We start from the raw sequence: 56,546 nt of genomic DNA, 5'->3' as shown, positions 1-56,546 counted from the left end.
TCAGCATGACCCCCTTCGCGACGCCCGTGGTGCCGCCGGTGTACATGAGCGCGGCCAGGTCGCCGGGGTCCCTGCGCACCGGTCCGTGCTCGGTGGCGCTCTCCAGCTCGGCCGTGTCCACATGTATCGGGACGTCCACCGCGGCGGCCCGTACGGTCTCCACCAGCTCGGGCGAGGTGACGACGGCGGCCGCGCCGCTGTCGAGCAGGATGTGCCGCAGCTCCTCGGCCCCCACCAGGAAGACCACGGGCGTCACCACCGCGCCCGCCGCCCACAACGCCTGGTAGACGATCGGGACCTCGGGGGAGGTCGCCATCATCACGACCACCCGGTCGCCCGGCCGGACCCCGGCCTCGACGAACCCGCCGCACATCCGGCGCGCGCGTCCGGCCAGCGCGTGGCTGCGGTGCCAGACCCCTTCGTAGAACACCGAGTCGTGGTCGTCGAAGCGGTTCCATGACTCCTCGGCCAGCTGGCCCAGCGTTTGCTCGGTCACATGCACAACCTGATCGGAGGCGCCGCGCGCAGTCAACCCTGAACGTTCTCACGTCCACCCTTGACTCGCGATTGTGGACGATGCTCTCATGCCGAGTAAATGTCCAATATCGGCCTAGAAGGTCATTCGAGTTTTCGGGTGGCGCTAGATCGTGTATTGGTGGGATAACTAGGGTTCCGTGCTACCAGATGGCCTGTCGCGGTTCTTGTCACCGGCCCGTCGCCCAGAGCAATGGAGGACATGATCGACATGCGCGCGCCGGCGGCCGTGGCCGCGAGCTTCGCGAGGAATGCCTGGTCAGAACGGTGGCTGCCGGGCAGCGCACGGTCAATCCATAAGCCGGGGAAACAAGTCGCCGGACAAAGAAGTTCGCGAAAGACATTTTCCACAGTCAACGTCCCAGTCAGGCCCGAGGTGACTTCGTGATCGACACGCCTGAAGCAGGCGAGAGCGACCTCGACGACAAAACGCTCACCGAGCTTGTCACCGCCGTCAACGAGCAGCTCCGGCCTCTGGTCGTCCCGGTGGCCCGCGACCTCGACCGGCGCGCGGCCGACAGCCTGCTGCGCTCCTACCTGGAGCCCGCCGGCTTCGCCGACGCGGTGCGCCGGCTGTCCATGCGGCATCTGCTCGTCCTGGTGGGGGAGGCGGACATGGGCAAGCGGCTCGGCGCCATCGCCCTGCTGTCGCGCATGTCGCTGGCCGAGGGCAGGATCACCGTGCTCTCGCCGGCCGGCAGCGCCGCCGACCTGCTCGCCAGGACCGAGTACGGGCCGGGGCGGGCGTACCTGCTGCACGACTGGATCGCCGGGAGCACCGACCCCGGCGAGCTGCTCGACCTGGCCCGCAAGCTCGCCGAGCTGGGGTCGTACCTGGTGATCACCCGGAACGGCGTCCCGTCGCAGGCGGTCGAGGTGGAGCAGCCGTGGTGCGCGCCCGACCCCGGCGAGCTGTTCGACCTGTACCTGAGCGCGTTCGGCGGCCGGAGCGCCCCGGCCGGGGCCGCCACGGCCCGGGTCCGCGCGCTGGCGCTGCGCACGCCCGCCGAGGTCGTCCGCCTGGCCACGCGCCTGGTGCGGGACGACGAGCCCGCGGGCGAGGAGGTGGCCGCCTGGTTCGACACCAAGCCGCCGATGCGCGAGGTGCGGGCGGTGGCGGCGCTCGCGTTCGCGCACGGGCTGCCCGAGCCGGAGTTCGCCCGCCGGCTGGCCGCGTTCGAGCGGAGCCGGGAGACCCACGAGCCGGGGCCGGGGCCGACCGGCGCGCCGCACCCGCTGATCGCCGTGCACGACGGTCTGGTCGTCTTCCGCGTTCCGGACCACCGCGCCCAGGTGCTCGGCGAGCTGGTCGCCCGGTACGGCTACTGGCTGTGGCAGCCGCTGCGCGAGTGGGTGCGCTCGCTGGCCCTCCAGGGGGACGACGTGCGCGCGCGGGCGGCCGAGGGCGTGGCGTTGCTGGCCGCCTGGTCGTTCAGGGAGGCGCGGCAGGAGTTCCTGGAGGTGTGGGCCCGGGGGCGGGCGGGCGAACGGCTGGCGGCGGGCGGTGCGCTGTCGTACATGTGCGCCGACGACGCCCTCGCCCCCGAGGCCCTGCGCCTGGCGCTCACCTGGGCCCGCGACCCGGCCGACCCGCGGGCGGCCGCGGCGGTCGCCGGGCTGTGCGGCGGGCTGTCCCTGCGCTACCCGGCCGACGCGGCGGCCCACCTGCGCCGCCTGGCCGCCGGGGACGGCCCCGCGGCCCGGCTCGCGGCCCACGCGCTCACCCACCACCCCTGACCCGGGCGCGGGCCGGGAAGGCGGATCAGAGGCCGGCGACGCCGGTGATGCGATGGAGGGCGAAGCGGTGGACGGCCGCCCTGGTCTCGTCGTACGCGGTCAGGTAGCCGCCCTCCATCCGGGCCGGCTCCAGGATGCGCGAGGTGGCGTTGCCCTGCGAGTCGAGGTAACCGATCCACACCCGTACGCCCTGCTTGATGGCGTCCTGGAGGGCCGAGATCGTGGCGGTGGCGGGGCCCCGGGGCACCGCGCCGCCCGGGGCGTCTACCGGCTCGCGCCGCGCCAGGTGAGCCGCGTCGCCCGCGCGCAGCGCGCGGACGGCCGCCGAGGCCACCTCGGGATCGAGCCCGCTGACCGAGGCCACGGCGCGTACGGGCGCCACCCCCTCGGTGCGTCTGCTGTCGAGCTGGGAGATGATCACGTCGCCGTCGAGTGACTCGGCGACCGGCGCGTACCCCATGGCCCGCAGCGAGTCCACCAGCGCAGCCCTGGACGAGCGCGAGGCGATCACCGTGGGGGCCAGCCGGCGCAGGCGCAGCGCGGCGGCACGGCGGTCGGCGGTGATCTGGTCGAGCAGCGCCGGATCGTCGCACCGGACGTAGGCACTGGCCGTGCCCACCCGGATCCGGCCGTGCCGCCGGGCCACGTCCGTCACCAGGTACGACAGGGCCTGCGGCACCGGCGTGGCCGAATGGCGGGCCAGCATCGCCAGCAGCTCCTCGCCGCCGTGCCCGGCGTCGAGCGCCCGCCGGATCGAGCCCTCGCCGAACCGGTAGACGGTCGCCCCGCCCTTGGACTCGACGTCGGCGGTGAGCGTCATCCAGCGGTTGAGCTCGCTGGTCAGCGGCCCGGGGGCGACGGCGGTGAGGTCGGCCTGCAGCAGCACGTGGTCGACCGGCTCGGGCAGCAGCGGCGCGAGCAGGCCGGCCGCGTCGCCGCCGTCGAGCAGCGCCCGTCCGTGGCCGGACAGCGTGCCGAGCCCGGTCACGCCGATCTGCTCGGCCTCGCGCAGCGCGAACTCGGTGAGCTGCTCGCGCAGCGGCCCGCGCCGGCGCGGCTGCTCCCAGGCCAGGCGTTCGAGCACCGAGTCGCGGTCGGGCGCGAGGCCCGGCGCGGCGGCCAGCACGCCGAGGGCCGCCGTGCGCACCCCCGGCGCGGAGGCCCGGCGCAGGTCGGTGTGCAGGGCGTTGAGCGGCCGGTCGCGGTCGTCGCGCTCGCCGACCAGGCCGGGCACGCGGTCCATGTGCAGCCAGGTCGCGGCGAGCGTCACCCAGCGGTCGGCGGTGGCCCTGACCCGCCACAGGTCGTAGCCGGAGGTCGGCAGCCACTCGCCGTCGACGCCGCCGCCCGCGGCGACCAGCCCCGCCGCGTGCGCCACCTCGACGACCAGCGCCGCCGCCCATTCGGGCAGGTCGAGGTCGGTCGCGGTGCGCTTCATGTCGCGTACGCCGAGCCCGCCGGTGCGCAGCACCCCCGGCGGATCGATGCTCCACCGCTCGCACAGCTCCTCCACGGACCTGACGAACGAGAACGCCTGGCCCGCCGCCGTACGGTCGGCCAGCTGGCGGTCGCGCGCGGCCCCGCCCAGCGCGGGCGGCACGGCGAGCAGGTCGCGGTGGACGCGCCCGCCGCGCAGGTGCAGGCCCACCTCGCGGGGCAGCGTCACGCTCTCCTCGCCGGTGGCCGCGAGCAGCCCGCGCGCCAGCAGCTCCTCGATGGGCGAACGGGCCGAGGCCACGCGCACCTCGCGCCTGGCATTGGGCACCCGTCCGGTCGGCGGCCCCCACACGAGCTGGTCGAGCGCGCCCCTGGCCTCGGGCGAGACCGCCGCCACCAGGGCCTCGGGCGCGGACAGGGCGGCGGCCAGCCGCTCCTTGCCGGGCCCGTCGGTGCCGGGGGCGACGTCGTCGGCCATCTCGTCGAGCTGCTCGGGCGGGTGGTGCCGGAACACGTCGACGACCCTGGGGCCGAGCCCGGCGGGCTCCTCCAGGACCTTGCGCACGCCCGGCCCGAGGTCGAGCGCGTTGTCGGGGCCGAAGACCAGCGCCAGGTCACGCAGCCGGTCGAGGGCCGCGGTCAGCGCGGGCTCGGGCCTGCCCGCCGCCAGCGCCCGCCCGATCAGGCCGCGCAGCGCCGCCTTCGTCACCGGCCCGTCCTGTACGGCCAGCGTCTCGACGACGGCCAGCGTGAACCGGTCGAGCCGGTCGAGCACCCTGCCGATCGCCGAAGGGCTGGCGGCCCGCGCGGCCAGCCCTTCCAGATGCGCGGGCACCGGAGTGATCAACTCAGGCCGCGCGGAGACGAGCGCCCGAAGCTGTTCGTCGGTGCGCCCCCTGATCCACTCCGTGAACTCCATCGTTGCCATGGTATGTCCCGCCTGATCGGGGCAGCATTGCCAGACGTGATAGAGCGCGCGGACCAAATGGTGCTGAACTACGTCAGCAGGGCGGCCGACGCGGCGCACGGCGTGCTCAGGCCCGACCAGCGGCTCGACTTCGCCCGGCGGCTGCGGGCCAGGATCGAGGCGGAGCGGCGGGGCAGCCAGGACGCCCGGGACGTCGCCAAGGTGCTGACGCGCTTCGGCGACCCGGTGGCCCTGGTGGAACGCGAGGCCCGCCGCCTGGCCGCGACCGGTCCGGCGGCGACCGGTCCGGCGGCGACCGGCCGCAGGGGCGTCGGGAGCGTGGTCAGGGGGCGGCCGCGCGACCTCGCCGCCCTCGTGGTGCTGGCGCTGGCCGCGCTGCTGGTGCCGGTGGGGCTGCCGGCCGTGGCGATCTTCCAGGTGCCGGTGCTGGTGTGGGCGGCGGGGGCGGCGGCCGTGCTGTTCAGCGACACGTGGACGGCGGGCGACAAGCTGGCCGGGGCCGGGGCGCCGCTGTTCGGCTACACGGTCGGCGGCGTGCTCGTCGGGGGGTTCCAGGCGGCCGAGGCGGGGCCGGCGGCGTTCGTCGTCCGGTTCTTCGAGGTCAGCGGGGTCATGTTCATGATCGGGACGGCCCTGGGCGTCGCCTGGCTGGCCTACCGGCTGCTCGACGTCAGCTGACCGGCGCGGGGCTGGGGAGCAGTCCGACGGCCAGACGTACCCAGGCGGCGACGAACTGGTCCTTCTCCGCGTGGCCCGGCATCTCGCCCACGGTCTCCTGGAACAGCCGGTAGTGGACCACCGAGCCGCCGAGCACCGCGGCGATGCCCGTCCAGTCGACCTTGGCGTCGGCGTACTCGGGCTGGGCGCGGAACCAGGTGGTGATCGCGTCGAACATGGGCTGCAGCAGCCCCTCGCGGACCACCGCGACCAGCTCGGGGAACTGGCTCAGGTCCCGGAAGAACACCCGGGTGAGCTCCGACTCCTCCCGCACCTTGGCCAGGCCCGCCCGGCACAGCAGCGACAGGCGGTCCTCCAGGCCGGCGGCGGCCTCCATGGTGCTCAGCTCGGCCAGGCTCTCGGCGACCTGGCTCCTGGTACGGGCGGCATGCTCGTTGATCGCCGCCGCGAGCACCTCGTACTTGGACTTGAAGTGCCTGTAGAGCCCGCCCGCGCCGGGGGAGAGCCCTGAGGCGGCCTCGATCTCGGCCACGGAGGTGGCGGCGTAGCCACGCTCGGCGAACAGCCGCAGGGCCTCGTCGATGATCCGCTCACGGGTCGATCTGGTCATGTCTGTGCAGATACCTCCGCAACGAGAGTAGTCGTCAGGGCGCGGTGCGCCTGACCAGGCCCGCCAGCGCCGAACCGGCCACGAGCCACACCAGCGCGGCCAGCCCGTCGTTGACGAGCGTGGTCCAGCGCGGGTCGGCGAGCTGGAACAGGTCGGCCAGGCCCAGCGAGAGCCCAGAGGCCAGCGACTCGACGAGCTGGTACCAGCCGTTGGCCGGATTGGCCCGGAACACCGTGAAGACGCCGTGCAGCGCCAAGGAGAGCGCCGCCAGCCTGGACGCGAGCCGCACCGCGTACGCCACGAGCGACACGACCCGCCGCCGGGCCGTCACCGGCGTGCCGCGCGGCCGGGCGGGCCGATGGGGACGGGGAGCGGCGGCGACGAGCCGGTCTTCCGCGCCGGGCGTGCGGGGGGTCTCTGACACGGTCGCTCCTCTCCGATAAGTAATTCCTTTCTGCCCATTCCCAGAGTCCCACAACAAGGGTCGTTACCGACGTGGATGCGGCGTTTGGCATCCTGCACGGGTGACTACCTCAGTGGGTTTCGACCTGGACATGACATTGGCCGACACGCGATCAGGCATCGCGGCCGTTTACGACGAGCTGTCAAGCCGTTTGGGCGTGCACATCGACAGCGGTGAGATCGTCACCCGGCTGGGGCCGCCGCTGGAGTACGAGCTGGCCAACTGGATGCCGGCGGAGGCCATTCCCGCGGCCGCCGAGCTGTTCCGGGAGATCTATCCCGCGGTGGGCGTTCCGGTGCACACCGCGATGGCGGGCGCGTACGAGGCCATCGCCGCCGTACGGGCCCGCGGCGGCCGGGTGATCGTGGTGACGGGCAAGAACCCGCGCGACGCCGCCGGCACCGTCGAACTGCTCGGGCTGGCCGTGGACGAAGTGGTCGGATCGGTGTTCGGAGCCGCCAAGGGAACGGCACTCGCGCGCTTCGGCGCGGCGGCTTATGTTGGTGACCATGTCGCCGACATCGAGGCGGCACGCGCGGGCGGCGCCATGAGCGTGACCGTCGCGACGGGCCCTTACACGGTGGGAGAGCTGCGTGAGCACGGAGCCGATGTGGCGCTCGCCGACCTGACCGAATTCGCCGACTGGTTCGCCGGATGGCGTGCGCGCGACGAACTACGGTAATTGCCGGGCATTTTCCCGGTCGCCTCCGCGCGCTTCGGGGCATAACCTACATCCATTCATCCTTTTCGACTGTTTGAACGAGGTCCTCCTGTGCCGAGTGGCAAGGTCAAGTGGTACGACGCCGACAAGGGTTTCGGCTTCCTCACCCGTGACGACGGCGGTGAGGTCTTCGTGCATTCCTCCGCGCTTCCCACAAACGCCGGCCCGCTCAAACCAGGCCAGAAGGTGGAGTTCGGTGTGGCCGAGGGCCGCCGGGGCCAGCAGGCGCTGTCGGTCCGCATCCTGGACCAGCCGCCGACCCTGGCCAAGACGAAGCCCAAGGGCAAGCGGAAGACGCCCGACGAGATGGTCGTCATCGTCGAAGACCTGATCAAGCTGCTCGACGGCGTCTCCACCTCCTACCAGCGGGGCAAGCACCCCGAGGCGGCGCACGCCAAGAAGATCGCCCAGGTGCTCAGGGCCGTCGCGGACGACCTCGACGCCTAACCGCCGCCCGGGTTCGTCAGGGGTTTGGTGCGGTCGAGGGTCTCGGTCCGTTGCTGATCGGGGTCCTCGGCCCGCTGCCTGGCCAGCTTGGCCTCGGCCGCCCGCACCCGTCCCCGCCTGGTGACCAGCAGCCAGCCGAGCGCGCCGGTCAGCGCGACCGCCGGCGCGACGAAGCCGGCCAGGGAGCTGCGGGTCAGCGACAACACCAGCCCGAGCAGGCCGCCGAACACCCAGGCGAACTGCAGCACCGCCTCCACCACCCCGAACGTGGACGAGCGCACCTCCTCGCCGATCTCCCGCTGCACGATCGCGTCGAGCGCGAGCTTGCCCAGCTCCTGGGCGAACGCGGTGACCAGCGAGACCGCCAGCGCGGTCCACAGGCCGAACAGGACGGCCGTGGCGGTCGTGGTCGCGGCCGTCACCGCCAGCGTGACCAGCACGATCACCTGGGGGGAGTGGTTGCGCGTCCAGTTGGCGACCGCGGCCCCGGCCAGGCCGCCCAGCCCGGCGGCCAGGGCGAGCAGCGCGATCGTCCTCGGCACGTCGAAGAACGAGGCGGCCGCCGCCGGCGCGGCCAGCCACGGCACAGCTTTGTCCTGGACCAGGAAGAGCAGGAAGAACACCAGGAAACCGGAGAAGATCCGGAGCGCCACGTTCGCCCAGACCGCCTCGGCCACGGCCGGGCCCACCTTGAGCAGGGTGCGCCAGCGCGGCGCCACGCCCTCCTCCTCCTGGTCGGGCGAGTCGACGTGCCGTGGCAGGCGTACGGCGGCGACGCCGAGCAGCAGGAAGGCCGGCATGGCCACGCGCAGCACCACGGCGCTGCCCAGCCACGCGGTCAGGCCCGCCCCGACCGGCACCGCCACCCCGGCCGCCACCAGCGTGAACAGCGCCACCCGCGCGTTGGCCGAGACCAGGGTGATGTCGGCGGGCAGCACGCTCGGCATGATCGCCGCCCTGGACACGTTGTACGCCTTCGACAACACCAGCACGCCCAGCGCGCCGATGAACAGCGTCGGCAGGTCGCCCGCCCCCACGGCGGCGGCCATGGCGAAGCAGAGCAGCCCCCGGCCGAACAGCGTGCCGGCCATCACGTAGCGGCGCCCCGACCTGAACCGGTCGAGGATCGGCCCCACGAACGGCGCGAGCAGCCCGAACGGCAACATCGTGATGACCAGGTAGAGCGCGACCGACCCGCGCGCCTCGCCGACCGGCACGCCGAAGAACACCGTGCTGGCCAGGGCCACCGTGACCAGCGCGTCGGCGGCGCTGTTGCCGGCCGACAGCTCGATCAGCCGGCCGAGCCCGGTACGGCCCGCGCCGCCCGCGTACGTCAGCTTCCTGGTCGCCCTGCCCGCCCTGCGGGCGCCCCGGGCCGTGGCCCGGCCGGCCCGGACGGTGCCGCTCGCGGTGGCCCGGCCCGCGCGCACGCCGGCGCGTCCCGCGCCGCCGATGGCCTGGCCCATCCGCCGCGAGATGTCCCGAGCCTGCTCCCAGCCACCCCCCACGCCTACCAGTCTTACCCGATTCACCCCTCTTCTCAGCTTCGGATCGGCGGTTGTGGGTCTGCCAGGTCCGCCTATGGGTGAGAATGAAGTGTGAGCGAACAGCACCTTCAGGCGGAGGCGGCCCGATGAGCCGCACCCGGGCCCGCGTCCCCGCTCCCGACCAGGCCTGCGTCGCCGCAGTCGATCTGGCGCGCGCCGCGGCGCAGGAGCTGGCGCACCCGGGCGAGGCCGGCGAGCACCTCGGCTTCGAGAGCGAGGGCGACCGGATCGTCACCCACTACTTCGCCTGCCTCGATCGGGCCTATCGCGGCTGGCGGTGGGCCGTCACGGTCACCCGCGCCTCGCGCGCGAAGAACGTCACGGTCAGCGAGGCCGTGCTGCTGCCCGGCTCCGGGGCGCTGCTCGCCCCCGAGTGGCTGCCGTGGAGCGAGCGGCTGCGGCCGGGCGACCTGGGCGTCGGCGACCTGCTGCCGTCCCCCGACGACGACGACAGGCTGGCGCCCGGTTTCACCGAGCTCGACGAAGATGCCGACCGTCAGATGGTTTTCGAGTACGGCCTGGGCCGAGCCCGTGTGCTCTCGGCCATCGGCAGAGACCGGGCTGCCAGACGCTGGCACGCGGGCGAGCACGGGCCGCACACTCCGATCGCACACGCCGCGCCCGCGCAGTGTTCCACCTGCGGGTTCTACTGGCTGCTCTCCGGTGAGCTGCGGCTGTCGTTCGGCGTCTGCGCCAACGAGTACGCCCCCGACGACGGCAAGGTCGTCGCCGCCGACCACGGCTGCGGCGCCCACTCGGAGGCGGCCGTGCTGCCCCCGCCGGTCGAGCAGGCCATCCCGATCCTCGACGACCTGGGTTACGACCTGATCGAGGAGGAAGAGGGCTCGGTGGACGGATCCGCCACCGAGGAGCTCGGCCACTCCTGACCGGAGCACGGGCGCGAGCGCGAGCACGGCGGTTTCGTCGGTCAGGGGGGCTAACCTACCCTGGCCCCTCTTCACTCGACCAGGATCGTGATCGATGACCGACACCTTTGGCACTGACCGGATGCGAGCCGCCGTCCTCTCCGCCTGGACGGCCTCGCCCGCCCGCTTCCGCGAGGACGCCAACGCCGAGGAGGACTTCGCGCTCGGCGGCTACCGCGACCGGCTGATCGTCGAGCTCGCCCAGAACGCCGCCGACGCGGCGCTGCGCGCGGGGGTGCCAGGGGTGTTGCGGCTGACGTTGCGCGGCGACGTGCTGACGGCCGCCAACACCGGCGCACCGCTCGACGCGACCGGCGTGGAGGGCCTGTCCACGTTGCGCGTGTCGGGCAAGCGCGACGAGATCGGCGCGGCCGGCCGGTTCGGCGTGGGCTTCGCGGCCGTCGTCTCCGTCTGCGACGAGCCGGCCATCGGCTCGCGCGGCGGCGGCTCGGTGCGCTGGTCGCGGGCCGGCACGTCCGAGCTGGTCGCGGGCATCCCCGTGCTGGCGGGCGAGCTGGCCGACCGGGCGGGCCACGTGCCGCTGCTCAGGCTGCCGTTCGACGCGCCGCCGCTGGAGGTGCCGGGCGGGTTCGACACGCTCGTCCGGCTGCCGCTGCGCGACGCCGCGGCGGTCGACGCCGTCCGCGTCATGCTGGCCGAGACCAGCCCGGCGCTGCTGCTCGGCCTGCCCGCGCTGGAGGCCATCGAGATCGACCTCGACGGCGCCACCCGCACGGTCGTGGCCGACGGCTGGCACGTCGTGTCGGACTCCGGCGAGTTCACCCCCGACGAGGTCGCCAGGCTGTTCGCCGACCGGCCCACCGAGGAGCGGGCGCGGCCCTTCTGGTCGCTGCGCTGGGCGGTGCCCGTCACCGGCACCGGCGAGCCCGGCCCGCTGCCCGCCGCCGTGCCGCCCGTCGTGCACGCCCCGACGCCGAGCGACGAGCCCATCGACCTGCCCGCGCTGCTGATCGCGTCCTTCCCGATGGCCACCGACCGGCGGCACGTCGCCAAGGGGCCGCTCACCGACTTCCTGGTCGAGCGGGTGGCCGACGCCTACGTCCGGCTGCTGGGCGAGCTGCCTCGCACGTCCAGGCTGCTCGACCTGGTGCCGTCGCTCATGGGCAAGGGCGAGCTCGACGCGCGCGTCCGGCGGGCCGTGCTCGAACGCCTGCCGTCCGCGCCGCTGCTGCCCGCGTTGTCGGCGCCCGCGCCCGCGGTCCAGACGCCGTCCTTCGCCGAGGCCGAGGTCTACGAGCCCGACGCCGAGTGGCGGGTCGAGCATCCGGCGCGCGAGCCCGAGGGCGACGGCTGGGTGGTCGCGGGCCGGGAGGCGGCCGTCGTGGCCGGAGCCACCGCCGAGCTGCTCGACACCGTGGCCGACTTCGTGCCGGGGTTGCTGCCCGCCGGGTGGCCGGCCAGGCATCCGGCCATGGTCGCCCTGGGCGTGCGCCGGGTGGAGCTGGCCGACGTGGTCGACCTGCTGTCCGGGGAGGCCGTGGAGGCGCGTGAGCCGTCCTGGTGGCGCTCCCTGTACGCGGTGCTGCCCGCCGACGACCCCGAGTCGCTGGGCGCGCTGCCGGTGCCGCTGACCGACGGCCGCGTGGTGCGCGGCCCGCGCGGCACGCTGATCCTCACCGACGGCGGCGCCGACCTCGACCTCACCCCGCTCGGGCTGCGCATCGTGCATCCGGAGGCGGCCCATCCGGCGCTGCTGCGGCTGGGCGCCGCCGAGGCCACCCCGCGCACGGTGCTCGAAGACCCGCTGACCAAGGCGGCCGTCGCGCAGTCCCTCGACAGCGCCGACCCAGAGCCGGTCGCGCAGGCGGTGTTGTCGCTGGTGGCGGCGTCCGGGCTGGTTCCCGGCGAGGCGCCGTGGCTGGCCGAGCTGGCGCTGCGCGGCGCCGACGGCGAGCTCTACGCGGCCGGTGAGCTGATGCTCGCCGACGGCGCCCTGGCCGGGCTGCTGGCCCCCGACACCCACCTCGGCGTGGCCGCGCCCGAGCTGGAGGAGACCTACGGGGCGCGGGTGCTGGCGGCGGCGGGCGTGCTCGACGGGTTCGCCGTCGCCCACGACTCCGACGTGCTGCTCGACCCCGACGACTGCGACCACGACCTCGACGGCGAGACCGACTGGCTCGACCACGTGCTCGACCTGCTGCCCGACCTCGCGGTGCCGCCGGTGGTGGCCGAGTTCGCGGCGGTGCGCGACCTTGAGCTGGTGGCCGACTGGGAAGCCGCGCTGCCGCTGCTGACCCGGCCGCCGCTGCGGGCCGCGCTGCACCCGCTGCGCGTCGAGGGCGTGGAGGTGCCCTCCTACACAGCGTGGTGGCTGGCCAACCATCCGGTGCTCGGCGGCCGCAAGCCGCTTGAGCTGCGGCTGCCCGGCGCCGACCCGCTGCTGCAGGGCCTCTACGCCGACGCGCCGGCCGGGCTCGACGCGGCGGCGCTGTCGATGCTCGGCGTACGCACCACGCTCGCCGAGCTGCTGGCCGCCCACGGCGGCCCCGAGGAGCTGCTGGAGCTGATGGCCGACCCGGCGATCGAGGTCGACCGGGCGCAGCTGCGGGCGTTGTGGATCGCTTTGGCCGCCGTCGATCCGGCCCGGGTCGAGCCGCCCGCGCGGGTGCGCGCGGTGCTCGGCGGCGACATCGTGGTGGCCGCCGCCGAGGACGCCGTGGTGGTCGAGGCCCCCGACCTGCTGCAGCTCGTCACCGACCGGCCGCTGGTGCTGGCCTCCTACGACCTGGCCGAGGCGCTGTCGGAGCTGCTCGACCTGCCGCTGGCCGGTGAGCTGGCCAGCGGTGAGGTGACCTCGCAGGGCCAGGTGCGCGCGGTGCCGCCGCAGGTGCGCTCGCTGCTGCCCACTGCGCCCGAGACGTACGTCGAGCACGAGAAGCTGCTGGTCGACGGCGTCGCCTGCACGTGGCGGTTCTTCGAGGGCGCGGTCCACTGCACCGGCGTCGACGGGCTGGCCCGCGGGCTGGCCTGGGCCACGGGCCAGTGGAACGACCGCCTGGCCGTGGCCGCGCTGCTGCGCGACCCGGAGGCGGTGCCGCTGCTGCTGGCCGAGGCCGACCTGTCCTGACAGCGGCGGGCCGCCTCCCGTCGCGGGGGGCGGCCCGCCGCGGTCAGGCCGCGCAGGTGGTGCCGGCCACCGGTCCCGTCTCCGGTCAGGCCGCGCAGGTGGTGCCGGCCGCCGGCACCTTTCCGTTCAGCAGGTACGCGTCCACCGTGCGCGTCACGCACCCGTCGCCGCTCAGGTAGGCGCCGTGGCCCTCGCCCTCGTACGTCATGAGCACGCCGGTCTTGAGCTTGGCGTTGAGCGCGGTGGCCCATTCGTACGGCGTGGCCGGGTCGCCCTTGCCGCCGATGACCACGATGGGCGCCGAGCCGGTGGCGTCGATGCGCTTGGCCGCGTCGTCGCCGGGGGTGGGCCAGTGGCCGCAGGCGGTGGCGGTGCCGTCCGCCGACAGGATGGGGAAGATCTTCTTGATCTTGTCGTCCACCCGGGCCATGTCGGCGGCGGTCGGGCGTTCGGTGGTGTCGGCGCAGGTGATGGCCTGCAGGCTGGTCATCATGGTGGAGTAGGTGCCGTCGGGCCGCCGTCCGGTGTAGGCGTCGGCCAGGGCGAGCAGGGTGGCGCCGTCGCCCTTGATCCCGGCCGCGGCGGCCTGCTCCAGCACCGGCCAGGCGGACTTGGCGTACAGCGGGGTGATCACGGCGAGCTGGGCCAGGCCGTAGGTGAGCTGCCGGTCGCCGACCTTGAGCGGCTTGCTCCTGAGCCCGTCGAGCAGCTTCTCCACGGAGCTCTTCACGGCCGCCGGGTCCTGGCCGAGGTCGCAGGTCTGGGCCACGCAGTCCTTGGCGAACGCCTCGAAGGCGTGGGCGAAGCCGGTGGCCTGGGTGACGGCGCGCTGCTCGAAGGTGACCGTGGGGTCGAAGGCGCCGTCGAGGACGAAACGGCCGACGTTCGCGGGGAAGCGGGTGGCGTAGACGGCGCCGAGGTGGGTGCCGTAGGAGAAGCCGAAGTAGTTGAGCCGCCGGTCGCCGAGTGCGGCCCTGATGCGGTCGAGGTCCTGGGCGGCGTTCACGGTGCCCACGTGAGGCAGGATCTTGCCCGAGTCCTTCTCGCAGGCGGCGGCGAACTTCTTCGACATGGCCTCGCCGTCGGCCCCCGCGGGCGCGGCGAGGAGGGCGTCGAGCTCGCCGCCGCACCTGACGCCCGCGCTGCGGTCGACGCCGCGGGGGTCGAAGCTGACGAGGTCGTAGCGGGTGCCCAGGCTGCCGAACGCCTTCGCGGCCTGGGCCAGCGTGTCGACGCCCGACCCGCCGGGCCCGCCGAAGTTGAAGACCAGCGAGCCGAGCGGGTCGCCGTCGGCCTTGATCCGGATCAGCGCCAGGTCGATCTTCTGGCCGCCGGGGTCGCCGTAGTCGAGCGGCACCGGTACGGTCCCGCACTGGACGGCCTCGTCCTTGGGCAGCGGCTTGCCGTCGGGCCCGGTCAGCCCGGTGCACGGGCTCCAGGCGACGGTGCCCTTGCCGGGCCCGGCCTGCTTCGCGGGCTCACCTGTGGTGCCGCAACCGGAGAGGACGGCGGCGCCCAGCAGGATCGTCAACATCGCCTTCTTCATGCTGACCAGCCTGCCGGGACGGTGTCCGCCCAGGTAGTGGAGGGAGACATGGGTTCCTGATGACTTCGGAGATGTCCGGAAGATGATGAATGTCAACCCCGGCGCGGGCGGCTGACGAACCACATGCCGAAGAGGCCGAAGCCGACCCCGGTGGCGCAGGTCCAGATCCACCACGTGTTCTCGGGGGCCGGGCGGAAGATCAGCAGGACGATCAGGGCGACGGCCCACAGGGCGGTGCCGGCCCCGACGGCGGCCGTGTCGTTGGTCTTGATCGGCTCGGGATCGGGGCGCCACTGCTGCTTCACGTGTCCAGCCTAGCTTCCAATCGGGTCTCGATCCGATTGCGGACACTTTTCCCAGCTCACCACTACTGTCACTCTTCGGCGCGTGAGTGACATACGTAATGCAATAGACCGTTTCTTCGCAATCTCTGAACGAGGCTCGACGGTCTCCCGTGAGGTGCGCGGCGGCCTGGCCACGTTCTTCACGATGGCCTACATCGTGGTGCTGAACCCGATCATCCTCGCCTACGGCAAGGACATCGAGGGCCAGGTCATCGGTGACGGCACGACCCCGCAGGTGCCGCTGGTCGCCGCGGGCACGGCGTTCGTGGCCGGCGTCCTGACGATCATCATGGGCCTGGTCGGCCGGGTGCCGTTCGCGATGGCCGCCGGGCTCGGGCTGAACGCCTTCGTGACCTTCAACATCGCCACGATGATGACCTGGGAGGAGGCCATGGGCCTGGTCTTCCTCGAAGGCGTCATCATCGCGATCCTGGTGCTCACCGGCCTGCGGACGGCGGTGTTCCGAGCCATCCCGGCCCAGCTCAAGACCGCCATCAGCGTCGGCATCGGCCTGTTCATCGCGCTGATCGGCTTCGTGGACGCCGGTTTCGTGCGCAAGGCCGCGGGCACGCCGCTGGAACTGGGCATCGGCGGCCAGCTCACCTCCTGGCCGGTGCTCGTGTTCATCGTGGGCCTGCTGGCCACGGCCGCCATGGTGGCGCGGAAGGTCAAGGGCGCGATCCTGATCGGCATCGTCGGCTCGACCGTGCTGGCGATCGTCGTCCAGACGCTGACCAAGCTGGACCGGGCCACGCCGGAGGCCCCCGGCGGCTGGCAGCTCAACGTCCCCGCCCTGCCCTCGGCCGACAAGATCTTCGGTTTCCACAACCCGCTGACGCTGTTCACGGAGTTCGACCCGATCGGCGCCTTCAGCCGGATCTCCGTGCTGCTGGCCGTGCTGTTCGTGTTCACCCTGCTCATCACCGACTTCTTCGACACGATGGGCACGATCGTCGGCGTCGGCCGCCAGGCGGGCCTGGTCCAGGCCGACGGCACGCTGCCGCGGACCAGGGAGATCCTGCTCGTCGACTCGATCGCCGCGGCGGCGGGCGGCGCCGGCTCGGTCTCGTCGAACACCACCTACATCGAGTCGGCCGCCGGCGTCGGGGAGGGCGCGCGGACCGGTCTGGCCAGCGTGGTCACCGGTGCGCTGTTCCTGATCGCCATCTTCTTCGCGCCGCTGGTCGCCGTCGTGCCCTACGAGGCCGCCACGCCCGCGCTGGTCGTCGTCGGCTTCCTCATGATGACCGCCATCCGCGACATCGACTGGGACGACTACGAGATCGCCATCCCGGCCTTCCTCACCATCGTCGTCATGCCGTTCACCTACTCCATCTCGAACGGCATCGGCGCCGGCTTCATCAGCTACGTGCTGGTCAAGGTCGTGCGGGGCAAGGCGCGCGAGGTCCACCCGCTCATGTGGGGCGTCACCGCGCTGTTCGTCCTGTACTTTGCGATCGGCCCGATCCGGGCCGCGATCGGTCTCTGACCTCGACGTCCAGGAGCCGCCCCGCGCATGTGGGGCGGCTTCGGGGTATCAAGGAGTGAGACGAGCCTGACCTAGGGAAATATCTTGCCTTCGCATATAGTTAGCAAAGGTAATGAGACGTGCTAATGAACAACCAGCCCAAGATGGACCTGCGCAGCGACGCGGGCCTGGCCTCAGCCCTGCGCGTGTCGATGGCAAGGCTGACCAGGCGACTCCGGCGTCAGGCGGCGGCGCACTCGCTGACGCCCACCCAGTTCGCGACGCTCGCCGCCGTGGAACGGCATTCCGGGATAACCCCCGGCGAATTGGCCGAGCTAGAGAAGGTGCAACCGCCCTCGATGACGCGCGTGATCGCCGCGCTAGAGGAACGCGGCCTGGTCGCACGCACCCCGCACCCGACCGACCGGCGTCAGGTGACCGTGACCGTGACCGAGGCCGCCCAGACGTTGCTGAAGGAGGAACGCCGCCGCAAGGAGGCGTGGCTGACACAGCGGCTGAAGGAGCTCTCGCCGGAGGAGCGGTCGATCCTGCGGCAGGCGGCGCCGATCCTGGAGAAGCTCAGCAAGATATAGAGCCTGAGCAACCCAAGACCGGGATGTTCCGGTCGCTCAAGGTTCGCAACTATCGCATGTTCGCGGCAGGTGGCGCCGTCTCCAACGTCGGCACCTGGCTGCAGCGCACCGCCCAGGACTGGCTGGTGCTCGACCTGACCAAGGGCCCGCACGGCGCGGGCGGCAGCGCGGCGGCCCTCGGCCTGGCGACCGCCCTGCAGTTCCTGCCGATGTTGTTGTTCGGGCTCTTCGGCGGCGTGCTCGCCGACCGGTACCCCAAGCGGCCCATCCTCATCGCCGCCCAGTCGATGATGGCGGTGCTCGCGCTCACCATCGGCGTGCTGACCATGACCGGCGCCGCGCAGGTGTGGCACGTGTTCGTGATGGCGTTCCTGCTCGGCCTGATCTCCTGCGTGGAGGTGCCGACCAGGCAGGCGTTCGTGGTCGAGATGGTCGGACGGCAGGACCTGCCCAACGCCATCGCCCTGAACAGCTCCATCTTCAACCTCGCCCGCGTGGTGGGCCCCGCGCTGGCCGGCATCCTGATCTCCGTGCTGGGCGGCACCGGACCGATCTTCCTGATCAACGCGCTCACCTTCGGCGCGGTGATCTCCAGCCTGGTCTTCATGCGGAAGTCCGAGCTCAACCTGTCCGAGCCGGTGCCCAGGGCCAAGGGCCAGCTCAGGGAGGGCCTGCGGTACGTGCTGCGGCGCGAGGAGCTCCTCATGCCGATCCTGCTGATCGCCTTCGTGTCGATGTTCTCGCAGTCGTTCTCGATGTCGATCGCGCTGATGGCCCGCGAGGTGTTCGGCGCCGGGGCGTCGTCGTTCGGGCTGGCCTCCAGCATGTTCGCGGTGGGCGCGCTGGGCGGCGCGCTGCTGGCGGCGCGGCGGGCCAGACTCTCGCGCAAGGTGCTCTTCTCCGGGGCGATCGGGTTCGGGCTGTTCCAGGTGCTGACCGGGCTGGCCCCCTTCTACCCGGTCTATCTGCTGCTACTCGTCCCGACCGGCATCGCGTTGATCACCATCAACACGGCCGCGAACGCCAGCGTGCAGATCGCCACGTCCCCCGAGATGCGGGGCCGGGTCATGGGCATCTACATGCTGGTCTTCACCGGGGGAGCGCCCATCGGGGCGCCGCTGATCGGGTGGCTGTCGGAAGTGGGCGGGCCGCGTACGGGCGTGCTGCTGTCGGGCGTGCTCGTCCTGGTGGGCACCGGGCTCGCGGTGATGGTGACCAAGCTGATCGGCAACCGGATGGCCAGGCCGGCGCTGGCGATGGCGTGATCCGTCCCCGTCCGGGGACAATCGCATGACATGAGGCTCTTCGCGGCCGTGGTCCCGCCTGAGGAGGCGCTCGACGAGGTCGAGCGGGCCGTGGCGCCGTACGTCGGGCAGGTGCCGGGGCTGCGCTGGGCCGGCCGCCCCACCTGGCACGTCACGCTGGCCTTCTACGGCGAGGTGCCCGAACGGGCGCTGCCCGACCTCCAGGTGCGCCTGGAGCGGGCCGCCCACCGGCACACGGTGCTCGACGTGGCCCTCGCCGGGGCCGGGGCGTTCTCCTCGGCGCGGCGGGCCAGGGTGCTCTGGGCCGGGGTCGCGGGCGACCCCATGACCCGGCTGGCCGACTCGGCCCGCGCGGCCGGCCGCCGCGCGGGGGCCGTGCAGACCGACGAGAAACGGTTCCACGCCCACCTCACCCTGGCCAGGGCCCGGGCGGACGTCGACCTCAGAGAGCTGGTGGAGTCGCTGGCCGGGTTCGCCGGGTCGCCGTGGCGGGCCGAGCGGCTGCACCTGTTCCGCAGCCACACCGGGCCTCAGGTGAGGTACGAGTCACTCGGCGATTGGGCGCTCGCACCGGTGAAGCAGGGCTAGGCTCCAGGGCGTGGACCGTCCTCGCCCCTGGCTGCTGCCCCTCGTGCTCGGCCTGCTGTTCCTGATCGTCCTTCTCGGCGCCCTGCTGACCTGAGCCGCCCCGAGCGGCCGGGCCCGCTGGTCGTGCCGGGCCCGGCCGGTCACGCCGTCACCAGGCGTAGTCCTCCGGGGCGGTGCGGTGGCCGGGGAAGATCTCGTCGAGGCGGGCCAGGGTGGCCTCGTCCAGCTCGATCTCCAGCGTGCGCATGCTGCCTTCGAGCTGCTCCAGCGTGCGCGGGCCGATGATCGGGGCGGTCACCGCGCGCTGCCGCAGCAGCCAGGCCAGCGCCACGTACGCCGGGTCCTCGCCCAGCTCGTCGCAGAGCTTCTCGTACGCCTCGATCTTGTCCCGGTGCTTGTCCAGCTCCCGCACCATGGTGTCGGAGGCGGACCGGCCCTTGTCGATCTTGCGCAGGACGCCGCCGAGCAGGCCGCCGGCCAGCGGGCTCCACGGGATCACGCCGATGCCGTAGTCCTCGCAGGCGGGCAGCACCTCCAGCTCCACCGCCCGGGTGAGCAGGTTGTAGTGGCTCTGCTCGCTGGTCAGCCCGAACGTGCCGCGCCGCGCCGCCGTCTCCTGGGCCTTGGCGATGTGCCAGCCCGCGAAGTTGGACGAGCCCACGTAGATGACCTTGCCCTGCTGCCGCAGGACCTCCATGGCCTCCCAGAACTCCTCGAACGGCGTGTTCCGGTCGACGTGGTGGGCCTGGTAGATGTCGATGTAGTCGGTCTGCATGCGCTTCAGCGAGGCGTCGCAGGCCCGGCGGATGTTCAGCGCCGACAGGCGGCGCTCGTTGGGCCAGTCGCCCATGTCGCCGTAGAGCTTGGTCGCGATGACCGTGCGCTCGCGCCGGCCGCCGCCCTGGGCGAACCAGCGGCCCAGGATGTTCTCCGTGATGCCCTCGCCCTTCTTCCAGCCGTAGACGTTCGCGGTGTCGAAGAAGTTGATGCCCAGGTCGTGGGCCTTGTCCATGATCGCGAAGGAGTCTTCCTCCGAGGTCAGCGGGCCGAAGTTCATCGTGCCGAGGCAGAGCGGGCTCACCTGGAGGCCGCTGCGTCCGAGGTTGACATAGTCCATGGGGTCCACACTAAATACCTGGAGTGCGCTCCAGGCCATAGGCTGAGTTCATGATCTGCGCGGGGTCGTCGTGATCGTCCTGCTTCGCGCCGCGCTGCCGGTCTTCCTGGCGATGGTCACCGGCATGGTGGGCACGCTGGTGGTCACGTCCGTGCTCGGCAACCACGAGACGGTCGCGCTGGCCGCCTTCGCGGTGATGTCCGCGGTGCTCACCCCCGCCACCGCCGCCGTGCAGGGCGCGCTGCGGGGGCTCGGGCCGTTCGTGGCGCCGTACCGGGACGATCCAGGCGCGGCGGTCCCTGTTGTACGGGACGCGCGCTGGCTGAGCCTGGTCACGGGCACGCTGGGGGCGCTCGCTGTGATCTGCGTGCCCGCGCTCGCGCGGGTGAGCGGGGTGCCCGGCGACGTGGTCGGCGAGCTGGGCCTGCTGCCCTGGTTCCTGGCCGCCTACCTGCTGGTCTTCGCCACGACCGGCGGCGCGAGCACGATCCTGGTGGCCCTCGGGCGCAGCCGCGACGTGTTGTGGCCCAGCCTCACCTTCGGCCTGCTGCTGAGCGGGCTGACCGCGGTGCTGGCGCCGCGGCTCGGCCTCGACGGCGTGGGCGTGGCCTGGGTGGTCGCCGGCGTGGTGGCCGCGGTCGTGGCGAGCCGCTTGCTGCGCCGGGCGCTCGGGCGGCCGATCGGTCAGGGGCGGCCCAGGGTGGCCGAGATCGTCCGGCTGGCCAGGGTCAGCGTGCCGCTGGCGGCGACCGTGCTGATCAAGTTCGGGGTGCTCGGCGTGGTCACGTTCGCCGCGGGCGCGACCGGCGCCCGCGACACCGCGGCGCACGCGGTGCTGACCACGCTCACCGGCCTCATCATGCTGGTCTCGCTGTCCGTCGCGCAGGCGTCGGTGCCCGAGGTGGCCCGCGCCGGAGATCCGGCCGGGGCGCGGCGGGCCAACCGCGCCGCCGCGCTGCTCGCCGTCGCCGGGACGCTGACCGCGGCCCTGGTGCTGCTGCTGCTCGGCGAGCGGGTGCTCGGGCTGTTCACCGGCGACGCCGCCGTCCGCGAGCGGGCCCTCGCGCTGCTGCCGCTGATGCTGGCGTCGTCGCTGGCCGACGCCGCGCAGGCGGTGCAGGGCATGGGGCTGACCGCGCTCAAGAGGTCCGGCGCGAGCCTGGCCTACTTCGTCCTCGGCTACGGCGTGCTCCTGGCGGTCGCCGTGCCGGTGGCGCGGACGTGGGGCATCACCGGGCTCTGGGTGGCCATGGCGGCGGCCAACGGCCTGCTCCTGGTGCTCCAGGGAGCCGGGTTCCGCCGTCACAGCGCCCGCGTGGGCACGGCCGAGGCAGTGGCCTGAGCGTCCCGGGCGCAGCCGTGGGGCATGATGGCGAGGTGGGGGATGTCGTGTTCCGGGTCCTGGCCGCCGTGGCGGCGACGTTCGCGCTGTCGGCGGCTCCGGCGTGGGCCGACGACGACGGGCCGGAGAAGCTGTTCACGTTCAAGGATCGCAGCATCACCGAGTCGAGCGGCCTGGCCGTGTCGCCCACGCACGAGAACGTCTTCTACACCCACAACGACAGCTCCGCCGCCCCCGTGTTCTACGCGGTCGGCGCCGACGGGCGGACGAAGGCCACCTTCCACCTGCGTGGCGCCGAGGCCAGGGACTGGGAGGCCATGGCCGCGACCAGGGACCCGGACACCGGGCAGGGCACGCTCTGGTTCGCCGACATCGGCGACAACCTCGACGGCGCCTGGCCCGACGTGTCGATCTACAAGGTCGCCGAGCCGCGCACGCTCCGGGACGCCACGCTGCCGGCCACCCGCTACCGCTTCCGCTACGCCGGCGGCGGCCGCAACGCCGAGGGCATCATGATCAACCCGCGCACCGGCCGCCTGTACGTCGTGTCCAAGGAGTTCTCCGGGTCCGTCTACGCCGCGCCGAAGAAGCTCCGCACCGACAAGGTCAACATCCTGCGCCGGGTCGCCGCGGCCCCGATCATGGCCACGGACGCCGCCTACGCCCCCGACGGCTCCTCCTACGTCATCCGCACGTACTTCTCGGCCACCCTCTACCGTCCGTCGGGGGAGACCCTGGCCAGGGTGCCCATGCCGGAGCTGCGGCAGGCCGAGTCGATCGCCTACACCGCCGACGGCAAGGCCCTGCTGGTCGGCTCGGAGGGCCCGAACAGCCCGGTCTACCGGGTGCCGCTGCCCGAGCGCGCCCAGGCCACGCGCACCCCCACGCCGAAGCCCGTCGCCGCCCAGGAGAGCGCGCGGCCGTCCGACACCGGCGAGCCGAGCGGCCTGACCGCCAAAGACGTGCTGATCTGGCTGGCCGCGGCCGCGGGCGCGACCGGGGTGATCACCTTCATCGCGCGCCGCACCCGGTGAGCCGTCAGGGGTGACGCATGGTCGCGGTGAACATGTCGCCGCGCAGCGCGCGCTCGACCACCTCGATCGAGCGTGACAGGCGCACCAGCCGCGGCCCCTCCTCGCGGTAGGTGTCGAGCACGGCCTCGATGGCGTGCGGCGGCAGATGGCCCTTGAGATCGACGGCCGCGCCGCGATAGCCCGCGCGGGCGGCCTCGACCGCCGACCGCACGTGATGCCTGGCCATGCTGGCCAGGGCCACCGGGTGCCGCCTCAGCACTTCGTAGGCCCGGTAGTCGGGCGGCACCGCGTCGAGCAGCCAGGCCACCGCCGAGGTCTCCCAGTCGGGGACGCTGGGCGGGCGGACCTCGGCGGGCCACTCTGGCGGGACGTACATGAAGGCCATCGTACTCATGTTCGATTCGCCCAGGTATGGCGGCAGGGCGGCCTTTACCAGGAAAATCAGGTGTGTGACGGAAAAGATCGGTGTCGTCGGCGCCGGGATCGTCGGACTGGCCGTGGCGCGCGAGCTGGCCGCCGCCCGCGGCGCCGAGGTGACCGTGCTGGACAAGGAGCCGCGCGTCGGCGCCCACCAGACCGGGCACAACAGCGGCGTCGTGCACGCCGGGATCTACTACCCGCCGGGGTCGCTCAAGGCCAGGCTGTGCCGGGAGGGCGTGGCGCTGCTCAAGGCGTACTGCGCCGAGCACGAGCTGCCCTACCGGGAGGTCGGCAAGCTGGTCGTGGCGAGCACGCGGGCCGAGCGCGCGCCGCTGCGCGCGCTGGCCGAGCGGGCGCGGGCCAACGGCGTGCCGGGCGTCGCCGAGCTGGACGGCCTCGGCCTGCGCGAGATCGAGCCGCACGCGGTCGGCGTCGCCGCGATCCACTCCCCGCACACCGCCATCGCCGACTTCCCCGCCGTCGCCCGCGCGCTCGCCCTCGACGTGGCCAGGACGGGCGGCTCGGTCCGCCTGTCGCACCCCGTACGGGCGATCCGCGAGACGTCGAGGGGCGTCGAGGTGCTGGCCGGGGGGCGGCGGTTCACCTTCGACCGGCTGGTGGTCTGCGGCGGCCTCGGCACGGACGCGGTCGCCAGGATGGCAGGGGCGGCGGGGGACGTGCGGATCGTGCCGTTCCGGGGCGAGTACTACGCGCTGGCCGGGGCGGCCAGGGAGCTGGTGCGCGGGCTGATCTACCCGGTGCCCGACCCGCGGTACCCGTTCCTGGGCGTGCATCTGACCAGGCACATCGACGACGAGGTCCTGGTGGGGCCGAACGCGGTGCTGGCCCTGGCCTACGAAGGCTACCGATGGCGAGATGTACGAAATTTCGGTCAAATTATGCGTTGGCCGGGGACGCTTCGCATGGCTCGCACCCACTGGCGTACCGGGATCAAGGAGGCCTACGGCTCGCTGGTCAAAAGCGCGTTCGTCCGGGCCGCCCGGCGGTACGTGCCCGAGCTCACCGCCGCCGACCTCGTCAGGACCGGCGGCGGCGTACGCGCCCAGGCCGTCGCCAGGGACGGCCGGCTGGTGGACGACTTCGTGGTCGACGTCCACGGGAGCGTGGTGCTGGTCCGCAACGCGCCCTCGCCCGCGGCGACGTCAAGTCTGGCAATTGCCCGGCATATTGCCGGAATTGTTCCAGCACTCTCCCGATGAGGGCATCCTTGGAGGTGATGGAATCACGCCTGCTGATCGTCGAGGACGACCCCAACATCCTCGAACTCCTCGCCGCGAGCCTGAGGTTCGCGGGCTTCGACGTGACCACGGCCAAGAGCGGCCTCGACGCCGTCAACGCCGTGCAACGGCACCGGCCCGACCTCGTCGTGCTCGACGTCATGCTGCCCGACCTGGACGGGTTCGAGATCGTCCGCCGGATGCGGAGCGGCGGGCTGCACACGCCCGTGGTGTTCCTGACCGCCCGCGACGAGACCGAGGACAAGATCCGCGGGCTCACGATCGGCGGCGACGACTACGTCACCAAGCCGTTCAGCCTGGAGGAGGTCGTGGCCAGGATCCACGCGGTGCTCCGGCGCACGAGCGGGGACGCGCAGGCCGCGCCGCCCAGGCTGACCTTCGCCGACATCGAGCTGGACGAGGAGAGCCACGAGGTCTGGCGCGGCGGCAACGCCGTCTCGCTCTCGCCGACCGAGTTCAAGCTGCTGCGCTACTTCATGACCAACGCCGGTCGCGTGCTGTCCAAGCCGCAGATCCTCGACCACGTCTGGGACTACGACTTCAGGGGCGAGGTGGGCATCGTGGAGTCGTACGTGTCCGTCCTGCGCCGGAAGATCGACAACCGTAGCCCCCGGCTCATCCACACCCTGCGGGGCGTCGGATACGTGCTGCGCCTGCCGCCGAGCCCCTGATGAGAGCCCTGCCGCTGAGGGTCAAGCTGATCGCGGCGATGCTGGCCCTGCTGGGCTGCGGCATGACCTTCGTCGGCCTGGTCAGCGTCTCGGTCCTGCACGGTTACCTCATGGACCGGGTGGACAGCCAGCTCAACCTGCTCAGCGTGCGCATGCACAAGAAGGTCGTCAGCGACTGGCGGCGGGACAGGGAGACCCCCGACCGCCCGATCCTCATCGAGTCCGACGCGATCGCGCTGGTCAAGGAGCCGGGTGAGGCGTTCGTCCCGATGCTGCGCGACCGCGACGTGGACGCCAAGCCCAAGCCCGTCCTGCGCGAGTCGCCCGGCGTGGACGCCTACACCGCGCCCGCCGCCGGCGGCGACGGCGAGTGGCGGGTGCTCCAGAGCGAGATCCAGCGGCGCACGCTGGTCGTCGCGGTGGACCTGGAGGAGGTGGACGCCATCACCCGGCGGCTCGTGCTGATCGAGCTGCTCGGCGGCGGCGGCATCCTGCTCATCCTGGCGGTCGCGGGCGTCACTATCGTGCGCCGCAGCATGCGCCCGCTCGGCCAGATCGAGCGCACGGCCGAGGCCATCGCGGGCGGCGAGCTCGGCCGCCGGGTGCCGGACGCCGACCCCCGCACCGAGGTGGGCCGCCTGGCCAGGGCGCTCAACGGCATGCTGGCGCAGATCGAGACCGCCTTCGCCGCGCGCTCGGCGTCGGAGGCGGCGGCCCGCCGCTCCGAGGACCGCATGCGCCAGTTCGTCGGCGACGCCTCCCACGAGCTGCGCACCCCGCTCACCTCCATCCGCGGCTTCGCCGAGTACGCCCGTCAGAACCCCGGCGCCGACCCCGCCGAGCTGATGCAGCGCGTGGAGAAGGCCGCCGGGCGCATGAGCCTGCTGGTGGACGACCTGCTGCTGCTGGCCAGGGTGGACCAGCAGCGCCCGCTCCAGATGCGCCCGGTGGACATGCTGGCCCTGGTCGCCGACGCCGTGCACGACGCCAGGATCCTCGCCCCCGACCGGACGGTGAAGCTGGACGTGGTCGGTGGCGCGGCGCTCATCGTCTCCGGCGACGAGGTGCGCCTGCGGCAGGTCATCAGCAACCTCATGACCAACGCCATCGTGCACACCGAGCCAGGCACGCCCATCGTCGTCCGGGCCGGGGCGACCGACGACACCGTCTTCACCGAGGTCGCCGACAGCGGCCCCGGCCTGCCGCCCGAGCAGGTCGAGCGGGTCTTCGAACGTTTCTACCGCGCCGACTCCGCGCGCAGCCGCCGCCGTTCCTCCGAGGACCGCGGCAGCGGGCTCGGCCTGGCCATCGTGCAGGCGCTCGTCCAGGCCCACGGCGGGACCGTGACGCTGACCAGCTCGCCCGAGGAGGGCTCCACCTTCCGGGTCGAACTCCCACTCGCCTTGGAGTGAGCCTTCAGCTATCCCTCAGGTGCCTGGGTCACCCTGGAATCGTGACGAAACCCGAGCTCCGCGAGGCCCGCGAGGCGTTGATCATGGTGGTGGACGACGAGCCCAGCATCAGGGACCTGCTCTCCGCCAGCCTGCGCTTCTCCGGATTCGAGGTGCTGACCGCGGCTGACGGGCAGGAGGCCGTCGAGGTCGCCGAACGCGCCGCGCCCGACCTGGTGGTGCTCGACGTCATGCTGCCCGACCTGGACGGGTTCGAGGTGGCCAGGCGGATCGACGCGCCCGTGCTGTTCCTCACCGCCCGGGACGCCACCGAGGACAAGATCGCCGGTCTCCGGGTCGGCGACGACTACGTCACCAAGCCGTTCAGCCTGGAGGAGGTGCAGGCCAGGATCCGGGCGGTGCTGCGCCGTACCAGGACGGAGGGGGCGCCGGCCAGCCGGCTGAAGGTGGCCGACCTGGAGCTGGACGAGGACGCCCGCGAGGTCTGGCGGGCCGGCCGCCAGGTGCGGCTGTCCCCGACGGAGTTCAAGCTGCTGCACTACTTCATGGTCAACGCCGGCCGCGTGTTGTCGAAGGCGCAGATCCTCGACCACGTGTGGAACTACGACTTCGGCGGCGACGCCGGCGTCGTCGAGTCGTACGTCTCCTACCTGCGGCGCAAGGTGGACGACGTCGAGCCCCGCCTGATCCACACGCTGCGCAGCGTCGGGTACGTGCTCAGGGAGCCGCCGCCCGCCGGTTGATCCCCGCCGCGCGGCCCCGGCCGGTGGACCGTCCCGGGCGCTCACCGTAGCGTGGACCTGCGGGCGCGAGGTGTCGAGCGGCGTACCGCGGGAAGCGGGGTTGGCACCTATGGATCTGCTGGGGGCGTTGGAGTCGTTGCGCCGCCCGCTCGATCGCGAGCTGTTCCCGCTGGCGATCGGCGAGGCCGCGGCGGACCGGCGTGCCCTGCGCGAGCTGGCCGGGCAGCTCGACGACTACCTGCTGCCGCGGCTGCGGGCGATCGACGCGCCGCTGCTCGCCGTCGTCGGCGGGTCCACCGGGGCGGGCAAGTCCACGCTGGTCAACTCGCTGGTGGGGGCCGACGTGGCCGAGCCCGGCGTGCTGCGGCCCACCACGCTGGTGCCCACGCTCGTCGTCAACCCGGCCGACCGCGACTGGTTCACGGGCCAGAACGTGCTGCCCGGCCTGTCCCGCGCCACCGGCGAGTCCGGCGGCGGCGGCGCGGGCGCGCTGCGCGTGGTCGCCTCCGACGCATTGGGCGCCGGGCTGGCGCTGCTCGACGCCCCCGACATCGACTCCGTGGTCACCTCCAACCGGGAGCTGGCCGCGCAGCTCCTCGCCGCCGCCGACCTGTGGCTGTTCGTCACCACCGCCGCCCGGTACGCCGACGAGGTGCCCTGGAGCTTCCTGCGCTCGGCCCGCGAACGCAGCACGGCCCTGGCCGTCGTCCTCGACCGGATCGCGCCCGAGGCCGTCGAGCCCGTCTCGCGCGACCTCGACCGGCTCCTGGTGGAGAACGGCCTGCCGGGCACCCGGCTGTTCACCGTGCCCGAGGCCGCGCTGCCCGACGAGAAGGCGCGGCTGCCGGAGGAGTCGGTGCGGCCCATCGTCTCCTGGCTCACGGGGCTGGCCGCCGACGCCGCCGAGCGGTCCCGGGTCGTCCGCCAGACGTTGTCGGGGGCCCTGGACAGCCTGGACACCCGCGTCCCCGCGCTGGCCACGGCCGTCGAACGCCAGCAGGCCGCCTTCGACGGGCTGCGGACGATCGTGACCGGCGCGTACGCGGGCGGCATGGCCGACTTCGACGAGGGCATGCGCGACGGCTCCCTGCTGCGCGGCGAGGTGCTGGCCCGCTGGCAGGACTTCATCGGCACCGGCGACCTCATGCGTTCCCTGGAGAGCCGGGTGGGGTGGCTGCGTGACCGGATCGTCGGCTTCTTCACCGGCCGCGCCCCCGCCGTCGAGCTCAAGGACGCCCTGGAGAGCGGCGTCGAATCGCTGATCAGGGGCGCGGCCGACGGCGCCGCCGAACGCGCGCTCGAAGGGTGGTCGGCCGCGCCGGGCGGCGGCGGGCTGCTCGACCGGCTCGGCGCCATGGAGGCCGCGCGGCTCGGCCGGGCCTCTCCCGACCTGGCCGGACGGGCCGAGGCGGCGGTGCGCGGCTGGCAGGAGTTCGTCCTCGACCTCGTACGCGAGGAGGGGGCGGAGAAGCGCACCACCGCCCGGCTGGCCTCGTTCGGGGTCAACGGGGCGGGGCTGCTGCTCATGCTGGCCGTGTTCGCCTCGACCGGCGGGCTCACCGGGATCGAGGTCGGCATCGCGGGCGGCACGAGCGTGTTGTCGCAGAAGCTGCTGGAGGCCGTCTTCGGCGACCAGGCCGTGCGCTCGCTGACCACGCGGGCCCGCGAGGACCTGCGCGAACGGGTGCGGGTGCTGCTGGCGGAGGAGGCCGCCCGCTTCACCGACCGGCTGGAGACCGTCGAACCGCCCAGGGGCACGGCCGACGCCCTGCGCGCGGCGGCCCGCGCCGTCCGCGACCACCGCGCCGAACTCCCCGCCGCCTCCGCGCCGACGGCGGAACTCCCCGTTCCCCCGGCTCCCCCCGCTCCCACAGCCGAGTTGCCCGCTCGCGACCGCCCGGAGGGGCCGTGAAGCTGCTGCGCCGCAAGGAGGGGCCCTCGCTCGACTCCCGGCTGGCCGCCCTGCTGGAGGCCGCCGAGCTGGCCGAAGGACGCCTTCCCGAGCAGGACGTGTCCGCCGCGCGGTCCGTCGCCGAACGGGCCGGCGCCCGCCGCAGCCTCTCCGTCGACCACACCGTGGCCGCGCTCGCCGGTGCGACCGGCAGCGGCAAGTCCTCGCTCTACAACGCCCTGGCCGGCGAGGACCTGGCCGCCGTGGGCGTCACCAGGCCGACGACGTCCACCGCCCAGGCCGCCCTGTGGGACGGCGAGGGGGCCGGCCCGCTGCTGGACTGGCTGGACGTCCCGCGCCGCCACTCCGCCGCCGAGGCGCCCGGGATGTCGGGTCTCGTCCTCCTCGACCTTCCCGACCACGACTCCATCCGGCTCTCCCACCGCCTTGAGGTGGACCGCCTGGTGGCGCTGGTGGACCTGCTCGTCTGGGTCGTGGACCCGCAGAAGTACGCCGACGCCGCGCTGCATGAACGCTACCTGCGCCCGCTGGCCGGGCACCGCGACGTGATGCTGGTGGTGCTCAACCAGGTGGACCGCCTGCCTCCACAGGCTGTGGACCGCTGCGTGGCCGACCTGCGCCGCCTCCTGGAGGAGGACGGGCTGGCGGGCGTGCCGGTGCTGCCGGTCTCCGCCAGGACCGGGACGGGCCTGCCGGAGCTGCGCTCGGTGCTCGCCGACCGGGTCGCCGAGCGCGCGTCGTGGGCCGCCCGCCTGGCTGCCGACGTCACCGCCGCCGCCGGTCACCTGGCCGCGGACGGCGCCCGGCCGGACCCCGGCGACCGGCGGGCGGCCGGGCTGGACCGGCGGCTCACGGGCGCGCTCTCCCAGGCCGCCGGGGTGCCGCTGGTCCTGGAGGCCGTGGCCAAAGGGCACCGGCACCGGGCCGTGGTCGCCACCGGCTGGCCGGTCACCCGCTGGTTGCGCAAGTTCCGTCCCGACCCGTTGCGCAGGCTCAGGATCGGGGTGGGGAAACCGGGCAAGGAGATCGTGGGGCGTACGTCGGTTCCGGCGGCGTCGGCCGTACAGCGGGCGCAGGTCGAGACGGCGATCAGGGACGTCGGCGAGGCGGCCGCCGCGGACCTGCCCGGCCCGTGGGCGGCGGCGGTGCGGCAGGCCGCGCGCTCGCGCTCCCCGGAGCTGGCCGACGCGGTGGACCGGGCCGTGGGCCGCACCACTGCGGGCACGACCCGCAGGCCGCGGTGGTGGCGGATGGTGAACGTGCTGCAGTGGCTGGTCTTCGCCGTCATGGTGGCGGGCGCGTTGTGGCTGGGCGTGCTGTTCGGGATGGACTACCTGCGCCTGCCGCAGCCGCCGCTCCCGACCGTGGGCGCGGTGCCGTGGCCGACCGTGCTGCTGGCGGGCGGCGCGCTGGCCGGGGTGGTGATCGCCTTGTCGTCCAGGCTGGCCGCGTGGGCGGGCGGGCGGCGCCGGGCCAGACGCACGGCCCGCGCCCTGCGCGCCGCCATCGGCGAGGTCGCCGGGAACTACGTGCTGGACCCCGTGACGGCCGAGCTCGACCGCTACGCCCGCTTCACCGAGGCCGTCACCACAGCCCGCTCCTGACCGCCGCCGCCCGCCGTCGGGCGCGGCAGGGGCGGTCAGTCGGAGGTGAGGGAGGCGGCGACCGTGCGCAACGTCGACAACAGCGGCCGGAGCAGGGGGTGGGCGTCGGCCCCGCGGCGGATCGCGGCGAAGACGCGGCGGTCGGGCCCCGGCGTCTGGCGCACCACCACCCCGGACAGCGCCATGTCCCGCAGCGCGAGGCGCGGCACGAGCGCCACCCCCGCGCCCGCCCCCACCAGCGCCACCACGGCCCGGAAGTCGTCGGAGCAGTGGACGACGTTGGGCGTGAACCCCACCTGCTGGCACGCGAACGTGATGACGTCGTGCACGGGATTGCCCGGATAAGGACCGATCCAGGTGTCGGCGGCGAGCGACACCAGCGTGGCCGCCCCCGCATCCGGATGCCCCTCGGGCAGGACCAGGTCGAACGGCTCGGCGTACAGCGGGATGCGCGACAGCCGGCGGTCGGCGGCGTCGGGGCCGCCCCGGTACTCGACCGTCACCGCCAGGTCGGCCCCGCCGTCGAGCAGCATGGCCAGGCTGTGGTCGCCCTCGGCGTCGAGCACCCGGACCTGCAGGCCGGGCGCGGTGGCGCGCAGGGCGGCGATGGCGGGGGAGAGCACGGCGCTGATGGCGGTGGCGAAGCAGGCCACGGCCACCTCGCCGGCCTCGCCCGTGGTGTACGCGGCCACCTCGGCCTCGGCGCGTTCGAGCTGGGCCAGGACCTCGTTGGCGTGCCCCAGCATGATCTTGCCCACGGCGGTGAGGTGCACGCCCCGGCCGTCACGCGTGAACAGCCGGTGGCCCACCTCGTGCTCCAGCGCCACGAGCTGCTGGGAGACCGCCGACGGGGTCAGGTGGAGCGCCGCCGCGGCGGCGGTGACCGTGCCGTGGTCGGCCACCGCCCGCAGTGTGCGCAGCCGCCGCGTGTCAATCACGCAGCGAGGATACTCAACCCTGGCGTGCTTGGACGAAAGCCGCCACAGCCCGGTCGACGTCCTCGGTGGAGTGGGCGGCCGAGAGCTGCACCCGGATCCTGGCCTGGCCGTGCGGCACCACCGGATAGGAGAAGCCGATCACGTAGACGCCCAGGTCGAGGAGGCGTTCGGCCATGGCCCCCGCCTCGGCGGCGTCGCCGATCATCACGGGCACGATCGGGTGCTCGCCGGGCAGGATGTCGAACCCGGCCTTGGTCATCTCGCTGCGGAAGCGCGCGGTGTTCGAACGCAGCCGCTCGCGCGCCTCGCCGGAGGTCTCCAGCAGGTCGAGGATGCGCAGCGAGGCCGAGGCGATGACCGGGGCCAGGGAGTTGGAGAACAGGTACGGCCGCGACCGCTGGCGCAGCAGCTCGCAGACCTCCCTGCGGGCCGAGACGTAGCCGCCGCTGGCCCCGCCGAGCGCCTTGCCGAGGGTGCCGGTGATGATGTCGACCCGGTCGGTGACGCCGTGCAGCTCGGGCGTGCCGCGGCCGGTGGGGCCGACGAAGCCGACGGCGTGGGAGTCGTCCACCATGACCATGGCGTCGTAGCGGTCGGCCAGGTCGCAGATCTCGCGCAGCGGGGCGAGGTAGCCGTCCATGGAGAAGACGCCGTCGGTGACGATCAGCCGCCGCCGGGCGTCGGACGCCTCCTTGAGCCTGGCCTCCAGCTCGGCCATGTCGCGGTTGGCGTAGCGGAAGCGCTGGGCCTTGGACAGGCGGATGCCGTCGATGATGCTGGCGTGGTTGAGGGCGTCGGAGATGACCGCGTCCTGGGCGTCGAGCAGGGTCTCGAACACGCCGCCGTTGGCGTCGAAGCACGAGCTGTAGAGGACGGTGTCCTCCATGCCCAGGAAGTCCGACAGGCGGGATTCGAGCTCCTTGTGCACCTCCTGGGTGCCGCAGATGAACCGTACGGAGGCCATGCCGAAGCCCCAGCGGTCGAGCGCCTGCTTGGCCGCCTCGACCACCTCGGGATGGTCGGCCAGGCCCAGGTAGTTGTTGGCGCAGAAGTTCAGCACCTCGCGCCCGGCCACGCCGACCTGGGAGCTCTGCGGGGTGGTGATCACCCGCTCGGGCTTGAGCAGCCCGGCCTCGGTGATCTCGTCGAGCGTCGCACGCAGCTGCTCGCGCACGTTCGTGAACATCAAGCGCTCCAATCGAGGATGACCTTGCCCGTACGGCCGCTCGCGGCCGTGTCGAAGGCGGCGTCGAAGTCGTGGTACGGGAACCGATCGGTGATCACGGGGGAGAGGTCGAGACCCTTTTCCAGCAGGACTGACATGTTGTACCAGGTCTCGTACATCTCCCGGCCGTAAATGCCCTTGATGGTGAGCATCGAGGTCACCACGGTGGCCCAGTCGACGGCGAACTCCTCGGCGGGAAGACCGAGCATCGCGATCTTCCCTCCGTGCGTCATGTTCGCGATCATGTCACGCATGGCCCCAGGGTTACCGGACATCTCAAGCCCGACGTCGAAGCCCTCCCGCAGGTGGAGCTGGCGCATGCCTTCGTCGATCGTCGCCCTGGAGACGTTGAGCGCGAGCGTGACGCCGAGCTTGCCGGCCAGGTCGAGGCGCTCGTCGCTGACGTCGGTGATCATCACGTTGCGCGCGCCGACGTGCGCGGCGACGGCCGCCGCCATCAGCCCGATCGGGCCGGCGCCGGTGATCAGCACGTCCTCACCGACCAGGGGGAAGGACAACGCGGTGTGCACGGCGTTGCCGAACGGGTCGAAGATGGCCGCCACGTCGGGATGAACGGGAACCCGGTGCACCCACACGTTCGAGGCGGGCAGCGTGACGAACTCGGCGAACGCGCCGTCCCTGTTGACGCCGAGGCCGACCGTGTTGCGGCACAGGTGACGGCGTCCGGCCATGCAGTTGCGGCACTTGCCGCAGACGATGTGGCCCTCGCCGCTCACCAGGTCGCCGACGGCGATGTCCTCCACGCCGGGCGCGACCTCGACCACGTGGCCGGAGAACTCGTGCCCGACGACGAGCGGGAGCTTCAGCGTGTGCCGCGCCCAGTCGTCATATTTGCGGATGTGCAGGTCGGTGCCACAGATGCCGGTACGCAGCACCCGGATCTTCACCTCGCCCGGCCCGACCTCGGGCTCCGGCACGTCCACCAGCCAAAGGCCGGGCTCGGCCTTCTGCTTGACCAGCGCTTTCATCGCTTCACTTCCCCCTGTTCCGAACCTAACGCACTGTGCCCGCTCCCCTCGGAACATGTCCATCGAGGGATTCTTAAGTGCCCCCACAGCTCAGCTTCACGCGGCAGCGGGACCAGGCACAATTACGAAATAAGCTTGAAGATGACCTGCCCGGCGACTCGGAGGTATCGGTGCGACAGCAGAGCGGCGACGCCTCGCTTCTGCGCAAGCTCAACTCGGCGGCCATCCTGCGCGTGCTGCGCGAGGCCGACGTGGCCACGCTGTCGGAGCTGGCCAGGTCCGCCCGGGTGTCCAGGCCGACGGCCGAGGTCATCGTCGACGACCTGGTCGCCGAGGGCTGGGCGGAGGAGTGCGAGGAGGAGGCCGGCGACCGCCAGCGGGGACGTCCGGCCAAACGCTTCCGGTTCCGCGCCTCCGCGGGGCACGTGCTGGGCGTCGGCATCGGCGGTTCCAGCCTGCGCGCCATGCTGGCCGACCTGAACGGCACGATCGCCGTCACCCGCCGCGCGCCCAACCACCGCGACATGCCCGCCGCCGAGCGGCTCGACCAGATCGTCGGGCTGGCCACGGAGACCGCCGCCCAGGCCGGGCTGGCGCTGGCGGACGTCACCGTCGTCGGCGTGGGCACCACCGGCACGGTCGACGGCTCCGGGCGTGTCGTCAAGAGCATCGCCCTGTCCGACTGGACCGGCCTCGACCTGCAGGGCGAGCTGTCGGCCCGGATCCCCGCGCCGGTGCTGGTCGAGAACGACATGCGCCTGGCCGTCCTGGCCGAGCACTGGCGGGGCGCCGCGCAGGGCCGCGACGACGTCGTCTACCTGTTCACCGGCGACCGCATCGGCATGGGGCTGCTCATCGGCGGGCGGCCGTACCGGGGGGCGCACGCGGCGGGCGGCGAGATCGGGGCCCAGCCGAACGACAACTGGACCGCCTTCCGGTACGTCCTCGACTACGCGATGGCCGTCGAGCCGGGCGAGCTGCGCTCCAGCCGGCAGTGCGCCGAGTTCGCGATCGCCCGGGCCCGCGCCGGCGACGAGCGGGCGGGCCAGGCGGTCAGGGAGTTCGCGCGCGGCCTGGCCGCCGGGCTCGTCACGGTGGTCAACCCGCTCGACCCGGACATGGTCGTCATCGGCGGCAGCCTGTCCTCGGCCGGAGACCTGCTGGTCGAGCCGGTACGCGAGCTGTTCGAGGAGTACTGCCTCTACCCGCCGGAGGTGGTGGCGTCGGGGCTGGGCAGCGAGTGCATCACGCTGGGCGCCGTCCGGTTTGCCCTCGATCAGGCAGATCGCCTGCTCTTTACGTAGCCAACTTGGCTAATTAGATAACCGTTCTGTCACAGGCATGTCGCCGTGTGACATCGATCCAGCAAGCATGCTCAGATCTGATCGCTTTAACCTAGTTATTTGCATAAATCGGTACTAGCCTCCAGCCATCCCGACCCGACTGGAGGTGAGCGTGTGGCCGCTGTCACCCTGCTTGAGCGGCTGAAGCGCGACTGGACGCTGCTGGCCCTGTGCCTGCCCGGCGTCCTGTACTTCGTGGCCTTCTTCTACGTGCCGCTGCTCGGCAACGTCATCGCCTTCAAGGACTACGCGCCGTTCCTCGGCATCGCGGGCAGCCCCTGGGTGGGCCTGGACAACTTCGTGATGCTGCTGGAGGAGCCGGAGTTCTGGAGCGCGGTCGGCAACACCCTGCAGATCACGGCGCTCCAGCTCGTCCTGTACTTCCCGGCCCCGATCGCGCTCGCGCTCCTGCTGAACTCCCTGATCGGCCACCGCGTCAAGCGGTTCATCCAGACCGTCGTCTACCTGCCGCACTTCCTGTCGTGGGTGGTCGTGGTGGCGATGTTCCAGCAGGTCATCGGCGGCGCCGGCACGGTCAGCTCGTTCCTGAACTCGCACGGCATCACCATCGGCAACCTGATGTCGAACGCGGACACGTTCAAGCTGCTCGTGACGGCCCAGGTCATCTGGAAGGACTGCGGCTGGGGCACGATCATCTTCCTGGCCGCGATCACCGCGATCGACATGAGCCAGTACGAGGCCGCCGCCATCGACGGCGCCGACTGGAAGCGCCGCCTGTGGCACGTCACGCTGCCCGGCATCCGCTCGGTCATCCTCATGATGCTCATCCTGCGCCTGGGCGACATCCTGTCCGTCGGCTTCGAGCAGATGGTCCTGCAACGGGAGGCCGTGGGCGCCGGAGCGGCCGAGGTCATCGACACCTACGTCTACTACCACGGCATCCGTGACGGCGACTGGGGCATGAGCACCGCCGCCGGCCTCATGAAGGGCCTCATCGGCGCGGCGCTCATCTACGCGGCCAACAAGCTCGCGCACCGCTTCGGAGAGCAGGGGATCTATCGATGAGGCCGCCGTGGATGGAACGCCCGACCATCGCCGGGCGCACGCTCAAGTTCGTCGTGCTGACCGCGATCACCGTGGTCGTGCTGTACCCGTTCGGGCTGGCCGTCGGCACGAGCCTGATGGGCCGCGCCGAGAGCATCGCCAACGGCGGCAGCTACGTGCTCTGGCCCTCGCACCCGACCTTCGAGGCGTACTCGCTGATCCTGTCCGGCGGCGCGGTCACCCGGTCGGTCCTGATCAGCATCGGCATCACGCTCACCGGCACCGCGCTCAGCCTGATCTGCACGGTCTTCCTCGGCTACGCGCTGTCGCGGCGCGGCATGCTCGGCGGCAAGCCGATCCTGCTCATGGTGCTGGCCACGTTCCTGTTCACGCCGGGCATGATCCCGAGCTACCTCATGGTCAAGGAACTCGGCATGATCGACACCTACCAGTCGCTCATCGTGCCGGTGCTGGTCAACGCGTTCAACGTGGTCGTGGTCAGGTCGTTCTTCCAGAACCTGCCCGAGGAGCTGTTCGAGGCGGCCCGCATGGACGGGTGCGGCGAGTTCCGGATGATGTGGCGGATCGCGATCCCGCTGTCCAAGGCGGTGATCGCCGTCGTCGGCCTGTTCTACGCGGTCTCGTACTGGAACACGTTCTTCACCGCGATCCTCTACATCAACGACCAGACCAAGCATCCCATCCAGGTCGTGCTGCGGCAGTTCATCTTCCGCGGCACCTCGGCCACGGGCTCGGACGTCGCGATCGTGCGTGACCTGCCCGCCTCGTCGGTGCAGATGGCGGTGCTCATCATCGCGCTCGTGCCGATCCTGCTCGCCTACCCCTTCCTCCAGAAGTACTTCACCAAGGGCGTCCTCACCGGCGCCATCAAGGGCTGAGAACCCGGGAGCAACCATGTCATCCATCATGTCCCGTCGTGGATTCCTCGGACTCGCGCTCGCCGGCGCCACGGTCGCCGGGCTCGCGGCCTGCGGCGGCGAGAGCGGCCCCGCAGGCGTGAAGAAGGGCGGCGCGGATCTGTCCAAGAAGCTGACGCTGCCGACGTACACCGCCGCCAAGATCCCCACGCCCGACCTGCCGATCGACGCCGGCCAGGACCCCGCGTACCTGAAGTACCCGAGCGAGCTGGTCAAGTCGGTCGCCACCGCCCCGGGCGACGGCCAGAAGATCACCTCGCTCACCCAGACGTGGGACGTCGCGCCGCCCGCCCCCGGCCAGAACACCTACCTGCAGGAGCTGAGCAAGGCCCTGGGCTCCGAGTGGAGCATGAACATCGTCGTGGGCGACGGCTACCCCGACAAGTTCAACGCCATCATCGCCAGCGACGACCTGCCCGACCTGGTCTGGTTCCCGCCGAACCAGGGCCTGCAGCGGGTGCCCGAGCTGCTGGCGGCCAAGTTCCACGACCTGACGTCGTACCTGAGCGGCGACGCGATCAAGAAGTACCCGAACCTGGCCAACCTGGGCGACGTGACCTGGAAGTCCGCGGTCACCGACGGGAAGCTGTACGGCGTGGCGGTCGCCTACAGCCGCTTCGGCCAGGTGTTCCTGGTCAACCAGGATTACTGGCAGCCGGTCGGCGGCACCGAGTTCACCGGCGCCGACGACTTCCTGGCCAAGGCCAAGCAGCTGCTCGACGTGAAGAAGAACAAGTACCCGCTCGAACCGAGCTACTACAACCACGTGCACATGTTCAGCCACTGGTACGGCGCTCCCAACACCTGGAAGCTGACCGGCGGCAAGCTGATCCACCAGTTCGAGACGCCCGAGTACCAGGCGGCCCTGGAGCTGGCGGTCAAGTGCTTCAAGGCCAACCTGTTCTGGCCCGACCCCGCCCTGCCCACCATCAAGGACAAGGTCGCCAACGGCCAGATCGGCGCGTACGTCGAGTCGTTCCCCGGCTTCCTCAACGACGCCAAGACCCAGAAGTACAACCTGGGCGCGATCGTGCCGTTCGCGGCGACGCCGTCGTCCAAGCCGGTCTACAACGCCGGGCTCGGCTCGGTGGGCTTCACCTCGATCAGCAAGAAGGTGGACGCCAAGCGCATCGAGACCCTGCTCGGCGTGCTCAACTACCTGGCTGCCCCGTTCGGCACGGAGGAGTACGAGCGCGTCAACTTCGGCGTCGAGGGCACCCACTTCACCAAGAAGGACGGCGACCTCGCCTTCACCGACAAGGGCAAGGCCGAGGTGCCCACCACGCAGCAGCCGCTCTCGTTCGTGATCGGGTCGCCGTCCGCGCTGTTCCTGCCCGGCCAGCCCGAGCGCACCAAGCTCATCCACGACTTCGAGACCAAGATCGCTCCTATGCTTCAGGAGCGCGTCACCACCGGCCACTTCTCCGACACCTACACCCAGAAGAACGGCGAGCTGAGCACCATGGGCAAGGACATGGTCGACGACATCGTCACCGGGCGTAAGTCGATGTCGGACTGGCCGGCCTTCGTCAAGAAGTGGCTGGGCAGGGGCGGCGAGGCGATGCGGGCCGAGTACGAGGCCTCCATCGCCAAGGGCTGATCGTTCTACCGTTTGAAAGGACACTTGTGGAAGACCTGCGCATCGGAGTCATCGGGCTCGGCCTGCGGACGAGTCTCGCCCTGGCCGCCCACCGGCCGGGCGAGGGCTCGGTCGTGGCGGCGCTGTGCGACTCCGACCCGGCAGTGCTCAAGAAGCAGTCGGAGCGGTTCGAGGCGGAGTTCCTGACCGGGGAGTACCGCGAGCTGCTCGACCGGCCGGATCTCGACGCGATCGTCGTCAACACCCCCGACGACACGCACGAGCGCATCGCCATCGACGCCCTCCAGGCCGGCAAGGCCGTCTACCTGGAGAAGCCGATGGCCATCACCGTCGAGGGCTGCGACAACATCCTGCGGGCCGCCCGCGAGACGGGCAGCCGCCTGTACGTGGGGCACAACATGCGCCACATGGGCGTGGTGCGCCTGATGCGGGACATCATCCGCAAGGGTGTGATCGGTGAGCCCAAGACCGTGTGGGTACGCCACTTCGTGTCCTACGGCGGCGACTACTACTTCAAGGACTGGCACGCCGACCGCACCCGCACCACGGGCCTGCTGCTGCAGAAGGCGGCGCACGACCTCGACGTGATCCACTGGCTGGCCGGCGGCTACACCACCCGCGTGAACGCCCTCGGCGACCTGATGGTCTACGGCGACCTGCCGCGCCGCGAGCCGGGGACGCCCCGGCCGGAGGGCTGGCTGCGGGAGTTCGAGTGGCCGCCCACGCAGCGGCGCGACCTGCACCACGTGATCGACGTCGAGGACGTGTCGGTCATGAACATGCGCCTGGACAACGGCGTCATCGCCGCCTACCAGCAGTGCCACTTCAGCCCCGACTACGTGCGCAACTACACGGTCATCGGGACCGAGGGCCGGCTGGAGAACTTCGGCGACGGCCCGGGGGACACGGTCAAGGTGTGGAACACCGGCCCCACCTCCTACCGGGACGACTGCGACATCGCCTACCGGGTGCCGGCCGCGCAGGGCTCGCACGGCGGGGCCGACCCGCAGATCATGGCCGAGTTCTGCCGGTTCGTCACGGAGGGCGGGGCGACCGACACCTCACCCGTGGCCGCCAGGATGAGCGTCGCCGCCGGGTACATGGCCACGATGTCGCTGCGCGACGGCGGCATGCCGTACGACGTGCCGCCGCTGGACCAGGAGCTGGCCGCGTACTTCGACAACGGCCAGCGCTGAGCGTCGCCGGGGCCGGGCGGGGGAACCCGCGCGGCCCCGGCGGACGTCAGCGGCCGGTGTCCTTGGGGTCGCGCTCGCGCTCCAGGTCGGGGAACGGGGACGGCTCGTTGACGGCCTGGGCGATCTGGCGGGGGCCCTTGGGGCTCTCGGCCTCCTGCGCGTCGGCGACCGCCTCGGCCGCCGCCTCCGAGGCCGCCGCGATCTCCCGGTCCAGCTCCTCCGACGGCCGGGGCTGCTCCTCGCGGGTGGCGGCCGACTTCGGCAGCGCCTCGGTGAACGCCTTCGAGACGCCCTGCAACGCCGAGGTGACCTCGCTCGGGATGACCCAGAACGTGTTGCCGCTGCCCTGGGCGAGCTGCGGCAGCACCTGAAGGTACTGGTAGGCCAGCAGCTTGGGGTCGGGGTCGTTGCGGTGGACGGCCTGGAAGACCTGGTCGATGGCGCGCGACTGGCCCTCGGCCTCCAGGATGGCGGCCGAGCGCTGGCCCTCGGCCCGCAGGATGCGGCTCTGCTTGTCACCCTCGGCCGTGAGGATCTGCGACTGGCGCTGGCCCTCGGCGTTGAGGATCGCGGCCCGCTTGTCGCGCTCGGCCCGCATCTGCTTCTCCATCGCGTCCTTGATGGTCTTGGGCGGGTCGATGGCCTTGACCTCGACGCGGTTGACCCGGATGCCCCACTTGCCGGTGGCCTCGTCGAGCACGCCGCGCAGCTGGCTGTTGATGGTGTCGCGCGAGGTGAGCGTCTTCTCCAGGTCCATCGAGCCGATCACGTTACGCATGGTCGTGACGGTGAGCTGCTCTATGGCCGTGATGTAGTTGGCGATCTCGTACGCCGCCGCCCGCGGGTCGGTGACCTGGAAGTACAGGACGTTGTCGATCTCGACGACCAGGTTGTCCTCGGTGATGACCGGCTGCGGGCGGAAGGTCACCACCTGCTCGCGCAGGTCGATCATCGGATAGACGCGGTCGACGTAGGGGATGACGAAGTTGAGACCCGGCTTGAGCGTGCGGTGGTAGCGGCCGAGCCGCTCCACGTTGCGGGCCCGCGCCTGGGGCACGATCCGCACGGCCTTGAGCACGGTGAACGCGGCGAAAAGGATGATCAGCAGTCCGGCTATCAGCAACGGGTCCATGTGGTCACTCCCGTGGATACACGAGGGCCGTGGCGCCCTCGATCTCGATGATGTCGACGGTCGCCCCGGTGGGGATCACCAGGGTCTCGTCATAAGCGCGTGCGGACCACTCCTCACCCCCGATGCGGACCCGCCCGTCGCGGCCCGTGACCTCGGAGACCACGTACGCGGGCTTGCCGACCAGCGCCTCCACGCCGAAACGCTGCAACGGCGGCTGCTGAAGATAGCGGACGGCGAGCGGCCGGATGACCACCATCCCCGCCGCGGACGACAGGGCGAACACGAGGATCTGCAAGGGGACGGGCAGCCCGACGGCGGCCGTCACGGCGGTCAGGAGAGCGGCCACGCCCAGGAGCCCGAGGGCCGCCGTGAGAGTGAACAGTTCGGCCACACCGAGGACGACTGCGAGGATTATCCAGATGACCCATTCATCCATGCTCCGGCCCTCCTGAACCTATAACGGGCCTGTGTGTGTGACTGGTTCCCCCTTACCACCGTAATCCCCCGTTCGTCCGCAGGGCACCCGTCACCGGCCGGTCGCCGGGGCGGTCAGGGCGCTTCCCAGGGTCCACTTCTCCCACGGAAGTTGCCAGAAGCCCCACCCGTTGTCCCATTCCAGCCGGCGGGCGGTGCCCGTGATCAGCACGGGGTCGCCGCGCAGCGAACCGGCGTAGAACCAGGCCGCCTGGTCGGGGCGGGCGTTGATGCAGCCGTGGCTGACGTTTTCCCTTCCCTGGGCCCAGACGTTGTCCTTCGCGTGCACGTACTCGCCGCTGTTGGAGATGCGCACGGCGTGCTCGATCAGCAGGTCGTAGTAGCCGGGGTCGCCCTTGACGCGGCCGGGGGAGATCATCCGGACCGGGTTGCCCTTGTCCATGGTCAGGTGCATGCCGCTGGTGGTGGTGTATTCCCGCGTGGTGGCCATGCCGGCGCTGATGGCCATCTGCTGCACCACCCGGCCGTCGCGGCGCACGACCATCTGGTGGGTGCGGGCGTCGACCGTGCTGGTCTGCCTGCGGCCCACGGTGAAGGCGAAGGTGGAGTCGAGGGTGCCGTAGACGCCGGAGGCCGGGCGCACCCCGGCCAGGTGGGCGCTGACCATCACCTGCTGCCCCGAGGCCCAGAACCGGCGGGTGCGGTAGACCACCTGCGTGTCGCTGGTCCAGCGCCAGGCGCCCTCGGCCGGGGTCTTCGTGGTGACCTCCAGCGACCGCTCGACGGCCGCCTTGTCCTGGATCGGGGTGTCGAAGTCGATGACGACCGGCATGCCCACGCCGACGGTCTCGCCGGGCAGCGGCGCGGTGGCGGCCACCCCGAACGTGTGCTCGGCGGCGCGGGTGCGGAAGCGGCCCATGGAGACCGTGGACGGGCCGTTCTCGCCCGCGGCCGTGGCGGTGACGGTGTACTCGGTCGCGGGTTTGAGCGTCCAGTCGGAGCGCCACCTGGTGTGCGAGGCGTCGAGCCGGCCCGGGACGTGCTCGCCTCCCTCGTAGACCAGGACCTGGGTCAGCCGGCCGCCCTGCGCCGTGATGACCAGCCCCTTGTCGGGACGGGCCCGCTTGGCGTCGAAGGCGGGGGAGACGCGCACGACCGCGGGCGCGGCCGGGGAGTCGCCGACGGGACCGCAGCCGCAGCAGGCCAGGAGGAAGGCGACACACAGGATCGCGGCACGCCGCACGTCACTCTCCGAGGGCTTTCCGAGGGAAGGGGACTTCCCAGGTTAGCGGTGAGTGACGATCGAAGCACCTTGAGTTACTTATCCGATGGTTCCGGACACCTCGCCCAATGTCAGGCCGCCCGCGGTGGCCCGGATCGTCACCGTGTCGCCGTCCTGGAGGAAGGTGCGGGTGTCGCCGCCGGACAGCTTGATCGGTTCGGCGCCGTTCCAGGTCAGCTCGATGAGCGAGCCGCGCTGGTCGCGTTCCGGGCCGGAGATCGTGCCGCTGGCGAACAGGTCTCCGGTGCGCAGGGAGGCGCCGTTCACGGTCATGTGGGCGAGCATCTGGTCGGGCGTCCAGTACATGCTCGGGTACGGCGGGCGCGAGATCACGTCGCCGTTGAGCACGACCTCGACGGCGATGTCCAGGCCCCAGTCGCCCTGCCTGCGCAGGTAGTCGAGCGGCTCGGGGGCCTGCGGGCGGCCCGGGACCCGGGGCAGCGCCTCCAGCGGCGTGACCCACGGCGAGACCGAGGTCGCGAACGACTTGCCCAGGAACGGCCCGAGCGGCACGTACTCCCACGCCTGGATGTCGCGCGCGCTCCAGTCGTTGACCAGCGTCACCCCGAACACGTGGTCCTCGAACGCCCCGGCCGGCGAGCCCAGCTCCGACGGCACGCCGACCACGAACCCCAGCTCGGCCTCGATGTCGAGCTTGGCGCACGGCCCGTAGACCCCGGCCCTGAGCTGGCCGTGCGGACGCCGGACCGGCGTGCCGGACACGACGACCGTGCCCGACCTGCCGTGGTAGCCGACGGGCAGGTGACGCCAGTTGGGCAGCAGCGGCTCGGCGTCGGGACGGAAGATCCGGCCGATGTTGCTCGCGTGGTCGAGCGAGCAGTAGAAGTCGACGTAGTCGGCCACCTCGAACGGCATGTGCAGCCGCACCTGGTCGAGCGGGATCAGGTGGCTCTCGGTGACCGAGGAGTCGCCGGTCAGCTTGTTCTGGATGAGGGTCCTGGTGTCGTGCCAGGCCGAGCGGCCCCGCGCCATGAACGGGTTGAGCGAGGGGGCGGCGAACACCTCGTCGTGCAGCGCGGCGGCCAGGTCGAGCACCTTGTCGCCGTACCTGACGCCCACTCTGGGCGATTCGCCCTGACGGGAGAACACGCCGTAGGGCAGGTTGTCCACTCCCCAGCTCACTGAATCACTCCTAGCGTCTGCAGGTCCTCGATGGGCGTGCCGGTGCTGCAGGAGCCGTAGCTGACCAGCAGCCGCCGCGCCCGCTTCGCGGTCTCCTGGGTCACGGCCCCGGCCAGCCGCACGAGGTGGCCGACGTCGGTGGTGCGCAGCACGGGGGCGGGGTCGCGGCCCTCCACGGCCTCGCAGACCGACAGCAGCAGGTTGAGGAAGCCGTGCCGGTCGACGCCGAGGCTCGGGTCGAAGTGCCGCACCGCGTGGTGCAGCCCGGCCGTGGCCTTGAACGGGACGTCGGCCTCGACGCAGCCCCGGACGAACGCCGCGAGGTGCTCCACCGACGGGAACGCCTCGGCCTTCAGCCCGCCGCAGCGCACCTTCAGCCCCACCCCGTCGGGCACCCCGGCGACCTTCCGGTCCGGCGGGACCTCGACGAACAGCCGCACGTGCGCCGGCAGGCCGAGGCGCCGGGCCAGCTCGGCGACGGACTCGTCGGCCCCGAGCGGGATCTCGACGAAGTCCACCGGCAGGTCGCCGAAGTCGGGGAGCTCGGGCGTGTCCACGATCAGCCCGATGCGCCGCGGCCGGTAGGCGTGCCCGCGCAGCCGGTCGAGCCGGCTGGCCGGGCAGAGGAAGCGGTGGGTGAGCACGCCGTTGCCGTGCTCCAGGTCGCGCTGGTTGCGGGCCAGCGCCTCGTCCATGTGCAGTGACGTCGGCGGGAACAGGCCCGCGTCGTCGACCAGTTCGCTGAAGAGAGTCATCGTGCCCAGGTCCATGCGTAGCCGGGATCCTCACAGGACAGCGCGCCCGGCCCGAGGTCGAGCGGGCGGAAGGTGTCGACCATCACGGCCATCTCGCTCGTGGTGGTGACGCCGCGGGCGACCGCGTCGATCACCGCCTCGACCGCGCCGGGCTGCGGGCCGTGCGTGAACCCGGCCGGGTGCAGCGAGACCGAGCCGACGTCGATGCCCGAGCCCTTGCGCGCGGTGTAGTCGCCGCCCACGTAGAACATGAACTCGTCGGAGTCCACGTTGTGGTGGTTGTACGGGATCGGGATGGCCTCAGGGTGGTAGTCGAGCGGTCGCGGGCAGAACGAGCAGACCACGAACCCGGGCCCCTCGAACGTCTGGTGCACCGGCGGCGGCGCGTGCGTCTTCTTCACGATCGGCTCGAAGTCGTCGATGTTGAAGGCGTACGGATAGAGGTAGCCGTCCCAGCCGACCACGTCGAAGGGGTGGTTGCGGTAGACGAGCCTGGTCAGGCCGCCCCGCGTGCGGACCAGGACGGGCACCTCCTCGCCCTCGGCGAGCAGGGGCTGCGTGGGGGCGCGCAGGTCGCGTTCGCAGTACGGCGCGTGCTCCAGGAACTGCCCGTACTGCGACAGGTAGCGCTTGGGCGGCCTGATGTGCCCGGACGCCTCGATGGCCAGCACGTTGACCTGCCCGTCGGGCACCCAGCGGTGGATCGTGCCGGTCGGGACGACGACGTAGTCGCCCTCGCCGGCCTCGATGACGCCGTAGGTGGACTCGAAGCGGACCGAGCCGCGCTGCACGTAGACGCACTCGTCGCCCATGGAGTTGCGGTACAGCTCGCTGGGGCGGTCGCTGGTGGCGTACGACAACCGGACGTCGGCGTTGCCGGCGAGCAGGATGCGGCCGTCGACCAGGTCACCGGCGCTGGACAGCTCCTGCGTGCGGAAATGGCGCGGGGAGAGCGGCAGGTTGGGCTCCAGCCGCGTCGCGGACGCGGGCGTGACCGCCTCGGCCTTGATGATCGCGGTGGGCAGGTGGCGGTGGTAGAGCAGCGAGGAGTCGGACGAGAAGCCCTCCTCGCCCATCAGCTCCTCGGCGTAGAGGCCGCCGTCCGGCCGCCTGAACTGCGTGTGCCGCTTGCGTGGCACTTCCCCAACGACGCGGTAGTACGGCATCCGCCCTCCATGTTGTCCGCTTACCGGACGCATGTGTCCTCTATGTGTGACTACCGTCCGACATCGGTGTGGAGATGTCAACCCAGCGCGGCGGCCAGCTCGGCGGCCGCCGCCACCACGCGCGGCCCCGTCTCCTCCTCCAGCGGGCCGAACGTCACCACCCCCACCGAAGCCTCCAGCCACGGCAGCCCGGTCACGGGCGCGGCGATGCCCCGCGCCCCCACCTGCAACTGCCCCTCCGTCACGAGGTATTCGTCGCGCCCCTCGCGCAAAGCCAGGATCGCCCGGCCCGCCGCGCCTTTCGCCAGCGGATGGCGCGACCCCTCCCGGTAGGCCACGTGCAGATCGGTCCAGGACGGCTCCACCACGGCCACCGCCAGCCCGTCGTCGCCCTCGGCCACGGTCAGGTGCGCGGTCGCGCCCACCTGCTCGGCCAGCCGCCGCAGCGTCGGCACCGCCGCCGCCCGCAGCAACGGCTGCACGGCCTGGGCCAGCACCAGCACCCCGAACCCGAGATGCACCCGCCCTTCGGCGTCGCGGCGGACGAACCCCTCGTTCAGCAGCGTCGTCAGCAGCCGGTAGACCACCGGCCGGCTCAGCGACAGCTCGGTGCTCAGCTCGGTCGGGGTGCGCCCGCCCTTCCCGTCGGCGAGAAGTCGCAGCAGGCGCAGCCCGCGTTCGAGCGTCTGGGCGGATTCGGCGGCCATGACTTCGATTATGGAGTGACGGCTGACCAGTGAAAGAGCGCGGTGAAGGGGTACGTAGGGACGAGAGGCGTCGGGGGGGTGGAGATGCGGCAGAGGTGGCTGTTCCTGGTCGCCGGGCTGGCTCTCTGCGCCCTGCCGCCGGCCGTGCCGTCGCTCACCACGCCGATCGCGTACATGGCGAGGGAGACCCTGATCGACCCGCCGCCGCGCGCGGAGGGTGACCGGCTGGTCGAGAACACCTTCTACCTCACCCAGGGCATCACGGTGAGCCAGTGGCTGCTGCCGGTCGCCAAGGGCGTGACCTTCCGCCCCGGCTACGTCGCCGTGGGGGTCGGCGTCGACGCGAGCGGGCGGTTGTCCGGCACGCCCTCGCGGGTGGGCACGTTCATCGCCCCGGTCCGGCTCTGCGCCGGTCACTCGTGCGAGGAGCAGCTCATCACGCTGGTCGTGCTCGGGAACGTTCCATGGGAGCCGCGCGAGCTGACCTTCCCGGGCCGGGCCGGCGTCCCGCTCGCCGGGGAGATCGGCATCAACGGCGGCCCCCAGGGCGTCATCCCGACCTTCAGCGTGACCGACCACGCCAAGCTGCCCGCGGGCGTGACGATCGGCCCCGACGGGCACGTGGGCGGGGTGCCCCAGGCGGCCGGCATCTCCGAGGTCCCGGTGCGCGTCTGCGTGGCGGGCAACTGCGCGGGCGTCGTGGTCCGGTTGATCATCGTCTGAACCCTTGCGCGGGGCGGTTCCTGCGGTCACGGTGGTTCCATGAAATCGGTCATTGTGGTCGGAGCCGGTATATGGGGGTCGTCGCTGGCGTTGCGGCTGGCCGAAACCGGCTGGCAGGTGACCCTGGTCGAACAGCACAAGCCCGGACACGTCCGGCAGGCCAGCGCGGGGGAGACGCGGCTCCTGCGCTGCGCGCACGGCGCCGACGACTGGTACGCGCGGCTGGCCTGGGAGGCGCGGGAGGGCTGGCGGCGGCTGGGCGAGCGGGCCGGCGAGGAACTGTTCCTGGAGTCGGGCATGGTGTGGTTCGCGGCCCGGCCGGACGGGTGGGAGCACGCCAGCGCCCAAGTACTGAAAAATCTGGATATCCCGGTTGAGGTGCTCGACCCGGCGGACGGCCGGCGCTTCTTCCCCGACTATCGCGGCGACGACCTGAGCTTCCTGCTCCGCGAGCCGCACGCGGGCGTGCTCAGGGCGCGGCGGGCGACGCAGGTGACCGCCCGGCTGGCCCAGGCGGCCGGCGTCCGGCTGGTCAGAGGACGGGCGGCGCCCGTGCCGGGGCTGAGCGCGGTCGAGGTGGACGGCGAGGTGCGGCGGGCCGACCGCGTCGTGTGGGCGTGCGGCGCCTGGCTGCCCGGCCTGTTCTCCGTGCCGGTCACGGTGACCAGGCAGGACACGGTGCACTTCGCCGCTCCCGCCGCGTGGTCGTCCCCCGAGACGCCCGCCTGGGTGGACTACGGCTCCTCGGCCTACGGGCACGGCGACGTGGACGGGGTCGGCATGAAGGCCACCTCCGACGCCGAAGGGCCGCCGTACGAGCCGGAGGAGGGCAGCCGGGCGGTGGACCCGTCCGCGGTCGAGCAGGCCCGCGACTACCTGCGGCGCAGGTTCCCCTCGCTGGCGGCCGCGCCGGTGCTGTTCAGCCAGGTCTGCCAGTACGCGCTCACCCCCGACGCCGAGTGGATCATCGCCGAGGACGCGCCCGGCGTGTGGCTGCTCGGCGGCGACTCGGGCCACGGGTTCAAGCACGCCCCGGCCCTGGCCGCGTACGTGGCCGCGATCCTGGACGGCGAGCGCGCCCCCGAGCCGCGCTTCGGGCTCGGCCACGGGCGCGTGGCCGCCCGCGGCCTGCGCACGAGCGGAGACCTCGGGGTAGGGCCCGCCTCACCGGGATTCGGGGGACGACGGGCGTGATCGGCGCGGGCGCGCGGATCAGACTTTCCCTGTAATCGAAACGACAGGGAGCCCGCCATGACCACCGCCCTCGCCTCGCAGACCGCCGAGCCTCGTACCCCCCAGCCGCCGCCCGTCGTGCACGCCGCCGCGCTGCTGTGGATGTCCGCCGTCGCGGCGGGGGCGTTCGAGACCGTGCTCGCCGTCGGCAGGGAGCTCTACGAGGGCACTTCGGGCGTCCTGGACCTGCTGCCCGGCGCCGGTCTGCGGGTGGCCGTCTTCGCCGCGGCGGTCTTCCTGGCGCTGCGGATGCGCGCGGGGCAGAACTGGGCCAGGCTCACGCTGGCCGTCGGGCTCGGCGTGTTCGGCACGTTGTCGCTGGTCGTGGGGCCGATCCAGTGGCTGCTGCACGGCGGCTCGATCGCCCAGGCCGCCGCCGGGGCCGACGTGGTGACCTGGCTCTTCACGATCAGCCGGGTGCTGCACGTGACGGCCGTGCTCGGGGCCGTCACGTTGATGTTCCAGCCGAGGGCCAACGCCTGGTTCCGCTCAGAGTGAGACCGGCTCGGGCTCCGGCTCGGGGGCGCGCAGGTTGCGCACCCCCGGCGCGGCCAGCGCGGCGAGCGTGGACAGCACGACGAGGGCGGCGCAGCCGAGCAGCGCCCCCTCGGTGCCGAAGGCCACCGCCGCCGGCGCGGCCAGCATCAGCCCGATCGGCCCGAACATCAGTGACCCGAGCGCGTCGTACGAGCTGACCCGCGACAACGACTCCGCCGGGATCTCGCGCTGCATCGTCGTCTGCCACAGCACGCCGAAGACGTCGAAGCACACGCCCAGCACGAACGCCCCCGCCACGATCGCCCACAGCGGCGCGTCCAGCCCGAGCAGCACGTACGGCAGCGCGGTCGGCAGGCACAACAGCGTGCCGAGCAGGATCGGCCGGCGCGGGCGCAGCCGCAACGACACCAGCACCCCGGCGATCGTCCCGACGGCCTCGCCCGCCAGGAACGCCGACCAGGCCGCCGGCCCGCCCAGGGTCTCCTTGGCCAGCAGCGGCCCGAGCACGCCGTGCCCGGCCTGGATCGCCATCACCAGCACCGAGAACTGGGCCACCACCACCCAGATCCACTGCCGCGAGCTGAACTCCCGCCACCCGTGGCGCAGGTCGGCCAGCACCGAGTGCCGCTCGGCCGCCGCGCGCTCGGCGGGGGTCGGGCGCAGCAGCGCGATCAGCACGCCGGCCACCGCGAACATCGCGCCGCTGACCAGCAGGGCCCAGCCGCCGCCGAACCACAGCACCGTGGCGCCGCTCAGCACCACCCCGGCCACGCGCGAGGCGTTCGCGCCGAGGCCGAGCAGCGCGTTGCCGGCCTGCAGCCGCTCGGCGGGCACGATCTCGGGGATGATGCCGGTCAGCGCCGGGAACATGACCGCAGTGCCCACGCCGCAGGCCGCCGCCGCGACGCTCATCACGGGCAGCGGCGCCCAGCCGGTCAGCAGCATCGCCGCCAGCGCGAAGTAGCCCAGCGCCATGAGCAGCTCGCCGGCCATCATCACCCGCTGCCGCGGCAGCCGGTCCGCGATCACCCCGCCGATCAGCATGAACACGATCATGGGCAGTGACTCGGCGGTGAGCACCACCGACAACGTCGTGGCGTCCGCGCCGGGCAGTTCCAGGATGCCGAAGGCGAGCGCCACGGGCGCGAAGGCGCTGCCGAGCATGGAGATGGTCCGCGCGGACAACAACAGGGCGAACTTGCGGTCGCGGAGCAGCCCGAGGTCGCGGAGGTAGCTGTGCACTGGGCCGGTCCCCTCGAAAACGTTCAAATCCGTCCCAAGTCTGCCGCTTGTGGCAGTGCGGTGTCGTCCCAATATTCGTCATGGGGGTGACAGGGCCGGTCGGGAAGCGCGGGCGGAGGGATGATCACCCTGCGGCCTCGCCGCGCTCGACTGCGACGCCTACTGCGCGTCGAGAACCGCGTGAGGATCGCCGTGGATCTCATTGAAGGTTGTTGATCGTCCCGATATTGTGCTATCTGCCCACGATCGCCCCCCATGGGAGTAAAGGCGCCATGCGACTGCGGAAGATCTTCGTCATCGGACTGGCCCTGTCGTTGCTCGGCGTCGGAGTTCCCGCCTGGTCGGAGGACGATCCACGGGGCTGCAACGACCTGATGTCCGCCGACACCCCGGCGTTCGTCGTCTGCCGCTGGCTGGCCACTCCCGAGGAGGCCGCCGACATCGCCCGGTTCTGGCTGGACAACGACGGCAAGAACATGATCGACTCCGGCCCGATGCACGAGATCGTGGTCGACTGCAGCGAAGCGGGCAACGAGTGCGCGACCGACTCCGAGGGCGACGGCGAGATGCACGACGTCGGCTCCCCGGACGTCGACGGCGCCGAGGACGGCGGCACCCCCGACCAGTGCCCGGACGGCCAGAAGTGCCACGTCGACCCCGACGGGATCTCGGCCGCCGCCAAGACGGCCGCCGCCGAGAGCCCGGCGGGCCAGGCCGTGAAGAGCGCGGTCGAGGCCGGCCTGCGGACCTGGATCGAGACCGAGCTGGCCGACGACTACAAGGCGGGCAAGCTGGCCGAGGCCGTCAAGAAGGTCGCCGCCCTGGCCGCGCAGCCGGGGGTCGCCGGGATCAGGTTCACCTCGCAGCTCGGCTACAACCAGACCTTCGCCACGGCCGAGGAGCTGGACAAGTTCGTCACCGAGGCCACGACCGCGCTGCGCAACCTCGTGCCGGGCAAGAAGCTGGCGGCACACACGGTGGTCCCGCTGTTCGGCTGCGGCGCCAACGACGCCTGCAAGGCCGAGATGACCAAGAAGTACCCGCTGCTCGACCCCGCCCGCATCGGCGCCTGGCTCTCCGGCGGCCAGATCGACCAGCTGACCCTGGACACCGGCCACCTGGCCACCGAGTACGCCACCTGGAAGATCGACGCCGCCGAGGCCCAGCGCAACCAGTGGATCCAGGTCCGCGCCCGCGCCTGGGACGCCTACGCCCAGATCGCCGCCGAGGACGCCGGGTTCACCGCCGCCGGCACCTCCAAGCTCACCGCCGAGCAGGCCACCCAGGCCATCACCGACCGCATCGCCGCCCCGCTCCAGGCCGACGCCGCCGAGACCGTCGTCCTGTGGAGCCGCTGGCAGGACGCGCAGGGCCAGGTCAACCGGGTGTACGGCGAGAAGTGGGCGGCCAACACCACCTGGGACCAGCTCAAGAAGCTCGGCACCGTGCGCCCGCGGCTGGCCACCGTCTACGACTACAGCAGCCCCGAGGCCGACGTCGCCACGGACATCAAGAACCTGTCCGAGGTCTTCGGCCAGGTCTACCTGCACACCGCCTGACGGCAGCCGCCCGGTCCCGCCCGGTCCCCGCCACGCCGGCCGGGCGCGGCGGGCCGGTCACGGCCCGGCGGCGATGAGGGCCTGGCGGGCCCTGAGCACGATCTCCAGCTCGAACCGGACGTCGGGATCGGCGAGCTGGTCGCCGTAGAGCTCTTCGAGCTGCCGCAGCCGGTAGCGCACGGTCTGCGGATGCACGTGCAGCCGGGCGGCCACCTCGCCGGCGCCCCGGCCGTGCCGCAACCAGGCCAGCAGCGTCTCGGCCAGCCGGTCCTGCTGGGCGGGCCGCAGGTGGGCCAGCGGCGCGAGGCGGGCCTGCGCCATGGCGCCGACCAGCTCCTCGTCCTTGAACACCACGAGCGTGGCCATGTGGTCGGCGCAGCGCAGGAGCCCGCGCGGCAGCACGCCGCGCCGGGACAGCTCCAGAGCCTCGCGCGCCCACCTCAGGGACGTCGCCGCCGCGGCCGGCGGCACCGCCGGGCCGATCGCGGCACGGTGGCCGCGCAGCGCGTGGTCGAGCAGCTGCGCCTGTCCCGGCCCGTCCGGGTCGGGCACCAGCAGGCACGGCGCGGGCCGTTCCAGCCCGCCGAGCACGTCCGGCGGCAGCGCGGGCGCCCGGTACGTGCCGTGCCGGTCGTCGAGCGCCACGCCCGCCACGGTCCGCGGCAGCCGCCATCCGGCGGCCCTGGCCAGGTCGGCGACGGCCTCGGGGGCGGCGGGCGGCCGGCTGAGCAGCAGGTCGAGCAGGCGGTTGCGGCGGCGTTCGAGCTCGCCGGCGGCGTGCGCCCTGGCCTCGTCGAAGCCCTGGGCGGCGGCGTCGGCGAGCCGGTCGAGGCAGACGAAGATGGCCTCGCCCAGGTCGTACACGGTCTGCGGGGTCAGGCCGAGCGGGTCGGCGATCTCCGTCAGCCGCCGCCAGCAGACGCGGGCGCCGAGCCGCATGGCCGTCTGCAGCGGCTCCAGGTTGCGGCCCTCGGCCGCCTCGCCCTTGCCGATCATGCGGAACGGCTCGGGGTCGAAGGGGGCGCCCGGGTTCTCGATGCGGTCGAGGAAGCCGTCGATGGCCTCCTCGACCGCCATCTTCACGACTTTGATGGAGATCTCGTCGGCCGGTCGGGCGTACTCGGGGATCCGGGTCTGGATCTCCTCGACCACCTCGGCCGAGACCTTTCCGATGCCCGCCTTGAGCGTTCTCACGATGTCCGCGGGGAGCCGGGTTTCGCTGATGTCACTCTTGATGGCCATCGTCCCTCCTGTCGCCATTGTGGCTCAGGCGAGAAGAGTTTGCCTAGCAAGAGCTTGTTTCTGTCATTTCTGCAGGAATGCGCCGAACTCGTCCACGTCAATCAGGCCGTCGCCGTCCTTGTCCAGTTTCCGCACGCCTTCCTGGGCCGCGTCCAGCGTGATGGGCTGGCCGAGGATCTCCATCAGGCGGACGAGTTCGACGGCGGAGATGCGGCCGTCCTTGTCGACGTCGATGAGGTCGAAGGTGATGGCGTGGTCGCTCATAGGGGGTGCCTTTCCTGTGTTACCGGTGCGTCGGGTCAGACCTTAGTGGCGACTTCCCGAAACGTGCCGATGAATTCGGGCGTATCGTCGGAAATGCGGGCCTTCCTTTGAGTCAGACCGTGGCGGCGGCCCGTTTCAGGGCCTCGACGAAGGCGGTGACGTGGGGACGGGCGTCGCCGCGGCGCCAGGCGATGGCGAGCCGGCCCGGCTGCAGACCCGTCACCGGGCGGTAGACCATGCCCGGACGCTTGTAGAGCGCCGCGTTCCCCTCGGCCACCAGGACGACGCCCAGCCCGCTGATCACGGCCTCGAACACCTCCTCGGGCGTGTTCGCCGTGACGCCGACGACCGGGTCGTCGTCCCGGGCGTCGCGGGCGAGCCAGAAGTCGCGCAGCGGGCCGGCCGCGGCGGGCAGCGCGATGAACGGCTCGTCCCGCAGCTCGGCGAACGGGACCTCGGCCAGGCCGGCCAGCCGGTGACCGGCCGGCATCGCCACCCCCCGCTCCTCGGTGGCCAGCACGTACGTCTCCAGCCCCGGTGGCACCGGCAGCCAGATGAACGCCACGTCGGAGGAGCCGTCGGCGAGGCCGCCGCTCGGGTCGTCCCAGCCCACGAGCCGGAGCGACACCTCCCATCCGGGCCGGGCCTGCCGGAACAGCCGCAGCGCCTCCTGCTGCAACCCCCGGCCGACGGCCGTCTGCATGCCGATGACCAGCGTCCCGGCGGGGGCGGCGGCGCGGGCCGTCTCCAGGCCGGCGGCCCAGCGTCCGAGCAGGTCGCGGGCCACCGGCAGCAGCGCCGCGCCCTGCCGGGTCAGCGTCACGCCGCCGTGCACGCGTTCCAGCAGCGCGAACCCGAGCTGCCGCTCCAGCATCCTGAGCTGCTTGGACAGGGCCGGCTGCGAGACGAAGAGGCGCTCGGCGGCGCGCGTCACGTTCAGCTCCTCGGCCACCGCGACGAAGTAGCGGAGGTCCCGCAGGTGCACGTCCATAACCGATGGTTATAGCAAAGGGTCTTGGACGCCGGGCGTCCACCGGCGGCACGATCATCGTCATGAAGACACGCGAACTCGGAACACTGCAGGTCCCCGCGCTCGGTTTCGGCGCGATGGTGCTCTCGCCCGGTGTGTACGGCGACATCGACGACACCCGGGCCGAGAAGGCGTTGCGGGCGGCCCTGGACGGCGGCGCCGGCCACATCGACACCAGCGACGCCTACGGCGTGGACGGCCACAACGAGCGCCTGGTCGGCCGCGCGCTCAAGGGACGCCCCCGCGACGAGGTCGTGGTGGCCACCAAGTTCGGCCTGGCGATCCCCGAAGGCGAGCCCAGCCGCCCGTACCCGGTCGGGTACGCCTTCAACGAGCTGCGCGTGAACGCCGACCCGCGCCTGGTCCGCCGCTACGCCGAACGCAGCCTGCGCAACCTGGACACCGACGTGATCGACCTGTACTACCTGCACTACCCGGACCCCGGCGTCCCGGTGGAGGAGACGGTCGGCGCGATGGCGGACCTGGTGCGCGACGGCCTGATCAGGCACATCGGCCTGTCCAACGTGACGGCGGCCCAGCTCAGGGCCGCGCACGCGGTCCATCCGGTGACGGCCGTGCAGAACGAGTGGTCGATGTGGCGGCCGGTGGAGCCGGACCTGCTGGCCGCGGCCCGCGAGCTCGGCGTCGGCCTGGTGGCCTGGAGCCCGCTGGGCAACGGCTTCCTGACCGGCACGGTCCAGCGGCTGGAGGAAGGCGACTTCCGCCACAACGCGCCCCGGTTCTCGGCGGAGAACCTGGCCGGCAACAACGACAGGTACGCCCCCATCCGCACCCTGGCCACCAACCTCGGCATCACCCCCGCCCAGCTGGCCCTGGCGTGGCTGCTGCACCAGGACGAGCACGTCGTGGCGATCCCGGGCAGCCGCACCCCCGCCCACATCGAGGAGAACCTGGCCGCCGCCGACCTCACCCTGCACCCGGACACCCTGACCAGGATCGACGAGGCGCTGGTCAGGTTCGACGTGTCCGGCGGCACCCTCCTGTGAACGCCGGGCCGCCGCCCCCCAGCGTCGCCCGGACGGCGCACAGGGCCGCGCCCACGAGCAGGACGGCGACCGCGCCGACGACCCGCAGCAGCCCGTCGGCCGAGGACGGCGCGGCGAAGTAGACGCTGCCGAGCCCGGCGACGGCTGTCACCCCGGCCAGCACCGGCCCGGTGGCGTTCAGCGCCGAGATCGCCGACGCCAGCCGCGGCTCGACCAGCGTGGTGACGCGCGCGATCAGCGGGCTGTACCCGGCGGCGTGCCCGGCCCCGGCCAGCAGCAGCAGCGGGACGGCCACGACCGGCCGCCACTCGTCCCGGCACAGCAGCGCCAGCAGGCCCGCCCCCGCCGCGAAGGCGACCGGACCCGCGACCGGCAGGACCCGCTGCAGTCCCCGCGGATACCGGGTCCAGCTCAGGCTGAGCGCGCCGAATCCCAGCGCGTACGGGACGAAGGCCAGCCCCGCCCACAGCGGCGAGTACCCCAGCGCGGTCTGGAGGTGCAGCGTGAGGGTGAGCAGGAAGACGGTGTAGCAGCCCATGACGATCCAGCACGCCGCCAGCCCCGGCCTCACCCCGCGCGGCCGTACCGAGGCCAGGTCGAGCAGCGGGTGCCGGGCCCTGGTCTCGTGCCGGACGAACACCACCGACAGCGCGGCGCCGCAGGCCAGCGAAATCCACATCCAGAGCGGCCGGCCGAGGTCGCGGCCGAAGATGAGCGGGACGGTGATCGCGGCCATGGCCGCGGTCAGGATCGCCACGCCGCCCGGGTCGAGGCGCGCCCGCGCGGTAACGGGCGAGGGCGGCAGCAGGCGCGGCCCCACGGCCAGCGCGATCACGCCGATCGGGATGTTGATCAGGAACACCGGCCGCCAGGACAGGCCCAGGAGGTCGGCGCTGACGACCAGCCCGCCGACGACCTGCCCCAGCGCGACGCCCAGGGCGAGCACCATGCTGTACAGGCCGATCGCCCGGCGGCGGGCGTCGCCCTGCCAGTGCGTCTGGATGAGCGCGAAGATCTGCGGGGTGAGCAGCGCCGCCCCGGCGGCCTGCGCGACGCGCGCGAGCACCAGCACGCCCACGTCGGGGGCCAGCCCGCACAGCAGCGAGGCGGCGGTGAACCAGCCCAGCCCGAACAGGAACGCGCGCCGCTGCCCGACGAGGTCGCCGATGCGCGCGCAGGTGACCAGGAGCACGCCGACGGTCAGCAGGTAGCCCGACACGACGAGCTGGATCGCCGTGCCGCCGGCGTGGAGGTCCTGGCGGATGGTCTGCGCGGCGACCGACACGATCGAGCCGTCCATGGAGGCCATGACCTGACCGGTGAGCAGCACGGCGAGCATCGGGCCACGGCGCACGCCGGTCACCAGGGTAGAAACGGGTGAAATCACCCGCCCAGCATCGGCCGTCCGCCCCTGCCCGGTCTTGAAGAAACTTGCGGGCCCGCCGGGCTCATCGGGGCGC

53 protein-coding genes (2 of these 53 cut by a window edge) are annotated in these 56,546 nt (G+C 72.3%); 28 read left to right on the top strand and 25 right to left on the bottom strand.

Features of this window, described 5'->3' with window-relative positions:
- Positions 1-496, bottom strand: the 5' portion of a protein-coding gene (locus tag ACIBQ6_RS35520; RefSeq protein ID WP_397217307.1) for an AMP-binding protein. Its footprint begins 980 nt before the window's first position; 496 of the gene's 1,476 nt are visible here — the first part of the coding sequence; it begins with the start codon at positions 494-496; its stop codon lies off the left edge, out of view.
- Between the two features lie 422 nt (positions 497-918).
- Between ACIBQ6_RS35520 and ACIBQ6_RS35515 the strand changes: the two genes are divergently transcribed.
- Positions 919-2,271: a hypothetical protein gene (locus ACIBQ6_RS35515; RefSeq protein ID WP_397217305.1), complete on the top strand. Its 1,353-nt coding sequence runs from the start codon at positions 919-921 to the stop codon at positions 2,269-2,271.
- 25 nt (positions 2,272-2,296) lie between these two features.
- Here ACIBQ6_RS35515 and ACIBQ6_RS35510 read toward each other — a convergent pair whose 3' ends face one another.
- Complete coding sequence (locus tag ACIBQ6_RS35510; protein WP_358298754.1) at positions 2,297-4,627, bottom strand: helicase-associated domain-containing protein; 2,331 nt, start codon at positions 4,625-4,627, stop codon at positions 2,297-2,299.
- A 45-nt stretch (positions 4,628-4,672) separates the two neighbouring features.
- On the opposite strand from ACIBQ6_RS35510, the gene ACIBQ6_RS35505 reads away from it, so the two are divergent.
- The gene (locus ACIBQ6_RS35505; protein WP_397217302.1) at positions 4,673-5,314 is read left to right on the top strand and encodes a hypothetical protein; all 642 of its coding nucleotides are present in this window, start codon (positions 4,673-4,675) and stop codon (positions 5,312-5,314) included.
- On the opposite strand, the gene ACIBQ6_RS35500 is transcribed toward ACIBQ6_RS35505, so the two are convergent.
- Both ACIBQ6_RS35500 and ACIBQ6_RS35495 read right to left on the bottom strand, forming a co-directional pair.
- Complete coding sequence (locus ACIBQ6_RS35500; protein WP_357976178.1) at positions 5,307-5,924, bottom strand: helix-turn-helix domain-containing protein; 618 nt, start codon at positions 5,922-5,924, stop codon at positions 5,307-5,309. The genes ACIBQ6_RS35505 and ACIBQ6_RS35500 overlap by 8 nt on opposite strands.
- 34 nt (positions 5,925-5,958) lie before the next feature.
- Positions 5,959-6,348 carry a hypothetical protein gene (locus ACIBQ6_RS35495; protein WP_397217300.1) on the bottom strand — a complete coding sequence of 130 codons (390 nt, stop codon included), beginning with the start codon at positions 6,346-6,348 and terminating at the stop codon, positions 5,959-5,961.
- Between the two features lie 112 nt (positions 6,349-6,460).
- Here ACIBQ6_RS35495 and ACIBQ6_RS35490 point away from each other — a divergent pair, with 112 nt between their 5' ends.
- Positions 6,461-7,069, top strand: coding sequence for an HAD family hydrolase (locus tag ACIBQ6_RS35490; protein WP_397161672.1), 609 nt, complete (start codon positions 6,461-6,463; stop codon positions 7,067-7,069).
- 90 nt (positions 7,070-7,159) lie between these two features.
- A complete protein-coding gene (locus ACIBQ6_RS35485; protein WP_352320910.1) occupies positions 7,160-7,555 on the top strand; it encodes a cold-shock protein in 396 nt (131 codons plus the stop codon).
- On the opposite strand, the gene ACIBQ6_RS35480 is transcribed toward ACIBQ6_RS35485, so the two are convergent.
- Complete coding sequence (locus tag ACIBQ6_RS35480) at positions 7,552-9,063, bottom strand: MFS transporter (RefSeq protein WP_397217298.1); 1,512 nt, start codon at positions 9,061-9,063, stop codon at positions 7,552-7,554. The two genes, ACIBQ6_RS35485 and ACIBQ6_RS35480, sit on opposite strands and share 4 nt — an antisense overlap.
- Before the next feature lie 125 nt (positions 9,064-9,188).
- On the opposite strand from ACIBQ6_RS35480, the gene ACIBQ6_RS35475 reads away from it, so the two are divergent.
- Together ACIBQ6_RS35475 and ACIBQ6_RS35470 are read left to right on the top strand one after the other, a co-directional pair.
- A complete protein-coding gene (locus ACIBQ6_RS35475) occupies positions 9,189-9,989 on the top strand; it encodes a DUF3027 domain-containing protein (RefSeq protein WP_358298764.1) in 801 nt (266 codons plus the stop codon).
- A gap of 94 nt (positions 9,990-10,083) precedes the next feature.
- Positions 10,084-13,116, top strand: a complete 3,033-nt coding sequence (locus ACIBQ6_RS35470) for a sacsin N-terminal ATP-binding-like domain-containing protein (protein ID WP_397217296.1) — start codon at positions 10,084-10,086, stop codon at positions 13,114-13,116.
- A gap of 85 nt (positions 13,117-13,201) precedes the next feature.
- Here ACIBQ6_RS35470 and ACIBQ6_RS35465 read toward each other — a convergent pair whose 3' ends face one another.
- Both ACIBQ6_RS35465 and ACIBQ6_RS35460 read right to left on the bottom strand, forming a co-directional pair.
- Entirely contained in the window at positions 13,202-14,662 is a 1,461-nt protein-coding gene (locus ACIBQ6_RS35465) for an alpha/beta hydrolase (RefSeq protein ID WP_397217294.1), read from the bottom strand.
- 92 nt (positions 14,663-14,754) lie between these two features.
- Positions 14,755-14,967, bottom strand: coding sequence for a DUF2530 domain-containing protein (locus ACIBQ6_RS35460; protein ID WP_358298770.1), 213 nt, complete (start codon positions 14,965-14,967; stop codon positions 14,755-14,757).
- 154 nt (positions 14,968-15,121) lie between these two features.
- Between ACIBQ6_RS35460 and ACIBQ6_RS35455 the strand changes: the two genes are divergently transcribed.
- The 4 genes from ACIBQ6_RS35455 to thpR all read left to right on the top strand — a co-directional run bounded on the left by ACIBQ6_RS35455 (position 15,122) and on the right by thpR (position 18,920).
- The gene (locus ACIBQ6_RS35455) at positions 15,122-16,495 is read left to right on the top strand and encodes an NCS2 family permease (protein ID WP_358298772.1); all 1,374 of its coding nucleotides are present in this window, start codon (positions 15,122-15,124) and stop codon (positions 16,493-16,495) included.
- 125 nt (positions 16,496-16,620) lie between these two features.
- Positions 16,621-17,067, top strand: a complete 447-nt coding sequence (locus ACIBQ6_RS35450) for a MarR family transcriptional regulator (RefSeq protein ID WP_357696577.1) — start codon at positions 16,621-16,623, stop codon at positions 17,065-17,067.
- A gap of 56 nt (positions 17,068-17,123) precedes the next feature.
- Positions 17,124-18,332 (top strand): MFS transporter, encoded by a 1,209-nt coding sequence (locus ACIBQ6_RS35445; RefSeq protein WP_397217292.1) that lies wholly within the window; start codon positions 17,124-17,126, stop codon positions 18,330-18,332.
- A gap of 30 nt (positions 18,333-18,362) precedes the next feature.
- Positions 18,363-18,920, top strand: a complete 558-nt coding sequence (gene thpR, locus ACIBQ6_RS35440; protein WP_397217290.1) for an RNA 2',3'-cyclic phosphodiesterase — start codon at positions 18,363-18,365, stop codon at positions 18,918-18,920.
- Positions 18,921-19,068: 148 nt separating this feature from the next.
- On the opposite strand, the gene ACIBQ6_RS35435 is transcribed toward thpR, so the two are convergent.
- Positions 19,069-20,037: an aldo/keto reductase gene (locus tag ACIBQ6_RS35435; RefSeq protein ID WP_397161665.1), complete on the bottom strand. Its 969-nt coding sequence runs from the start codon at positions 20,035-20,037 to the stop codon at positions 19,069-19,071.
- Between the two features lie 70 nt (positions 20,038-20,107).
- Between ACIBQ6_RS35435 and ACIBQ6_RS35430 the strand changes: the two genes are divergently transcribed.
- The gene (locus ACIBQ6_RS35430; RefSeq protein WP_397217288.1) at positions 20,108-21,379 is read left to right on the top strand and encodes an MATE family efflux transporter; all 1,272 of its coding nucleotides are present in this window, start codon (positions 20,108-20,110) and stop codon (positions 21,377-21,379) included.
- Positions 21,380-21,414: 35 nt separating this feature from the next.
- On the top strand, positions 21,415-22,413 hold the full coding sequence (locus ACIBQ6_RS35425) for a hypothetical protein (RefSeq protein WP_397217286.1): 999 nt from the start codon (positions 21,415-21,417) through the stop codon (positions 22,411-22,413).
- Between the two features lie 4 nt (positions 22,414-22,417).
- Here the strand turns inward: ACIBQ6_RS35425 and ACIBQ6_RS35420 are convergent, their stop codons facing one another.
- Entirely contained in the window at positions 22,418-22,789 is a 372-nt protein-coding gene (locus tag ACIBQ6_RS35420; protein ID WP_358298784.1) for a hypothetical protein, read from the bottom strand.
- Positions 22,790-22,862: 73 nt separating this feature from the next.
- Between ACIBQ6_RS35420 and lhgO the strand changes: the two genes are divergently transcribed.
- The 6 genes from lhgO to ACIBQ6_RS35390 all read left to right on the top strand — a co-directional run bounded on the left by lhgO (position 22,863) and on the right by ACIBQ6_RS35390 (position 30,434).
- Positions 22,863-24,053 (top strand): L-2-hydroxyglutarate oxidase, encoded by a 1,191-nt coding sequence (lhgO, locus tag ACIBQ6_RS35415; protein ID WP_397217284.1) that lies wholly within the window; start codon positions 22,863-22,865, stop codon positions 24,051-24,053.
- Between the two features lie 17 nt (positions 24,054-24,070).
- Positions 24,071-24,763, top strand: a complete 693-nt coding sequence (locus ACIBQ6_RS35410; protein WP_352361663.1) for a response regulator transcription factor — start codon at positions 24,071-24,073, stop codon at positions 24,761-24,763.
- Entirely contained in the window at positions 24,763-26,175 is a 1,413-nt protein-coding gene (locus tag ACIBQ6_RS35405; protein ID WP_397217282.1) for a sensor histidine kinase, read from the top strand. The genes ACIBQ6_RS35410 and ACIBQ6_RS35405 overlap by 1 nt, the downstream gene beginning before the upstream one ends.
- Before the next feature lie 83 nt (positions 26,176-26,258).
- The gene (locus ACIBQ6_RS35400) at positions 26,259-26,918 is read left to right on the top strand and encodes a response regulator transcription factor (RefSeq protein ID WP_352361783.1); all 660 of its coding nucleotides are present in this window, start codon (positions 26,259-26,261) and stop codon (positions 26,916-26,918) included.
- A gap of 109 nt (positions 26,919-27,027) precedes the next feature.
- Positions 27,028-28,830 (top strand): ABC transporter, encoded by a 1,803-nt coding sequence (locus ACIBQ6_RS35395; protein ID WP_397217280.1) that lies wholly within the window; start codon positions 27,028-27,030, stop codon positions 28,828-28,830.
- Positions 28,827-30,434, top strand: coding sequence for a GTPase family protein (locus ACIBQ6_RS35390; RefSeq protein ID WP_397217278.1), 1,608 nt, complete (start codon positions 28,827-28,829; stop codon positions 30,432-30,434). The genes ACIBQ6_RS35395 and ACIBQ6_RS35390 overlap by 4 nt, the downstream gene beginning before the upstream one ends.
- Positions 30,435-30,469: 35 nt before the next feature.
- Here the strand turns inward: ACIBQ6_RS35390 and ACIBQ6_RS35385 are convergent, their stop codons facing one another.
- From ACIBQ6_RS35385 to tdh, 3 genes are read right to left on the bottom strand one after another with little or no spacing between them, the layout of a single operon-like run.
- Positions 30,470-31,372 carry a LysR family transcriptional regulator gene (locus ACIBQ6_RS35385; RefSeq protein ID WP_358298794.1) on the bottom strand — a complete coding sequence of 301 codons (903 nt, stop codon included), beginning with the start codon at positions 31,370-31,372 and terminating at the stop codon, positions 30,470-30,472.
- A gap of 13 nt (positions 31,373-31,385) precedes the next feature.
- On the bottom strand, positions 31,386-32,558 hold the full coding sequence (locus ACIBQ6_RS35380) for a glycine C-acetyltransferase (RefSeq protein WP_397217276.1): 1,173 nt from the start codon (positions 32,556-32,558) through the stop codon (positions 31,386-31,388).
- Positions 32,558-33,586, bottom strand: a complete 1,029-nt coding sequence (gene tdh / locus ACIBQ6_RS35375) for an L-threonine 3-dehydrogenase (protein WP_358298798.1) — start codon at positions 33,584-33,586, stop codon at positions 32,558-32,560. The genes ACIBQ6_RS35380 and tdh overlap by 1 nt, the downstream gene beginning before the upstream one ends.
- A 170-nt stretch (positions 33,587-33,756) precedes the next feature.
- Between tdh and ACIBQ6_RS35370 the strand changes: the two genes are divergently transcribed.
- The 5 genes from ACIBQ6_RS35370 (at position 33,757) to ACIBQ6_RS35350 (ending at position 39,668) form a co-directional block, all read left to right on the top strand.
- Positions 33,757-34,890 (top strand): ROK family protein, encoded by a 1,134-nt coding sequence (locus ACIBQ6_RS35370; protein ID WP_358298800.1) that lies wholly within the window; start codon positions 33,757-33,759, stop codon positions 34,888-34,890.
- Positions 34,891-35,043: 153 nt separating this feature from the next.
- Entirely contained in the window at positions 35,044-35,955 is a 912-nt protein-coding gene (locus tag ACIBQ6_RS35365; RefSeq protein ID WP_357976243.1) for an ABC transporter permease subunit, read from the top strand.
- A gap of 11 nt (positions 35,956-35,966) precedes the next feature.
- Complete coding sequence (locus ACIBQ6_RS35360; RefSeq protein WP_397217273.1) at positions 35,967-36,833, top strand: carbohydrate ABC transporter permease; 867 nt, start codon at positions 35,967-35,969, stop codon at positions 36,831-36,833.
- 16 nt (positions 36,834-36,849) lie between these two features.
- Positions 36,850-38,472 (top strand): hypothetical protein, encoded by a 1,623-nt coding sequence (locus ACIBQ6_RS35355; protein ID WP_358298802.1) that lies wholly within the window; start codon positions 36,850-36,852, stop codon positions 38,470-38,472.
- A gap of 26 nt (positions 38,473-38,498) precedes the next feature.
- Positions 38,499-39,668, top strand: a complete 1,170-nt coding sequence (locus tag ACIBQ6_RS35350) for a Gfo/Idh/MocA family protein (protein WP_397217271.1) — start codon at positions 38,499-38,501, stop codon at positions 39,666-39,668.
- A gap of 46 nt (positions 39,669-39,714) precedes the next feature.
- Here the strand turns inward: ACIBQ6_RS35350 and ACIBQ6_RS35345 are convergent, their stop codons facing one another.
- From ACIBQ6_RS35345 to ACIBQ6_RS35315, 7 genes are all read right to left on the bottom strand, one after another.
- Entirely contained in the window at positions 39,715-40,800 is a 1,086-nt protein-coding gene (locus ACIBQ6_RS35345) for an SPFH domain-containing protein (protein ID WP_352361641.1), read from the bottom strand.
- A gap of 4 nt (positions 40,801-40,804) precedes the next feature.
- Entirely contained in the window at positions 40,805-41,236 is a 432-nt protein-coding gene (locus ACIBQ6_RS35340) for an NfeD family protein (RefSeq protein ID WP_397217269.1), read from the bottom strand.
- A gap of 90 nt (positions 41,237-41,326) precedes the next feature.
- Positions 41,327-42,478 (bottom strand): Ig-like domain-containing protein, encoded by a 1,152-nt coding sequence (locus tag ACIBQ6_RS35335; protein ID WP_397217267.1) that lies wholly within the window; start codon positions 42,476-42,478, stop codon positions 41,327-41,329.
- Between the two features lie 78 nt (positions 42,479-42,556).
- A complete protein-coding gene (gene fahA, locus ACIBQ6_RS35330; protein ID WP_397217265.1) occupies positions 42,557-43,660 on the bottom strand; it encodes a fumarylacetoacetase in 1,104 nt (367 codons plus the stop codon).
- Entirely contained in the window at positions 43,657-44,430 is a 774-nt protein-coding gene (locus ACIBQ6_RS35325) for a hypothetical protein (RefSeq protein WP_397217263.1), read from the bottom strand. Before ACIBQ6_RS35325 ends, fahA begins: the two co-directional genes overlap by 4 nt.
- Positions 44,412-45,581, bottom strand: a complete 1,170-nt coding sequence (locus ACIBQ6_RS35320) for a homogentisate 1,2-dioxygenase (RefSeq protein ID WP_397217261.1) — start codon at positions 45,579-45,581, stop codon at positions 44,412-44,414. The genes ACIBQ6_RS35325 and ACIBQ6_RS35320 overlap by 19 nt, the downstream gene beginning before the upstream one ends.
- A gap of 77 nt (positions 45,582-45,658) precedes the next feature.
- Positions 45,659-46,288, bottom strand: a complete 630-nt coding sequence (locus tag ACIBQ6_RS35315) for a helix-turn-helix domain-containing protein (RefSeq protein WP_352361631.1) — start codon at positions 46,286-46,288, stop codon at positions 45,659-45,661.
- 84 nt (positions 46,289-46,372) lie between these two features.
- Here ACIBQ6_RS35315 and ACIBQ6_RS35310 point away from each other — a divergent pair, with 84 nt between their 5' ends.
- Genes ACIBQ6_RS35310 through ACIBQ6_RS35300 form a run of 3 tightly spaced genes read left to right on the top strand, consistent with a single transcriptional unit; the run spans position 46,373 to position 48,742 of the window.
- On the top strand, positions 46,373-47,011 hold the full coding sequence (locus ACIBQ6_RS35310) for a hypothetical protein (RefSeq protein WP_397217259.1): 639 nt from the start codon (positions 46,373-46,375) through the stop codon (positions 47,009-47,011).
- A 39-nt stretch (positions 47,012-47,050) separates the two neighbouring features.
- Positions 47,051-48,205 carry an FAD-dependent oxidoreductase gene (locus tag ACIBQ6_RS35305; RefSeq protein WP_397217257.1) on the top strand — a complete coding sequence of 385 codons (1,155 nt, stop codon included), beginning with the start codon at positions 47,051-47,053 and terminating at the stop codon, positions 48,203-48,205.
- A gap of 57 nt (positions 48,206-48,262) precedes the next feature.
- Complete coding sequence (locus ACIBQ6_RS35300) at positions 48,263-48,742, top strand: hypothetical protein (protein ID WP_397217255.1); 480 nt, start codon at positions 48,263-48,265, stop codon at positions 48,740-48,742.
- Here ACIBQ6_RS35300 and ACIBQ6_RS35295 read toward each other — a convergent pair.
- Complete coding sequence (locus ACIBQ6_RS35295) at positions 48,734-49,984, bottom strand: MFS transporter (RefSeq protein ID WP_397217253.1); 1,251 nt, start codon at positions 49,982-49,984, stop codon at positions 48,734-48,736. The two genes, ACIBQ6_RS35300 and ACIBQ6_RS35295, sit on opposite strands and share 9 nt — an antisense overlap.
- Positions 49,985-50,256: 272 nt before the next feature.
- Here ACIBQ6_RS35295 and ACIBQ6_RS35290 point away from each other — a divergent pair, with 272 nt between their 5' ends.
- Complete coding sequence (locus ACIBQ6_RS35290; protein ID WP_397217251.1) at positions 50,257-51,543, top strand: hypothetical protein; 1,287 nt, start codon at positions 50,257-50,259, stop codon at positions 51,541-51,543.
- 57 nt (positions 51,544-51,600) lie between these two features.
- Here the strand turns inward: ACIBQ6_RS35290 and ACIBQ6_RS35285 are convergent, their stop codons facing one another.
- From ACIBQ6_RS35285 to ACIBQ6_RS35275, 3 genes are all read right to left on the bottom strand, one after another.
- Positions 51,601-52,785: a helix-turn-helix domain-containing protein gene (locus ACIBQ6_RS35285; RefSeq protein WP_397217249.1), complete on the bottom strand. Its 1,185-nt coding sequence runs from the start codon at positions 52,783-52,785 to the stop codon at positions 51,601-51,603.
- Between the two features lie 63 nt (positions 52,786-52,848).
- Complete coding sequence (locus ACIBQ6_RS35280; RefSeq protein WP_352324961.1) at positions 52,849-53,049, bottom strand: EF-hand domain-containing protein; 201 nt, start codon at positions 53,047-53,049, stop codon at positions 52,849-52,851.
- A 112-nt stretch (positions 53,050-53,161) separates the two neighbouring features.
- Positions 53,162-54,040, bottom strand: coding sequence for a LysR family transcriptional regulator (locus ACIBQ6_RS35275; protein ID WP_397217247.1), 879 nt, complete (start codon positions 54,038-54,040; stop codon positions 53,162-53,164).
- A gap of 62 nt (positions 54,041-54,102) precedes the next feature.
- Here ACIBQ6_RS35275 and ACIBQ6_RS35270 point away from each other — a divergent pair, with 62 nt between their 5' ends.
- Positions 54,103-55,086: an aldo/keto reductase gene (locus ACIBQ6_RS35270; RefSeq protein ID WP_397217245.1), complete on the top strand. Its 984-nt coding sequence runs from the start codon at positions 54,103-54,105 to the stop codon at positions 55,084-55,086.
- Here ACIBQ6_RS35270 and ACIBQ6_RS35265 read toward each other — a convergent pair.
- Both ACIBQ6_RS35265 and ACIBQ6_RS35260 read right to left on the bottom strand, forming a co-directional pair.
- Positions 55,052-56,440, bottom strand: coding sequence for an MFS transporter (locus ACIBQ6_RS35265; protein WP_397217243.1), 1,389 nt, complete (start codon positions 56,438-56,440; stop codon positions 55,052-55,054). The two genes, ACIBQ6_RS35270 and ACIBQ6_RS35265, sit on opposite strands and share 35 nt — an antisense overlap.
- A 94-nt stretch (positions 56,441-56,534) precedes the next feature.
- Positions 56,535-56,546 carry the end of a sigma-70 family RNA polymerase sigma factor gene (locus ACIBQ6_RS35260; RefSeq protein ID WP_358298830.1) on the bottom strand. The gene runs 966 nt beyond the window's last position, so the window shows 12 of its 978 coding nt (coding positions 967-978); the start codon falls outside the window, past its right edge; its stop codon occupies positions 56,535-56,537.

The organism is Nonomuraea sp. NPDC049655, from assembly GCF_044465465.1.
Lineage (GTDB): Bacteria > Actinomycetota > Actinomycetes > Streptosporangiales > Streptosporangiaceae > Nonomuraea.
Note: the sequence above shows the minus strand (reverse complement) of the source record. Positions and strands in the feature narration are given on the sequence as shown.

Coding starts and splice junctions, on each gene's coding strand:
- ACIBQ6_RS35510 (WP_358298754.1), bottom strand. CDS start 4,627: ATGGAGTTCACGGAGTGGATCAGGGGGCGCACCGACGAACAGCTTCGG.
- ACIBQ6_RS35500 (WP_357976178.1), bottom strand. CDS start 5,924: ATGACCAGATCGACCCGTGAGCGGATCATCGACGAGGCCCTGCGGCTG.
- ACIBQ6_RS35475 (WP_358298764.1), top strand. CDS start 9,189: ATGAGCCGCACCCGGGCCCGCGTCCCCGCTCCCGACCAGGCCTGCGTC.
- ACIBQ6_RS35470 (WP_397217296.1), top strand. CDS start 10,084: ATGACCGACACCTTTGGCACTGACCGGATGCGAGCCGCCGTCCTCTCC.
- ACIBQ6_RS35465 (WP_397217294.1), bottom strand. CDS start 14,662: ATGAAGAAGGCGATGTTGACGATCCTGCTGGGCGCCGCCGTCCTCTCC.
- ACIBQ6_RS35450 (WP_357696577.1), top strand. CDS start 16,621: ATGAACAACCAGCCCAAGATGGACCTGCGCAGCGACGCGGGCCTGGCC.
- ACIBQ6_RS35445 (WP_397217292.1), top strand. CDS start 17,124: ATGTTCGCGGCAGGTGGCGCCGTCTCCAACGTCGGCACCTGGCTGCAG.
- thpR (WP_397217290.1), top strand. CDS start 18,363: ATGAGGCTCTTCGCGGCCGTGGTCCCGCCTGAGGAGGCGCTCGACGAG.
- ACIBQ6_RS35435 (WP_397161665.1), bottom strand. CDS start 20,037: ATGGACTATGTCAACCTCGGACGCAGCGGCCTCCAGGTGAGCCCGCTC.
- ACIBQ6_RS35420 (WP_358298784.1), bottom strand. CDS start 22,789: ATGTACGTCCCGCCAGAGTGGCCCGCCGAGGTCCGCCCGCCCAGCGTC.
- ACIBQ6_RS35410 (WP_352361663.1), top strand. CDS start 24,071: ATGGAATCACGCCTGCTGATCGTCGAGGACGACCCCAACATCCTCGAA.
- ACIBQ6_RS35405 (WP_397217282.1), top strand. CDS start 24,763: ATGAGAGCCCTGCCGCTGAGGGTCAAGCTGATCGCGGCGATGCTGGCC.
- ACIBQ6_RS35400 (WP_352361783.1), top strand. CDS start 26,259: ATGGTGGTGGACGACGAGCCCAGCATCAGGGACCTGCTCTCCGCCAGC.
- ACIBQ6_RS35395 (WP_397217280.1), top strand. CDS start 27,028: ATGGATCTGCTGGGGGCGTTGGAGTCGTTGCGCCGCCCGCTCGATCGC.
- ACIBQ6_RS35380 (WP_397217276.1), bottom strand. CDS start 32,558: ATGTTCACGAACGTGCGCGAGCAGCTGCGTGCGACGCTCGACGAGATC.
- tdh (WP_358298798.1), bottom strand. CDS start 33,586: ATGAAAGCGCTGGTCAAGCAGAAGGCCGAGCCCGGCCTTTGGCTGGTG.
- ACIBQ6_RS35360 (WP_397217273.1), top strand. CDS start 35,967: ATGGAACGCCCGACCATCGCCGGGCGCACGCTCAAGTTCGTCGTGCTG.
- ACIBQ6_RS35355 (WP_358298802.1), top strand. CDS start 36,850: ATGTCATCCATCATGTCCCGTCGTGGATTCCTCGGACTCGCGCTCGCC.
- ACIBQ6_RS35345 (WP_352361641.1), bottom strand. CDS start 40,800: ATGGACCCGTTGCTGATAGCCGGACTGCTGATCATCCTTTTCGCCGCG.
- ACIBQ6_RS35340 (WP_397217269.1), bottom strand. CDS start 41,236: ATGGATGAATGGGTCATCTGGATAATCCTCGCAGTCGTCCTCGGTGTG.
- ACIBQ6_RS35325 (WP_397217263.1), bottom strand. CDS start 44,430: ATGGACCTGGGCACGATGACTCTCTTCAGCGAACTGGTCGACGACGCG.
- ACIBQ6_RS35320 (WP_397217261.1), bottom strand. CDS start 45,581: ATGCCGTACTACCGCGTCGTTGGGGAAGTGCCACGCAAGCGGCACACG.
- ACIBQ6_RS35315 (WP_352361631.1), bottom strand. CDS start 46,288: ATGGCCGCCGAATCCGCCCAGACGCTCGAACGCGGGCTGCGCCTGCTG.
- ACIBQ6_RS35310 (WP_397217259.1), top strand. CDS start 46,373: ATGCGGCAGAGGTGGCTGTTCCTGGTCGCCGGGCTGGCTCTCTGCGCC.
- ACIBQ6_RS35305 (WP_397217257.1), top strand. CDS start 47,051: ATGAAATCGGTCATTGTGGTCGGAGCCGGTATATGGGGGTCGTCGCTG.
- ACIBQ6_RS35300 (WP_397217255.1), top strand. CDS start 48,263: ATGACCACCGCCCTCGCCTCGCAGACCGCCGAGCCTCGTACCCCCCAG.
- ACIBQ6_RS35290 (WP_397217251.1), top strand. CDS start 50,257: ATGCGACTGCGGAAGATCTTCGTCATCGGACTGGCCCTGTCGTTGCTC.
- ACIBQ6_RS35285 (WP_397217249.1), bottom strand. CDS start 52,785: ATGGCCATCAAGAGTGACATCAGCGAAACCCGGCTCCCCGCGGACATC.
- ACIBQ6_RS35280 (WP_352324961.1), bottom strand. CDS start 53,049: ATGAGCGACCACGCCATCACCTTCGACCTCATCGACGTCGACAAGGAC.
- ACIBQ6_RS35275 (WP_397217247.1), bottom strand. CDS start 54,040: ATGGACGTGCACCTGCGGGACCTCCGCTACTTCGTCGCGGTGGCCGAG.
- ACIBQ6_RS35270 (WP_397217245.1), top strand. CDS start 54,103: ATGAAGACACGCGAACTCGGAACACTGCAGGTCCCCGCGCTCGGTTTC.